Source organism: Paenibacillus sp. OSY-SE (genome assembly GCF_000283315.1).
Lineage (GTDB): Bacteria > Bacillota > Bacilli > Paenibacillales > Paenibacillaceae > Paenibacillus_B > Paenibacillus_B profundus.
Genome location: NZ_ALKF01000197.1, coordinates 1 through 57671, shown reverse-complemented (window position 1 = coordinate 57671; position 57671 = coordinate 1). Strand labels below are relative to the sequence as shown.

Genomic DNA, 57671 nt, shown 5'->3' with positions numbered 1-57671 from the left:
TTCGGGACATAAGCAAAAACCGGATCCGCAAAATAGAAGTGATCATTGAAGAAAATAAACCTGCGCCAGATAGCGAAGATGCTCCAGTGGAACAAAACTGCTCTATTCATTAATGCACAACCTTCGAAACCAAGTATGTGCTTGTTGTCAAGAACTTATTGCAATGAGAGGGTATCCGAACACCGGATGCCCTCATTTTGTGCTCTAGCTGTTAAGCTGAGAGGCGGCCGCTTTTTGAATATGAATGAGGATGTCAAACGCCTGACTTAACGAAATGTCCACATAGCTAGGTTTACTAGGATCGGCACTTGCAAATCCAATTGCAAAAGGACGCTGTTCGTTCAACCATTCTTTCGTTACCCCGCTTGCCTTGCGCACATCGACAAAGTATTGGTCCGCATTCCAAGAGTATAATTAAAGCTGCTTAGATCGTCCGCTTGTATTTGATTGGCAACAACCTCATTATTCGAGTTTAAAGCATTAAACTGGCCTTCATATAAGGAGGTTCCGATAGATACATAGTGTTCACCGTAATACTCTGCCAAATGCTGCCCAGCATATACTTGCGGCAGCATATTTGTTTTTGCAATGTGTCCATTGTGAGCCCATACAATCGTTTTTCCCATGTGTTCCTGGGTCCACAATTCCTTGCGACACAAGTGCAGTGAAACCTTTGCTTCGTCAAGAGGCTAGCGCGTTACTTGATAAAGCTTTTGGTTACCATATATTACCGATAAAATCGAAGTGAATGACCCCGTTTGTCACTTAAAGGAGAAGTCAGCCCCAATGCTGATATACGCATTAGGGCTGACTTCTGTCCTGTGCTTCCCCACTTTGTTATCGCCTAAACGAATCCCCGAACAAAGCGATCGGATCATTGGCAAAGAGCCTCTAAATGATGCAAGACAACAGATTTAAGCACGTCAGGAGTAGCGCGGCCAGGCTGCATGACAGCGTGCATGGCCAAGCCGTCAACAAGCGCATACAAACGCTCCGATTCGATCTCCCGGTTAAGCTCGGGACGCGCCAAGCCAGAATCAATAAGGAAGTCTATGCAGTGCGCAATGGTCGCTCTCAGCTCATCGTACACTTCATTGCTTAAAGATTGAAGAGCCGGATCTACGAGTGCCTTTGCCGTAAAGCTGAGCCACACCTCCATTTCTGCACTTCGCTCTTCATCTACGGGCAATATCTCATATATGATCCGCTGGATATCTTCAAGGGGGTTCCCCGAAAATTCGCTGCTTCTGATGCGGGCTTTCACCCGATCGGATACCAGTTTCATTGAAAAGGCCAACAGTTCGGATTGGGTGGAAAAATAATGGCGCATCGATCCCGCCGAAATTCCGGCTTCCATCGCAATGGTGCGCACAGATGCGCGCTCCATTCCTTCCCGGCGGATAACCCGCCAGGTGGCCTCCGCAAGTTTTTCTTTTCGTTCTTCATGATCCACAATTTTAGGCATGAGCACAGTATAACAGATATTGCCTTTTTAATACAACCGTGCTAAATTAAATAACACAGTTGTATTAAATAAGGAGTGGGAGCATGATCGGATGGTTGATTTTAGCTTGTGAAATCGGTTTTTGGGTGTTTATCCTATTGGGGTTGTTCGCAAGATACCGGCTGCGTCAGCGAACATTGGGATCTGTGCTGTTGTTTTGCACTCCGCTGATCGATATATTGCTCATCGTATTTACCATTATCGATCTGAAGAACGGAGCAGCCGCCACTACCTTTCACGGCTTGGCGGCCGTATATGTCGGCGTGTCCATCGCATTCGGGAAGCGAATGATCCAATGGGCAGACGATCGATTCGCGCATTTGTTCGCAGGCGCCCCCCGCCCCCTGTCTCTTCCGTCAAGCATGGCGCACAACACGCCAAACAGGAACGCGCCGGCTGGTATCGGCATGTTCTCGCATGGGCGATCGGCCTCTTACTATTGTTTGGCATCATATATAACGTGGGGAATGCAAATCAAACAGAAAGCTTGTTGAAAACGGCGCAGTTGTGGACGGCCATTTTAATCATCGACTTTATTTGGAGCTTCAGCTATACGCTGTGGCCGCGCCGAAGCTAGAAATGGCAAGCTCAGGACTGTCGCTCCGGCAGGTTCAATGCAAATAAGAAAGGATGCGCACAATGAACCGAATTAAATTGCTCGACATATTGAGAGGGTTCGCCATTATCGGCACGCTCGGCACGAACATATGGCTGTTCGCCCATCTCGGTAATTTGGAAGCCATCTTCCCCGATCCATCCCTGCATTGGTGGTCCTCACTGGACAGCATCATTTCAACTATCGTCATGTTTCTCGTTAACGGCAAATTTCTCGGCATGCTGACGATTATGTTCGGCGTAGGTTTGGAAATGAAGCGGAGGAAGGCGGATCGGCTCGGAACAGCTTGGCCTGGCATATATTTATGGACATCATTCTTGCTGCTTGTGGACGGCTTGCTGCATTATTTCCTTGTCATGCAGTTCGATATTTTGATGAGCTACGCTGTTACAGCCATCATCGTATCATTCGTTGTGAATCGAACCCGGAAGACGATTATTCGTGTCATGCTGTTCACCGGAATCGTGCATTCGTTCATGGTAATCTCCGCTTTTGCGTTAATTACCTTGGCAAATGCCTCTGTGTCCACGGGGGACGCGTTCAAGAGTGTCATAGCGCTATTCCAAACAGGCACATGGTTCGAACAAATCGGTTATCGGTTTGAAGCATTTTGGATGTACCGGTTCGAGTCGATCGCAATACTGCCTATGAATTTGTTTCTCTTCTTGTGCGGCGTCCTATTGTTCCGTTCCGGCGCGTTCGCTGCGGACACGAACGGGCAAGCCATCCGCCGCAAGATGCTGCGTTGGGGGTTAGGGCTGGGAATTCCGCTGAACATGCTCATATTTGTTCCGGGGCTCTCATTTGATATTCCGGTTCGCTATTTATTTGCGCCTGTGCTGTCACTCGGTTATATAGCGATTATTGCGAAAGTGATGGAGCTGAGTCGGTGTGGCTGGTTGTTATCCCGCTTGGAGGAAGTCGGGAAGACGGCGCTATCCTGCTATATGCTGCAAAACATTCTCGCTTCCGTTATTTTCTATGGCTGGGGATTCGGTGTCGGAGCAACCTCTGGTTCGTCGTTATTTACCTTTTTCATGTGGGGACTTATATCGGCTCTAATGATGGTATTCGCTCATCTATGGCTTCGTAAATTCACCGTCGGTCCGATAGAATGGGCTTGGCGGCGGCTGTCCGATCTGCCTGCTGACCGGAAACGCTCTCTTTCCGGTTAAATGGCCGCGCTGCAGCCCCTTTCTTAATAAGATGACTCCTGAGAAATCAGGAGCCATCTTATAACAGGAGGCGCGCAGCTGATTCCGTGAATTTCGGTCATTCGAGGCAAGTCTGCCACTCTATCACCGAAATAGGACATGGTAAAGTCAACCCCCCGCTTATTTTCCATCCAGCTAAATGGAGTCACCACAACAACCATTACACGGGGAATTCAATCATGAGTTACTCACATTTTAATATGATCGAACAGGGGAAGCTAGAGCTCCTGCAATCAAGGCTGGTCCACCCGAGTCACAGTGAAAGAACTAGGACGCCACCATTCAAGTGTTGCTCGTGAGTTGAAACGCAACTATATATCGCTGATCCCTATTCGTCATGGCAAAGAAGAACCAATAAGAATGCCAATGGGTTCCTCAGAGAGTCCTTGCCCAAGGGACATGTCTTTGCTAGGGTCACAGAGGAAGAACTTTCACATGAAATGTAATTGATTAATAACCGACCAAGAAAATGTCTTCGGTGGAAAACGGCGTACGAATCATTCGTGAGTGAACTGTCGCACTTGGCTTGACAATCCGGCATATAAAAAAAGGACAGTGCCTAAGCACCATCCTCTTAGCCTACAATTACGATCCTACAAATAACCTCGTAATTGTAGCAATTGAAGATATTTCACATAATAGTTGTTATCTAGCGAACATTTTTCTTGGGAAATACCCAGCATAATAGTGAGATCGTTGACTAAAGCCGTACAAATTCCTTGCACTGTGTAATTACTCATTGTTTCACCATCATCACTTATCAGAATTACACGGAGTAATTCTCCGGCTTGTATTTTACTCCAATCGGTCTCAAGTGAGTTTGGTGATCGTCCATTCTTATATTCTTCATGAAACATTTTATCCGTATCACTAAATACTCGTTTCAAAATCTTTTTCTCATCAATTTCGAAACACTTAACTATCTTTTCATAATTCCCTTGCCGATCATATTGCAAGTCACTTAATGATGACTTAGGGATCTCTTTGGCAGAATATCTTTCTTTTAACATTCTTGCAACTGCAAGAGTAGTATATTTAAGCGGAAATTGTTGTTCAATGAATTTTTTGTGAAGTTCCTCCACCTAACTACACCTCCGCTTGTTTAAAAGAACGAATGTCCACCTACACGATTCCAAGTGTGACAATGAATTCAGGAGTCATCTTATAACAGGAGGCGCGCCGCTGATTCCATGAATCCTTCGGCCCAACGTGAAAAAGAGAGGTCTTTATCCCAAGTCACCTGATTCGTCGCTTTGGCACATCCCCAGACTAATATCCGGCGATGAAGCATGTGGACTTTGAATCGTTCCATGAAGGCCTCTTTGGTATCAGAGCCATCGAAATAAACGGTGAGGAACTGTCTTGCCAGCTCTTCTTCCCCGTTCTCTACATACAATTCAGTCATTCGGGGCAAGTCCGCCACTCCATCACCAAAATAGGAGGTGGTAAAATCAAACACGCCGCTTACTTGCCATCCATCCGTATTTTGCTGCAACAGGAAGTTCTCTGGTTTAAAATCGCCCATAACGAAACATGGAGAGTGCAATTCATCAAATGCAGCAGCCGAGCTTGCCAATACATCTTCAACCCATTCCATGTCTTTACCAGTAATTACTGAATACTTCTTAGCATCATCGAGCCAATATCGAACGGTGTTGTACAACCATGTTTTGTAGGAGCCTTCAAAGGGGCGCACCAGGTGATTATCGGGATTGAACTCCCCGTATTGTTCCACTTTCCAGCTATGTAACTCGACTAAGGTTGCGGCCAGCAATTGCGCTATTTCTTTTTTGTCTTCTGCGTGAAGGCTTGCTTGCAATTGCGGTGCGTTCAGATGCGTCCCGGGCAGACGAGGCATCAAGGAATAGCTCCAGCCGAAAATGTCATCCGATTCATCGATCAAATAGGGAGCAGGAACAGCCACATTCGTCCGTTTGTCCAAGTGCTCTACAAAGAATTTTTCCTCTTTGAATTGCCCCTGAAAAATGGGATTCCCTTTCAAAACAAACTCACCCGCAGAGGATGTGACAAACATGGTTTGGCCCATCACGCCGTGTGCTGTTTTTTCCGAAGAAATAAGCTTCCCGAGATGAAATCGGTCAAGCATGAGCTGTAATTGATGGTCCTCGATATCTCCCAATTTATTAGAGGCGAAATATATTTTCGCAGTCAATTTATTGTCTCCCCGTCTGTATATGATGCCTTATGATGCCTACGAATGCCCATGAGTCCACCCATATGCTCACTTCTTTATGGCGTGCGCAATTTCATAAGGCACCAAGGTGTTGTTGACTTCATTTGCAATTGCTTGAACATGATCAAAGAGAAAAAAGTGTCCTCCTTGAAATTCATGGAGTCTGCACGATTTGGAAGTATGGGTTCCCCATCCCTGCACTTCATTGACAAAGGATTCGCCGCTCCCATACCAAATGCTCATATCCGTGTGCAACTTGTCCGCCTTCTCTTCATATTCGTACTGCTCAATAATCATGAAGTCGTGCCGCAAAATAGGCAAAAACAAATTAATTAGTTCTTTGTTCTGGAAAAACTCTTGCGGCGTTCCTTCCAGCTCTTCAATTTCTTTCAGAAATTGTTCTTCCGGCAGGTCGTGAATAGGCTTATCCTTCTTCCTCAGGTGGGGAGCGGTGCTGCCTGAGCAGAATAAATGAACAGGCAGCGGATGTCCCTGCTGCCGCATATAATGGCACAGCTCATACACAATAACTGCCCCCATGCTGTGCCCCCACAGAGCATATGAACCGCTATCGATATGTGGAATAATCTGTTCTGCAATATCTTCGACGGCATCACGAATCGACTTATAGAAGGGGCCGCCAAAACGTTTGCCCCTGCCCGCCAATTCCAACGGTATAAGCTCTATGGCATCACCCATGACATTTTTCCATGGGTTGTATATCATTGCGGAGCCTCCTGCATATGGAACGCAAAATAGTTTTACTTTACTCATGACACACTCCTATCGATACCGATATGATATTTGCCGTAGCTGCACGGCTTCTTGTTCCGGTTCGCCTGTATCCTAAATCATACTAAATATAGGATGTCGAAGTAAGGTGGAATTTGTAAATTTACAAACATTTATGCGCCCCGCGATTTTGATTACAGAGTTTGCCCGCTGTCCACGGTAATGATTTGACCTGTCATCGATTCTTGTTCCAGCACCGAACAGATGAGATGGGCGATATCCTCCGGTGTCGAAATGCGCTGCAGCAGCAGATTGCTGCTCAATCGGTTCATCTTCTCTTCCCGTCCTGCCCACCATCTTGTCGCGACGGCTCCCGGCGCCACGCTGCACACTGTGATTTCCGGCGCCAAAGCGCGTGCCAGCGATTTTGTCAGCCCATGCACCGCCGCCTTGGATACGGCATATGGAAGCGAGGAGCCTGCCCCGGCCAATCCCGCAATGCTGCCCACGTTGACAATGGCGCCGCGTTTATTTTCCTTCATGAAGGGAGCAACGGCCCTTGCACAGTAAAACATGCCTTTAACATTAACCGCGTACAACTCATCCCATACTTCTTCTGTCGCCGCTTCCAGATCGTCCAGCGGAATGTGCCGGGTAATACTGGCATTGTTGACGAGCAAATCGACAGTTCCGAATTGATGGACAATTAGCTCGACCATGCTCCGCACTTCCCCGTCACGGGACACATCGGCTTGTATGGCTATAGCGCGTCCGCCTTCGTTTTCAATCATTTGCGCCGTCTCCTCCGCCTCTGCTTTTGATCGCGAATAGTTCACGGCTACAATTGCTCCCCGCCGAGCCAATTCGATGCACGCAGCCTTGCCGATCCCTGTTCCGCCGCCGGTAACGAGAACCACTTTGTTTTTTAAATTCATCTCATCCACTCCTTTTCCATTGTTGCGCCAATTTCCCCATGTGGCGCGAGTTGGGCAATACCGTTCCCGAACGACCAATTCTCTACGTCAGTCTCCGTTACAATAATCATGACATCCTGCGTCCGAATTCCTGCGGCTGCATGCAGCCGTTCGGCGATGCGCGCATATAAAGCCCGCTTCTTCGCAAGCGTTCGGCCTTTCATCGTTATTTGAATATAGATCATGTCTGCCGTGCGGTTCATATTCAAGTAGTTCGGGTCATAAAAAAATTCATTTTCTCCATGCTGGGTAATCACTTGAAAGTAATCATCTTCAGGCACGTCGATGGTCTCGATCATGGCGCGATGTATGTTCCGGCTTATATTGCGGAGTTCTGCCTCCGATCTTCCCGTGCGCAGGTCAATTCGAACAAACGGCATATGCGTTTCCCCCTCTGCAGTATTCTTGTAACGATATTGTATATCTCTCTAATCGTTTTGTATAATTGAATTAATTGAATCGATAATTCAATATTATTGAACAACGGAGGTTGAAATGGATCTGAAAGCATTAAAGACCTTTCATAGGATCGTGTCACTCGGGGGCTTTAACCGAGCGGCCGAGGAACTGAATTATGCCCAGTCCACCGTGACGATGCAAATTAAAAAGCTCGAAGCGGAGTTGGGTATTCTATTGATCGAACGGGGTAAACTATTTCAGCTCACCGAAGCAGGCCGAGTGTTCCATCAACAAAGTACGCATATTGTAAAGGATATAGAACATCTGGAAGCCACAATGTCCGATATGTTAGTGGGAGAGGCAGGAAATATTCGTGTGGGGGCGGTAGAACCTATCGCCAGCTGCCAGTTGCCCGGCATATTAGACAGATTCTTATCCAAATATCCGAAGATCCGCATCTCGGTGGACATTGCGAATACAGCCGCCTTAAGCGAGCGGCTTCTAAAAGGAGAGCTTGACTTGGCTCTCTGTTCGAGACAGGACATCGGAACCGCTCTTTACTTCGAACCGTTATTTTCAGAGGATCTTGTATTTCTAGTTCCAGAGCGGCACCCGCTTGCAAGCAACCCGACGCTCTCTTTCGAGGATATTAAACATCATCGCATGCTTCTTACATCCAAAAATTGTTTATATCGCAAAAAAATCGAAATCGCGCTGCAAGAACGATGCGAAAATCAAGTGGAAACGATGGAAATCAGCAGTATGGCTGCCATGAAACACTATGTAGAGGGCGGGCTCGGCATTGCGCTAGTTCCCAAAAGTATCGCATCCCCGCAGCTATCGGGTACTGTCGCTCGCAAAATAAATGGCACCCGGATCAGCATCACTTTTGGCATGCTCTGCAAAGCTGCCGATTATCCATTGAAGCTGGCTTGTGCAAAGCTTTATCAATATCTCAAGCAAGAACTGGCTGGACCCGGAGATACGTTGGATGATGACTCCTCTCGTAGTTGATTTAGATAAAACGGCAGCCAAGAGCTTGAAAATAAAGCTCTAGACTGCCGCTCCCGGTTGCATTATATAGAATGGCTGAGAAACCAAGCATACAACTCCGGATTATCATACGTTGTCGTCCAAGAGTTATGTTTCAAGTCAGGATATACCGTGAATTTGACGTCCCCGCCATTGGCTCGAAGCGTTGATACCATTTCTTCTGATTTAGCAAGTGGCACCACATTATCCTTTGCGCCGTGAAAAACCCAGACGGGTGTTCCTTTTAATTCATTGATACGTTTGGGATTGCCGCCACCGCAAATCGGAGCGATTGCCGCGAACCTTCCCGGATATTCGGCTGCCAAGTGCCAGGTTCCATAACCACCCATGCTTAGCCCCGTCAAGTATATTCGCTTTGAATCTACGTTGTGGTGTGCCGTGATCTCATCCACTAGAGCCATGACAGCATCTTGTTCAACATTCCAAGAAGAATCCGCCGGGCATTGGGGAGACACCGCAACAAATGGAAAGTCTGGCTTCTGTTCCACAATCTTTGGGATACCATGTATTTTTACCAATTCAATATCATCGCCGCATTCGCCTGCCCCATGAAGAAACAGGATCAGAGGCCATTTCTTTGGAGATCCTTTTTCATATCCATCTGGCAAATGCAAAAGGTAGTTTAATTGCACCTTCTTTTTCAATTCTTTTTCCATCCGCAAAACAGTTTGACTCATAAGACTCATTCCCCTCCTTTCGACTAACATTTATTTTCCTCTAACTTATTTTACTCCCCTGCCAGCTCGGTTGACAGCCTGAATTTCGCACTAACGCTCCCCGTTTTAAAGCGATTGTTTAATATTACGCAACATGTAATCCGCATAATCTAGCAGGCTCAAAAAGGCCCGCAGGATTAAGCCCCACAAGCCCTTTTGCAATGATTATGAAATTAATGCTCTTTATTTTCCTATTTGAATGACAAACAGGACCAAAGATACCCCCGCATCCAATCCTGAATCAATCCAGCTGCTGAGAAGTGCGAGTCATGGATACACTTGACTCTCTCACGATGAGGCGAGGTTCGAATTGAACCCGCTCGTAAACTCCCTTTTTTTGCTCTATAATCCGATTCAACAACAGTTCTGTTGCCACTCTTGCCACTTCAGCCCCCATAATCGAGACGGAGCTGAGTTTCGGCGTCGTAATCGTGCCCCACAGTATATTATCGATGCCAACGACAGCGATATCTTCAGGCACGCGGATACCTAATTCTTTGAACCGATTAACCAAACCAATTGCGATCATATCGTTTCCCGCATAGATAGCGTCAGGCATATTCGTAAGCCCAGTAAAGTAATCGGCTGCCTTCATTCCTGTCTGCAACGAGAAATCATCACCGAAATAGACCAATGATATATCGACATGATGCAAGGCATCTTCATAAGCGAAAAACCTCTCCTCGATAATATCTTTGGGAGCGCCTGCATAAGCGATTCTAGTTCTGCCAATGTTAAGCAAATGCTCCATGACTAGTCTGCCTTCCTGAGCGGACATACTTACGATATCCGCCTTGACATCCGAGTCTAATTTTTTCCCGTAATTGATGATGGATATAGGAATACTGGATTTATTAATCCAGTCTTTTAGTGTTTTCGGATAGGCAAGCGGCAATAAAAGGAGTCCATCAACATGAAGCTTCTTTACTTCCTTTAAAATTTCCAGCTCTGCTCTTGCATTTCCTAACGTATTGATTTGAACGACGCGATAGCCATAGTGTTTGGCAGCTTGTTCGACAGCATATGCAATTTCCGGAACAAATGCGTTGCGAATATCAGGAACGGCTAGCGCAATTTGCTTGGTTTGACGCACTTTTAAGCTCTGGGCAAAGGCGTTAGGTATAAATCCAAGCTCTTCTATGGCTTCCATGACTTTAGCTTTTGTTTTTGGACTAATTCCATCCGCATTATTAATAGCTCTGGATACAGTCGCGATGCCGACACCCGCTTTTTCAGCTACATCTTCAATCGTAACCTTTTTATTAACCACTTCGAACATCCCTCCTGCCAATGATGGAATTGCTTCCAATTTACGTTTAGAACAAATGAAACACATCATTCCTTAGTATATACATTATTCATTATAATTTCCCGCGGGTGTTTATCATATTTGACATCATGGCGATAGTGTGACATATTTAATATCGGAAACGTTTCCAATATTCTCTATCTATTTCCATGATTTTATGATATCCTTACAACATTTTTTCTACACTTCTGGGGAGATGATAGTAATGAAAGCATTGAGATGGCATGGTGTAAAGGATTTACGCTTGGAGAACATTGAAGAACCGGCAGCTCTAAAAGGAAAAGTGAAAATTAAAGTCGAATGGTGCGGGATTTGCGGCAGCGACTTACATGAATATACAGCAGGACCTATCTTTATTCCAGAAGGCAGCCCTCACCCCATAACGGGAGAGATGGCTCCCATTGTCATGGGACATGAATTTTCCGGGCAAGTCATAGAAGTTGGTGAAGGTGTAACGAAGGTTCAACCAGGCGATCGGGTTGTGGTGGAGCCGATCTACGCTTGCGGTGAATGTGAAGCCTGCAAACAAGGAAAATATAATCTTTTCAGCACAATGGGCTTCCTGGGCCTTGCTGGCGGCGGCGGTGGATTTTCTGAGTTCGTGGCTGCAGAAGAATATATGGTGCACAAAATCCCTGAGCGTGTGTCTTATGAGCAAGGCGCTCTAGTGGAGCCCTCTGCGGTTGCCCTTCATGCAGTCCGTCAGAGCAAGCTGAAAGTCGGGGATCGTGCAGTCGTGTTCGGTACCGGCCCTATCGGCCTGCTAGTGATTGAGGCATTAAAAGCATCTGGCGCAGCGGAAATCTATGCCGTCGAGCTATCCGAACAACGCAAACAAAAAGCAGAAGAGCTGGGCGCCATTGTACTAGACCCTTCCAAGCTTGATGTTGTGAAAGAACTTCATGAACGGACAAATGGCGGAGTAGACGTCGCTTATGAAGTCACCGGTGTTCCCCGTGTATTAACGGACGCCATTGATTCCACAAGAATTGGCGGCGAAGTTATGATTGTAAGTATTTTCGAAAGAGAGGCTGCTATTAAGCCCAACACAATTGTAACGAAGGAACGCACAATTAAAGGAATTATCGGTTACCGTGATGTATTCCCTGCAGTTATCAGCTTGATGGAAAAGGGGTATTTCCCCGCCGATAAGCTCGTTACGAAACGAATCAAGCTTGATGAGGTTGTGGAAGAAGGCTTTGAAACCCTCTTAAAAGAAAAAAATCAAGTCAAAATTCTTGTCAAAGCAGAATAAGAAGAAAAAGTCGGATTTCTGTAAGAGCGGAAATCCGACTTTCCTTATCTCGCAAGTTCTATATTGATCGAGACAACTAGCCGCAGGCTTTCCTCATTAAAAGTAGATTCGTGCGTTAGATAGAACGGCGTCTCCACATAGCGGATCGTGAGCACAAGCGAGCGTATTCGTTTCATGCCATGCTCTGATCCCTCTCTTTCGTTCTTATTTGACTGCGCCTGACGCAATACCTTTAATAATGTATTTTTGTGCTAACATATAAAAAATGACAACTGGGATAATTGTTAATGTTAATCCCGCCATCGCCTGATTCCATACAATGGTGAACTCTCCAAAGAAATAGAAGGTCGACAATGGAATCGTGCGCAGACCTTTGTCGGCTAATGTTAATGACGGAAGGAGGTAGTCATTCCAGAGCGAGATCACATTCAATATGGCAACCGTAATCGTAATGTTTGTCAGCATTGGAAATACGATTCGCCAAAAGACGCCGAATTTGCTGCAGCCGTCGATCGTCGCCGCCTCCTCCAAATCAATCGGAATCGATTTGATAAAGCCGTGATAAAGGAAAACGGCCATACCCGAAGCAAATCCCACGTTCATATAGATCAAGCCTTCATGCGTATTCAGCATCGGAAGATGCAGATTGGTGCGAATCCAGTCCATCACCTGCATCAAAGGCATCATCAAGGTTTGGAAAGGAATCAGCATCGTCGCAACCAACGTCATAAAGATGATTTTACTTAGCTTATTGTCGGTTCTTACGAGCATCCATGCCGTCATCGAAGCCAATACGATAACGATCAGGACAGAAACAATCGTTACATATAAAGAGTTGCCAATAGCAGTGAAGAAGTTCATCTTTTGCATAGCTTCTTTATAGAATTGAAAGCTGAAGGAAGTAGGTAATGCCAGTGCATTTTCATATAATTCCGCACGGTTTTTGAAAGAGTTGACCACCATCATATATATCGGCGACAGGAATATAACGGCAAGGACGAGAAGCAATATTTCGAGTAATAGCATGCTTGTTTTCCTCATTAATATTGCACCTCTCTCTTTTTCGTCATAACAACTTGAGTCAAGGTGAATACAGCTACCACGAGAAAGAATATAACGGCCTTAGCTTGACCCAGCCCGTAATTGCCATAGGCGAATATTTCATTGTAAATATTCATTGCAAACATTTCTGTAGCGTTATTAGGTCCCCCTCTAGTCATAGACAAGTTGACGTCGTAAATTTTGAATGCACCAGATAGCGTCAAAAAGAGACAAATGGTGAAAGCAGGCATAAGCAGCGGTAAGGTAATCTTGGTCAATCTATGCCACACATTCGCTCCATCCACCTTGGCCGCTTCAACAAGCTCGTCTGGAATCCCTTGGAGGCCAGCAATATATATAATCATCGTATATCCAGCCACCTGCCAAGTAAAGACGATTACGATTGCATATAAGGCATACTGAGGATCAAGCAGCCAGTTGAAGAATATGCCGTCAAACCCTGTTGATTGCCCTAAATAACCAAACACATCGGTAAAAATAAATTGCCATATATATCCAAGTATTAAGCCGCCGATAAGGTTAGGCATAAAGAACAACGTTCTCGCCACATTTCTTACACGCAGCTTAGTAGTCACGAACAGCGAAAAGGCAAGTCCCAGCACATTGACGGATATCACGGCCAGCACGGTAAATTTTACGGTGTGCCATGCGGATGAGAGAAATCGTTCGTCTTTAAACAACTGAATAAAGTTGTCAAGACCAACAAACACTTTCGGATTAGCAGGAATGCCATCCCATTTCACGAAGGAATATGCAATACCGAATATAAACGGCATGATGACAACCGTTGTGAAGATAAAGAGCAAGGGGAACGTAAATAATACGAACCAAAGCTTATCCTTTCTCTTCTTCATACCCATCCCCTTCTTTCCAGTAAGGTTCATGTAACCACAATAAACCTTTAATTTCACCTGAAAACGATTACGTTCAAGAGAAAAACAAAAAGCCTAGCGCTCTAATGCATGCAACCTCAAAGGTTAGGCTTTTGTTTTTTTACTTAGAAAGATATATTTTATTTTGACGCTTTTGCCCACACTTCGTCGAGCTTCTGCAGGAACTGTTCACCCGTCATGTCCTTGCTCAGGAAGTACTCTTGTGCAGCAGGAGCCAAATCGTTCATAATGATGCCAGCTGGGAAATAGTTGTTAGCTGTTGGAAGTGTTTTGCCGCTCTTTGTTGCTTCATACACCGCTTCAGACAATGGGTCGAGATCACCTGCTTCGATATTTGTCATCGCCGGAATGAATTGGAAGTCGTTAACAATTGTGCTTTTACCTGTTTCACTGTTGAACAGCCAGTCTAGGAAGGCATTAGCCGCTTTGATTTCATCTGCATCCGCTGTTCCATTAATCACCCAGTTGCTTGCTACACCGACTGTGAGCTTATCGTTGCCTGCCAACGGGAACGGCATCAGGCCGATTTTCGAACCAAAATCCCCGTAATCCTTCAGCATGGAGTAGCTCCAGTTTCCTTGATGAACCATCGCTGTTTTGCCTGTAGCAAAATCCCCCATCTGGGTATCATATTTGATTTCCAGCGGATTTTTCACATACGATTTGATGGCATCCATAAATTTCGCGAACTCCTGGAACTCTTTTGTCTCCGACATCTTCACTTCGCCGTTGTTCAATTTCTCAATATAGTCTTGATAATCTGGCTGTAATGCAAAAGGAGTATTGATAATATGTCCAATTAAGAAGTACCCCTCTTGTGATAGAGCAAGACCATTTATACCTTCAGCTTTGAACTTCTCAAGTGTCTTGCTGAAAGAGTCAAGGTCTTTCACTTCTGATGGATCAACCATCTCCTTGCTATAGACCAAGCCATATCCCTCTACACCGTAAGGAACGCCTACAATTTTCCCATTGATCTCCAGCGCCATATTAGGAGCAATGTTCTTCACATATTCCTCATTGCTCATATCATAAAAGTAGGATTTAAACTTTTCTGCTTCCGTACCCGTTCCGATGCTGAAAATAGATGGTCCTTGATTGCTGGTAAGCTTCATTTGCAATTGAGTCCCGTAGTTGTCTCCAGCAGCTCCCCATACTTCAGCTTCATTACCGGTTTCCTCCGTATATTTCTTCACTACATTTTCCAACTTCTCCGTGATTTCAACCTTCGATTGGAAGATAGTAATTTTCTTTAATTTTTCTTGACCTGCTGAATCGGTAGAAGAACTGGAACTGCTGCTTTCAGAACTGCCACAGCCGATCAAGGTTGCGATCAGAGCCATCACGGTCAATAGACTTAGCACATGTTTACCTTTTTTACCTTTTCTCAATTTTCACGCCTCCCCAATAAGAATATTCATTTATGTAGTAAAGCGCTTTCAAAGCTATCTTATTGGGTTTTTATTCACATGTCAACAAAAAATGAATACGTTTTCATAAATTATTGATAAAAAACATCATAAAATTTCACTTGTTTTTTAATAAAAATCCGTATTTTTTTACTTGCTTCACGGATTTTCTCCACTGAATAGTTGCGCTTAGCTTAACTGGTTCCCTGCACGTTGCACCCTTTATCATGGCCAACAGCTCTTTGGCCGCCAGATACCCGCTTTCATAGCGAGGGATCGAAATGGTGGTTAATCCCGCCATTACCGCTGCATCCGAATTGTCGAACCCTGTAACCGAAATATCTTCCGGCACTCTGATTTTGTTTTCCTCAAATGCTTTAATCGCCCCAATGGCCATATTATCATTCGCACACACCAGCACCTCAGGCATCACATTGCTTAAGATTATAATCTTGGCTGCCTGATAGCCGCTGTTCTCACTATAATCACCGTGGAAATAGTTCCTTCTGTCAAATGTTATGTCATTCTTTGCCAAGGTATCCACAAAGCCGGCAAAGCGTTCTTTATGATCCAAGGTAAATTCCACACCGCCAATGAATCCAAACTGTTTATATCCATTGTCAACCAAAGCCTGTACCATCTCACACATTACGGGATAGTTATCAACGATTACGCTTTTGGTATTGGCGTATTCTTCTTCAATCATTCTGTCCATCAGGACAATAGGAAACTGAGGCGTTGCAAAAGAAATTAAATCATCATCGGTCATATTGCGATCTAAGCTGATGATTCCGCTCGCAATATTGCTTCGTATCAAATTAGCGCTGGACTTATTCGTGCATATTACTAAATCATATCCATTTTCTGAAAGACAATGGTTAATCCCTTTTATGATTTGCAAATAGTAGTCACGGTCAAAGTCACTGAATATAAACATGATCGTATTGCTTTTACTTGCTTTGTTCGATGAATTTGGATAGTACCCCTTTTCACTGCAAATCTTCAAAACTCGTTCCCTTGTCGCTTGTCCTACATTTTTGCGACCGTTTAGTACATTGGACACGGTTGAAACCGAGACATCTGCGAGCTTAGCTATTTCCTTTAACCCACTGATCATGTCGATCCTCCTTCAGTGATGGATATAATCTTAATATAGCATGAAAAATAAAAAGTCTATATTATATCCGTACGTGATTGTTGGAAATGGGGTCAGGACAATGTTAATTAACTAGATTGAACGACGTGGCTCATATGGTCATAGGTATCGTTGCAATCAGTGATGGTGCTCACGTTGAAGTTGTCCCAAGACAGGCGTTCAATTTCTGAATGACCAGCAAATCCCGCAAAAAAAACCGGAGGAACAGTCTGTTCCATCCGGTCTATTCTGAAAGACGATCGATCTATTTACTTTTTAGTCCGTTGTAGATAACATCAGCATTCCATTCAACCATCTTAATGTATGTGTCCCCATCTTCGCCTGGTTTGCCAAGCGAGTCCGTGAATATCGTGCCGGCAATCGAAACGCCCGTTTCTGCAGAAACGGTCTCCATACTTCTCGAGTCGACGCTCGTCTCGACGAACAACGCTTTGACATCATGACTGCGAATGATTTCAATGATCGACTTTAATTGTTCCGGAGTCCCTTCGTCGTGGGAATTGATCTCCCAAATATAGTAAGCATCGAAGCCGTAAGCGTTGGAGAAATATTTAAAGGCCCCTTCGCTGCTTACCAGAATTCGCTTTTCTTTAGGCAGTTCATTCATTTTTTGCTGCACAGAATCATGCAATTTTTTCAATTGTTCGATATAAGCATCTGCATTTTTTTCATAGGTTTCCTTATGTTCGGGATCGACTTGAATCAACGCTTTCTTTACATTTTCGGTATAGATGATTCCATTTTCTACATCCAGCCACGCGTGCGGATCTTCCTCGCCTTCGTGTCCACCCGATTTCAAGTACATCGGTTTGACTCCTTCGCTTACTTTGAAGACCGGGGCGTTTTCTCCCGTTTTCCCGGCCGTCTCAATCATTTTCTCAAACCAGCCGTCCCCCGTTTCTAGGTTCAGCCCATTATAGAATACAATATCGGCATCCGTCGTCTTCTTCACATCATCAGGCAGCGGATCGTATTGGTGGGGGTCAGATCCGATAGGTGCCAGACTATGAACGTCCAACCGGTCTCCACCTACATTCTTGACGATGTCATATATAACAGAATAAGTCGTAATAACTTGCAGCTTCTCTTTATCCTTCGATTGCGAAGCCTCGCCAGCTGCAGGCTCTTTTCCACCGCATGCGGCAAGCGCAAGCATCGAAATTGCCATAATCACAGTAATAAGTAAATTTCTTTTTTTCATCATCTTTACGCGCAGATCACTCTCTCAATTTGCTGATCTGCGCTCCCTCCTTCTCCTAATACATTATTAATAGTTGACTGCGGACTTTTGTTTCCGGCTTTTTAACGAGCGCCATACCACGCCTTGTTTCGGTGAAAACATGAATGCCGTAATAAACAGAACCGTTGCGACCAGGACGATCGTTGCTCCAGAAGCCAAGTTGTACCGGAAGCTGATGTACAGTCCAAGTACTGCGGATAGCGCGCCACAGCCTGCAGCGATAAACAACATTTTCCACAGCCGGTCCGATAATAAATAAGCAGTGGACGCCGGTGTTATCAGCATGGCCACAACGAGCACAATCCCGACCGTTTGCAATGAAGCTACCGTCACCATGGTCAGCAGCGTCATTAAGAAATAATGAATCAGCTTGTTGGGCAGGCCATATGATTGGGACATTGTCGGGTCAAAGGAACTGACGAGCAGTTCTTTATAAAAAATATATACAGCTGCCAACACAAGAATTCCGATGCCAAAAGTCATCCACATATCCGAAGGCCTTACGGCCAGCACATTGCCGAACAAAATGTCGTATAAGTCAGTGCTGCTCTTGAGAATTGTTATCAATATAATACCTAAAGCAAACGCCGACGTGAACATAATGCCAATGGAAGAGTCATTCTTGATTTTACTGTTCTGACTAATATAGCCGATACCAATCGCTGTCAAGATGCCGGTCAGCACCGCGCCGAAAAAAAAGTTGACGCCAAAAAGGTACGATAAAGCGACGCCGGGAAGAACGGCATGAGAAATGGCATCCCCCATGAGCGCCATGCCTCGCAAAATAATAAAGCAACCGATGACGCCACAGATGACGCCGACCATAATCGATGTGACTAGCGCCTTTTGTAAGAAGCCATACTGCATAACTGCCTCGAAGAAATTCACGCGCCCGTCACCACCATATCTTTTAAAAATGAAAGCTGTCCTCCGTAAGCCTGAGCGATCATCTTCGGATTCATTACTTCTTCTACCGTACCGTAACGAACAAGCTCTTTATTCAACAGCACCAATTCATCAAAATACTCGTCCGACTTGCTCAAATCATGATGCACCACGAGTACGGTTTTACCGCTATCACGCAGTTCTTTCAGAATCTGAATAATGGTTTCTTCGCTTGATATATCAATCCCGACGAACGGCTCGTCGAGAAAAAAGATTTCCGTTTCCTGAGCAAGCGCCCGAGCCAAGAAAACACGCTGCTGCTGTCCGCCGGAGAGCTCACCAATTTGCCGCTCTGCAAAAGGTTCCATCCCGACTTTCTCTAAGCACTCATGAGCCCACATCCTTTCCCTTTTCTTCGGCCGATGGAAGACTCCAAGCTTAGGATAAGTGCCCAGCAGCACCGTTTCCAATACCGAAATTGGGAAGTCCCAATCAATATTGCTTCGCTGCGGCACATAAGCAATCTGCTTGCGAACCTGTTCCACTTCTTTGCCTAAAATCGTTACTTCTCCTTTGTCGCGCGGAATCAATTTCAATAATGATTTTAAAAGAGTAGATTTTCCCGCTCCATTCGGTCCGATAATGCCGACAAGGCTCTGCTTCTCAATAGAAAAGCTAATATCTCTTAACGCTTCATTGCCGTAGTAAGACACATAAAGATCATTCACTGTTAAAGCACAAGTCATGTCTGTTTCTCCTTCCTCCTAATCCGTTACTCACATTTTACCTAAGGAAAATATTTTTATCAAGATAAATTTTGTTGCATGAGGGAAAAATAAAATGAAGAGCTGAACTTTTTCAGCACAAAACAAGCTGACTCCTGTTGAGTACAGGAAATCAGCTTGCAAATTTTTGTTAGCTATAAAGAAAGTGGATGGTTGAATCTATTTCTTGATGCTGCCCGGTGTTACCCCCCAATATCTGCGGAACATTTTAGTGAAGTAGCTGATATCCCGGTATCCTATCATAGAGGCCGCATCATACACTCTAGCCCCGTTCATCAAAGCGGCCTTCGCCCGCTCCATCTTCCGTTCTAGCACATACGAGGTAAAGGACATGCCTGTTTCTTGCTTGAATAAACGGCTTAAATAAGAAGCGTTCACGTAAAAGCGATCGGCAAGTGTATGCAAGGTGAATTCTTGTTCCACTTTCGTCTCCAACAGCTCCAAAATGGCTTCTACGGTTTTGTGAGTCACTTTTCTGTCGTGACAATGAGAGTAGGACACAATGCTTTTCACGGCGCTGCGCAAAACATCATACATGCGGTCCGGGATTGTGAGCGATTGCAAATTATAAAGATAAGCAAAATCCGTGCCGGTGACTTCTTGAATGGACCATCCGCGTTTACGTATAAAAAGCGCTAGCACACCCGTAATATATAACATTTGCTCCATGATTGACTCGTAGGAAGCAGAGTTGCTCTTCGAAGCCTCCCACATATTTGTAATGATATGTATGGCAAGCTCTTCGTCTGCTGTTTCCAAGGCCATCTCGAGCTGCTTGTCATCATGTGCATGATGAGTATGAAGCATGCCATCGATCTGATGCGGCTCGTGATAAGGGATTGCGATTCCTCCGCCGTAGACTGCGCGATTTTGCAGCGCTTTTTTCGCTTGAACATATAACGGATGCAATTCATGGAGCCTGCCAGCATCCCCGCTGATTCCTGCACTTACAGATATATCGAGGCATTGTTTGATATTTCTAAGCAGCTTTTCCATCGTGGTGTGAATGCCAAACAACTCTTGGCGCACATCTTCCTTACCCGGGATCTTTCCTATGACAATGGTCGAGCCGTTCTCGTCCTTACATAGATAATAATCGGAGTCAGACAGTAATTCACGAATCAAATGGATTAGCTTGTTCGAATCCAAGCTGCCTTCAGCAATTCGGCTAGCATGTTCGTCTACATCTATAATGATTAGAGCATAGCTGGAATGTAAGTCCATCTCTAGCTTTAACGACTTTCTGTAATGTTCAATCTCTTCAAGCCGATAATGTCCATGCACCAAGTTCTTATAAAAATGTTGATGAAGGATAGGCAGGTAATGTGTCCATTGCTCCTGAAGCATGACACGGTTGCTCCGTTCGATGAACTCGGCATGTATGCATTGTGCCGCGTCACGCACGGACTGAAGGATGAGGCTTTCGCCGGCTGGCTTGAGCAAATATTTATATACTCCTAGTTCGATCGCCGCCTGAGCATATTTAAAATTATCATGACCGCTCAAAATAATGATCTTGATATGCGGATGTTCACGGGTAACTTCGCGCGCCAAGGTGAGTCCATCCATTTCAGGCATTTGGATATCCATCAGCAAGATGTCTGGTTGCTTTTGCTTAATTTGGATTAAAGCCTCCGTTCCATTACACGCCGTTCCCACCATTTCAATAGCATGCTTGTCCCAGGGCATATGTGATAAATTTTCCAGCAATCTGGTTTCGTCTTCCGCAATAAGAAGATTCACATCGCTCTCCCCTTATTCAATTGTTTTGGTTTGTGCAATTCTCAATAGGCAATAGAAGCGTCACCGTTGTTCCGACGCCCAATTCACTTTTGAATATAACCTCCGCAAGATTGCCATAGAACATCTTGACCCGGGAGAAGACGTTGCTTAAGCAATATAATCCTTTATCTGTCGTTTCCAAAAAAGACAGGGGCGCTGTTTTGCTGGCGATTTCGCTCAGGACTTGATGAATAGATTGAATTCGTTCTTCGCTTATGCCTGCTCCGTTATCATGTACAGAAAGAATTAACTTCCCTGACTCAATAAAACTCGAAATGGTTAACACTCCCCCGCGTCGTTTTTGTTCCAGCCCATGAATAACCGCATTTTCCACTAACGGTTGCAAGAGCAGCTTGAGCACGGGAATTGATTTGGATTCTTCCTGTACCTTATATATAACTTGGAAGCTGTTCAAGAACCTAATCTGCTGGATACGAATGTAGTAATCCAGATGTGTCATCGTTTCATCTACCGTGAATGTATCCTGACCTTTATGAAGACTTAGCCGGAAGAAGTGGGATAGATTCAATACCATCTCGCTTATCTCCTCCGCTTCATAGTTTTGGGCCGTCCAATATATAGAATCCAATGTATTGTATAAGAAATGCGGGTTAATCTGAGATTGAAGAAAGGTAAGCTCCGTTCGCGCTATACGAAGCTGCTGTTCATAGTGATCTTGAATCAGATGTTTTTGATGTTTGACCATTTGATTATATCCGTTCATGAGATACCCGAATTCGTCTTTTCTTCCGGTGTCCAACTGAATGTTGTAATTTCCTCCGATTAGTCCTTTCATTGCGTCTCTTAATTTTCTTAAAGGCGATGCGATACGGTTATAAATTCCCCACGAGATAAATAAGGACAGAATAAAGCTGCTCGCTATGATTAAGTAAGTATATTGACGCATCGTCTTCGTTTCCGCATAAATCTCATCAAACGGTAGAAAGATCTCAAGGGTCCAATCATACGAGGAAGATTCTACACTCACCCCCAGCCTGTCAGCCTCCTTAATCGACTCTCCTTGATTACGGTCAGAGACGGATAGGACTGTATGACCGTCCCTGTTCCGCAACACAACGCTGGTGTGATTGGATGCCAATAAAGGTTTCAGAATTGCTGTGAGTTTGTTTTTATTCAAAGTCACAATCAACAAGTTTTGTTTCCTCTCGCTGTTGTACAGTCCCAAGGTCCGTATCAGCGAGAGCGTATCGCTGCCAATCAGATCACCGAATGATTGCTTTTTCCCTATTTTTTGCTCAGGCATCATTAACGCAGTCCCATCATCTAAATCAGTTGCCAAGCCTGCAAGCCATTTCCGTTCTTCTGCTCCCCCGATGCGACGTCCCCCGAACTTCGTGGATAGCATCGTATGGGTCCCTGCATGATAAATGGATATTTGGGAGACCATCTGGCTGACCGCTGTAACGTTCCATAGCTCCTCAAGCAATTCACTATACTGTACGATGGTTTGCGGAGACAATTCATTTTCGTTTACTTCCAATCTTTCGAGTATCTTTTTATTCGTTGCGATCAGGTTGGTTAGCACTTCACTATTTTGCAAGGTCAATTCAAGATTATTCATTACGGACTCCAGCTTTTGCCGAGTCTGCTCCGTGGCTTGTTTCACAATAATTTGATTCGCCCGGTTGTTCACGTATAAGCTGACGATAACTAAAGGAAGAAGCACGATGAAGAAATAGGTGGTTAGGCGAATATGCGAGCTTTGCAGGAACTTATTGTATGAGCGTATGAACAATTTCATTGTTCGCCCTCATGTGGATGGGCTTTGTACCATTCATTCACTTCTTTTGTAACCTGGCTCCCTCCATTTTGTTTCCATTGCTGCGCATAGGCATCAAACGATTCTATAGGAGCTACACCGAGTACGATTTTTACAAACAATTCTCGTGGCCCGGTAAGTTCACCCCATTTTTTCAGCATCGTAGGCGTAGGCGAACCCAAAAATGCGTCGTGTATGGCATGCCTTTCAACCCTTTGGATGTTGTCATACAAACGATACTGCTTCCCATAGGAGTCTACGCGGGATCGAAGCATCTTCCGATCGTCCACATTCACTAACGCAGAATAGATCCCTCTATATAAATGCTTATCATGCTCGGCAAAATCACTGATGATTTCTCCGTCTTTTCGCTTCCAGACCTGCTGCTCGAATCCAAAGACTAAGGATGTCAGTCCCTTGCCTGCGATAAAATTCAAAAAGCGAATCACATTACCGGCATGAAGGCTTTCCTTGGGAACCACCTGAAATCCGTAAATAGTTTTCCCATTAACTCCCTGATCGCCGTTTTTTCCAATTGGATTTTCCAGAGGAATCCATTTGGCTTTTGGGTCTTTTTTCATATTTTGGGCTATCGCGCCGCGCGTATCATACCAAGCGGCGGAGAACAGGCCGACTTTCCCCTCTACGATTTTCTCTAACATGGCCTGTCTATTTGTGTGGAGCGGGAAATCTGGATCGATCCATTTCTGTTTATATAATTCCGCCAAAAAGGATAACGCTTCTTTCGTTTCCGGCAATATGTCCGCATAGACGAGCTCTCCGCGACGCTCGGTCCATTGATTCAATTGAACTCCATGTGCGCCAAAGAAAGGAGAAGAATGCTCAAGATTTGCCATCATCGTAAAGCCAAAGGTGTCGTTCTTGCCGTTGCCATCCGGATCGCGCTCTGTAAACGCTTGAATCACCTTCTTGTAATCTTCAAGCGTTACTGGCTGCGGCAGCTTCAAATTGTCCAACCAGTCTTTTCGGATGTACATAAGTTCGTTTCCATGAACTAAATTAACACTCGGGATCGCATAAATATGTCCGTCGATTGTTACTTGATCCCATACCTCTTTAGGTATGACGCGCTTTAAGTCCGATCCATATTTTTCAATCCAACCCTCAAGCGGCATTAACTTATTCTGATCGACATAGCGAAAGAACTGAATTTTAGAATAAATACTGAGCATATCTGGGAGGTTCGTATCAGAAGAGAGGATATTGTGTACCGTATTTTCATAACTTGTTATGGGTGGTATGTACACGTCTACATTTAAACCGTTCTGTTTTTCTATGTAGGTCAAGTAAGGATTATGATTTTCGTCCAAGCCGTCCGGAAAAGGAAAACTCAAATCATTGATAACGATGGAAATCGTATTCTTCTCTTGTGAACTCGCTTCTTTGGAATTTCCGGTAATGTTGGAGGCAGTCTCAGGAACCAACAAGAAACTCAAGAACATAAAAGCAAGAATGTAAATAACAAAGAATAGGGTATTTAAGATTTTACTGATCCATAACATAGTAAGGATCGCCCTTTCAATTTTTATGTTCCCTCCGACACCCATTCGACATGTGTAATACAGATATAAATGAGCGTGTTAGACGTAAAAATGACACATATTGGCGAGAGGCTCCCCGACTTGATTCGATACCAGATGACATCTCAAAGTATAATATACGTTCTCAATCGCTTACAATACTATTTAATCATTTTGTTGAAATATAGGGTATTATAGTCTTTTTTTCAATTCTATATATTTCTAGATTAATCCGTCCCCTAGGCTAGGATAGTCGTTATAGTCCTCTAGTAAAAGTATAGTTAGTTAAGAGGCAGTAGAGAGGCATGGTACTATGGCAAGATACAGCGAAGAATTTAAATACTCAATCGTAAGAAGAATGATGCCACCCCAGAATGAGTCCGTAAATACAATAGCTAGAGAAACAGGATTATCAGAGGCAACCTTATATCAATGGAAAAAGAAAGCAAGGGTCAAGGGAATAACGGTTCCAGGAGGTGAGCCTGAAGCAGACCGTTGGAGTACACAGGATAAGTTTTCGATTGTGGTCGAGACCGCTACACTTAATGAAATCGAATTGGCAGAATACTGTCGTAGTAAAGGTCTTTATGTAGAACAAGTACAGGCTTGGCGTGATGCTTGCATACAGGCCAATGGTGGTATTGCATAGCAAGCCACTCAAATGCAGACGAGTAACGCCAGAAAGACCGTAAAATCAAACAACTGAGTCAAGAGCTTCGGAGGAAGGATTCTGCCCTAGCTGAAACGGCAGCTTTGCTTGTACTCAGAAAAAAGGCCGATGCGATTTTTGGAGGACAACGAGGACGAATGATCAAGGGCCCCGATCGCAAGAAAGCTATTCTATTGATCAAAGAAGCCGTCACGAGTGGATCCAGAGAGCCGCTAGCTGTAGAGAGATAGGGATTAGATTAGTCAGCGGACACTACAACGCTGGAGAAGTGACCTCACACCGCTAGAAGATCAACGTCCATTGGCAGAGCGACCAACCCCAAAAGCAAGCTGAGCAAAAGGGACTTTGGAAGATGAAGTATGGCTGAAACCCTGAACGAGTCAGTAAGACACTAACCGAAAATATACAACCTTCTTAGTCTAGCTTGACAAACACCGTTTCCATGCAGCAGATCAGTGTAAGCAACAAAATAGAGAACCCCATTAGAGATGATCTGCTGCATTCAATCCATGATGGAATTAAAATCGCAGTATAGGATTAATATGCATCTTTCCCACCATTATTGCAAAAGGTGGTACAAGTTCCTTTGCCATCTTTAGACATTGCTGCATAACTGAACGGCTCAAAAAATACAACGCTAAAAAGCGTGATTAAAGCCATTACAAATATAATCGCTTCTTCACTTAGCTCTAGCTAATCAACTTTCTCTAAATGATCTATTATCTCTCTTAAGAGTTCAGGGTAAATATCCATACTTATGCAGTTAAGATGCTAAATGGTAGAGCGGATATTCTGACTGTGCAAGAGTTGTTAGCCCATGCTTCTCCTGAAATGACCTTGCGGTAAGAATAAGGATGTACTCATCGAAACGTAAATATGCAAAATCAAAGTCGCACTTCATTGAGCTAACGAGCAGTTTAACGCAATAGCGACTGAGATGTTTGTATTGACGCCTCAATTATACGATAATAGAATTGCAAATTAAAATAGAATTGAGTTGATAAGATGATTTTCAATAAAATGGTGCCTGAGTTATCTGTGAGTAATATAAATATATCGAAAAAATTCTATAATGATATACTTGGTTTTAAAGTGGAATATGAAAGAGAAGAAGATAAATTTGCTTTTATTTCACTTGATAGCGCTCAATTTATGTTAGATGAAGGTGTTACTGGAAGCTGGAGTACAGGAATGACGGAATATCCATTTGGTAGAGGAATTAATTTTCAATTTTTTGTAAAAGATATAGAGAAAATTATATTAAATTTAAGTGATAATAATATAAAATTATTTAAAGAACCTTTTGTTAGTCAATATAGAATAAATTTAGAAACTCAAGTATTTAAAGAAATATTGGTACAAGACCCAGATGGATATTTATTACGATTTTCGGAGTTGCAACAAAATTAGTTTATACTTTAAATTTATAAAATGTAAATTAAGGGAAGTCCAAAATGACTTCCCTTAAAATTATCATATAATCAACACTATTTTAAAGCATAGCCTAAAGTTAAATCCATTGTACCAATATATGGTGAAATGGATGAGTTGCTGAGGTAATCTCTGAATTTAGCGAATAAAATTACCATTGCAAGATATTGTTAATCCCGATTTTCATTTTACTCTTCTCAATGTATCCGGATTGGCTAATCTACGAATCTGTTATCATACAGCACGTAGATTCCTATGGAATATATTATGCTTCATCAGTATTTATACTTGCCTCAGCCACAGAGAAAAATTAGATGGACATATTGCAAGAAAATACAATCAGATAACGAACCTTGGAAAGCTGTTGGATCCATTAGCGGATAAATTGCTCATTTCAGCAGCGTTGAACTTAATGGTAAGCCAGCAGTTAACTTATGCATTAGAATAAATTGTCGGCGAACCGTGATAGCATTGCGGCTGCTTCTTGCTTCAGCATCGGCTGTTTCGAGTTATAATTGAACGTTCCGTCATTACCTTCGACAACTTCAGGCCCATATAATTGTTTTGCGATTACGAAGCGAACGCCTTCCAGCGCCCAAGCATCGGTGTGCTCGCTAAGCGCGGCTTTCTTCGGCGCGGCGCCTAAGTGATTGAATGCCATACGCCATATAATAGTTGCCGCTTCCTGCCGCGTCAACAGTTGACGTGGATGAAATTTATCACTCGCGGGGGCTTGAATTAATCCAAGCTCATAAGCTGCTTGTATTTCCTTGGCGTAAGCACTGTCAGAAATGTCATTGAAAACCGATTTATTCTTAGATGGTGCTACCCCAGCCCACCGGATAAACCATCCGATAAACTGTTCCCGCGTAATTGCTTGTTCAGGCTCAAAGCGGTTGTCGCCGCTGCCCTCATCGATGACCTTCAATTGGCGCATGTGATAGATCGATGGAGCATAAGGATGGTTTATACTAACATCCTGATAATGCTGCGGCTTCGGCATTCTTTCGGTCCAGCTATCTGACTTCAGATCATAATAAAATGCCTGCACATCGCCGCTGCCATTCAGTTTGAAAGCAGCTCTTGCGCCTTGATCATCTTGAAAGAGCAGTGGTTCAATTTCATACAGTACGTGTTCTCCAAGCGGATCTTTCACGATAAGCTTGCCGTCCTCTGAACGAATGTGAGAGGTCCACATCCGATTCCGCAAATCGCTGTATGTGCCTTCGAGGTTTGCCAAGGAGTGTTTCGAGCGCTCAAGAGTAGCTTGTGATCCGTCTTTACTCGGGTAATAATGATTCATAAATGCTTCCAACAATTGCTTGCGAAACTCAATATCTTTATTTACGGTAACGAAAAAGCCGACTTTTTCATCAGGAATCAACCACATGTTGCTATGATACCCCGCCATGTCCCCAGCTTTCTCAATCATATAATGTCCGTTGTAGTGCTGCTGATTGGCGTATTCGAAGCCATAGGCCATGTTCGGCAGCTTCTCATGTACGGCTAGCTGAGGCTTATGCATTTCCGCCGCCGTTTCTTTTTTTAGGATCGTTGCGTCTCCCAGCTTACCGCCGCCCAGATGGGCCATCATGAATTTTGCCATATCAGAACCTGTAGAGAGCATTCCACCGCCCGGAAGCTCTGTTGGAACAGTTGCGTACGTGGAAATAGCTTCGCCCATCAGGTTATAAGGCACAGCGAGCTCTTTCGTTATTTCCGGGGTTAAACGAAAATCACTGCTTACCATACCTAGAGGTTTAAAAATATGATCCTGTACATATGTGCCGAATGGCTTTCCAGTCACTTGCTCCATGACATAACCTTGAATCGTAAATCCTAAGTTATCATATCTGTAATACTCGCCAGGCTTGCGGATCACCGTAGGCGTATTGTCCGACACGTATTGCTTTATGGATACTTCCCGAGATAAGTCGCCTGTTTCTAATTCTGATCCATCCCCATATTCAAATCCAGTTGAATTTGTCAATAAATGTTTCATGGTTAGGGGAGAGTCCATCCGATTCGGGATTCGAACGTCCCCCAAGTAAGCTGATAGATCTTTGTTTAAATCGATTTTTCCTTGCTCCGCTAATTGCATCACGGCTGTGGCGGTGATCACCTTGGAAATGGAGGCGACACGGAACACCGTTCGATTTGGATCGACTGGCCGCTTCTTTTCAACATCCGCATAGCCGTAACCTTTATTTAATAGCACCTTGTCGCCTTTGACGACGACAAACGCAACGCCAGCCATACTGTCCTTAATATCAGGACGGTTAAAAAATTCATCGGCAAATTGTTCTACTTCTTTTGGATCTTGCGGACCTATCTTCACGGGCGTCGCCGATACTTTCGATAGTGAACCAGTACCGCTTAGGAAGCCAGTCACTATGGTGAAGGTCAGTGCAATGGCCGTCACACGCTTTGAAAACATGTTCATTCTCTGTTCTCTCCTCTGTATCATTTCCCTACATTATCAGAGTACATGAGCAAACTTAATCTAGATTCTATGTAATCTTAATGTAATGTGAAATTTTCGAAGAATAACAGATACTTCATAGGGCAGGGGACACTGGGAACATGAGATTCTGATTAGGCAGGATCAATATAATTGATTAGCGGGGAACTGAAAAAAATATAGCAAAAAAACGGCATCTCTGCCGTTTTGATTACATAACTGGTGGGTTCTGAGGGGTTCGAACCCTCGACCTGATGATTAAGAGTCAACTGCTCTACCAACTGAGCTAAGAACCCATATTCAATACTGGGTTCAAGGGGGATCGCTACATCCCGATTGAACGAAGCTATTATGGTGAGTGGCACCACTAAGTGATAATCTCCGTAACTGACCACTTCTTTATTCTAGACCTTTTCAGCGGATTTGTAAACTTATTTATACTGACTAATTCTTGGTGAGTTTTCCTATTTTGGAACCTCAGATGGGCACAATTTTAGGGTGTAATATACGCAGATATAAGAAAAACCCGTGTGTATCAAGGGTTTTGAATGCTTTTTATGTAGTGGGAGACCTCATCACTATCATAGACGAAATCTCCCACTATGGGGATTAAAGTACCTAATGCATGAAATTAATAGAACAAATAACCATAACTTCGATTCCTTTATTCTTGAATCATTATTTTGACATTCGTATGAGTGTACCAATCGCAGTCCAACCATTATTAGGTGAATAGTGTGCTCAGAAAACGAATGAAAGGGTATTTCTACTTTACTTGAAGGTATATAGGGAGAAACTCACGGAATAGAAAGAATAAAATTCCCAAACTCCGGCATGATCGGATGGTCAGAGCCCTGTAGGCTTTTTATCAAGCTGTTCTTCTCCTACTACATGCCCTTATTTTGAATGCTGTTTCATACATCAGTAAAAATGGTGATGGTGAAATAACAAATTATATTCCTATTTCCCGCATTTTCGCCGTAACTTTTTCCATCCTGTCGTCAATATCTGTGCCGCTGAATTTCTGAAGTCGCATTTCGCTCATGATTTTTCCGTCGCGCATAAACATTATACGCTCTGTCCGCGCCGCAATCTTTGCGTCGTGAGTTACAAGCATAACCGCAGTACCTTCCGCGTTGATTTCGGAAAAGATGTCCATGATCTCCTGCGCAGATTTTGAGTTAAGCGCGCCAGTCGGCTCGTCACCGAAAATAATTTTCGGATTGCTTATAAGTGCACGGCAAATTCCCGCACGCTGAAGCTGACCTCCCGACACCTGTGTAATGTTGCGCTTTTCAAGCTCCGCAATGCCTGTCCTTTTCATAAGTGCTCTTGCCTTCTCCGTAATTTTTGCGGCGTTTTTTCTGTTGCCGCGCATGGACGGAAGAATGATGTTGTCGAGGATATTCAGATTTTTTAGCATAGTCGGCTGCTGAAAAACAAATCCCATTTTTGTTCTGCGTATATCTGCAAGCTCATTCTCCCCGACCGCCGATAGATCCCTGCCGTCAAAAACGACCTTTCCGCCATTAACGCCATCCGTTCCGCTCAGCGCAAACATCAGCGTCGATTTTCCCGAGCCCGAAGGACCCATAATCGCAACGAACTCCCCCTCGTTTATTTCAACGGACACTCCGTCGAGAACATTGCGCTTCTCATCGCCCTCGCCGAAAGATTTTATGATATGGTCACCGATAATAATCTTCTTCATATGCCTACTCCTTTATACTTTCGGAAATTTTAATTTGTCCTGCGCCCGATGTGCCGATCATTGTTGCGATAAGTACCGAGCATATCATCATCAGCGGACTAAGCAGATACGCCGAAAGCGGATTGACCGCAAAATGAAACGTCGACGCTCCAAACGTGGAGATGACCGCGCCCGCAAGTACCTCTCCGAGAGTGTTCGCCAGAAGCGTGCCGAGAACAATTCCGACAATCAGAACGAATACCGAACGCGAAACATACTGCGCCGTAATATCCGAGTTAGTAAAACCGAACGCTTTCATTACGGCAATGGAATATCTGTCTTTTGCGACAAGCATTTTCATAAACAACAGTGTAACCAGCACCGTTATAATCAGCGCAACGGCAATTGCGGCATTGGAGGCCTTTTTGACGGAGCTTATTGTCGAGCCGTATGTCTGAGCAATAAATTCATCAATGTCCGAAATCCTGGCAAAAACAAATCTGTCCGCATATTCCGAAGTTTTTTCGTCGACAAGAGATTGATCCGAAAGCTCCGCGCAGATAACGAACCACATAATGTCGTTCGAATTGTCGGTGAAAACAGCCTTTGCGGTTTTGCCGCCGTTGGTAATGTCGGAATAAATTCCGCTTACCGTGAGACTTTTCTCCTTCCCCTCAATTACCAGAGTGATGACTTCGCCGACCTTTTTGCTCAACTCATCGGCGTTCAAAGCCGAAAGCGCAATTTCGTCTTCTGCGGCGGGTGCTCTGCCCTGGGAGTATTCTATAGGGAATATCGAATGGTCGCCGAGCTCAATTTTTATATTTTCCTCCGATCCGTCCTCCATTTTTGCTTTAAATGTTTTTGTTGTAAGGACGGCATACTTTGAAATGGTACTGTCGCTGTTCATAGTCTTTAAAATTTCAGCGGCTTTTTCAGAGATATTGTCGATCTGCTGAATGTCAATGCGCATATCGTAGTTTCCAATCCCCATATATTTGATGAAGCTTTTTGAGGAAATCGTGTTGTACAGGTTCTGCGGAACAATAATGATAAATGCCGAAATCACCAGCACCGCAAGCATTGTGGCGTAAAGTCTTTTCCTTGCCAGAACATCTTTGATACCGAGAAAAATATTCGTGTTAAACAGCCTGTTTCCGTTCAGGCAAAAACGATTTGCGCCCGCGTTTTTTTCCTGTGAAGCGCCAAAGCGTATTGCTTCCGCAGCGGATATTTTCCGAAAGCGTTTCAGCACTCCGCTTACATAGGCAATAATTGCAAGGAATACAAGCAGTATGCCGATTATTCCTAAAGCTACGGCAAAAGAAGAATTTTCGCTTTCCCCCATATAAAGCCGTATATTTTCAAGAAGCATGCCTTTGAGCATAACCGAAAGTGCACAACCGAGAATACTGCCTGCCGCCGCAATCGCTGCGTATTTCGCAAGATAAATCTTCTTTATGTCGGAAACACGCAGCCCTATTGCCTTCATAACGCCAATTTCGCGGTAGTCGTCTTCGATTTTCGCAAGCAGCGTAAAGCGTATGCACATAAATGCGATTGCAACGACAAGTGCGCTTACAAGAAGTATAACCGCAATCATCATCCCGTCGGAAAGTGCGTTAATCGTTTTAAAAAGCGGATATGTAATCGTTGGTCCGTTCGCTTCAAGTCCTGCGGAGGCATAAGCGGTTTCGAATGCGCCGAGCGCCGACAAATCCTTTAATCTGAACTCAATCAGATACTCCGTACTTCCGAGGTTTTTTATTTCCGTGTAATCATTTCTACTTACAAGAAATCTCTTTGAGGAGGAGAGCGTGGAATTCATCTGCGAATCGCGGAGAAATCCCGCAACGGTAAATTCCTTTCCACTTATTACTGCCTTGTCACCGACCTTTGTAGTGTTGTCCCTCATATAGCTTATTGGAACATAAAGCTCGCCGTCGGATACGTTTATGATGTTTCCGTCAAGATCAAGAAGATAATCGAATTTTTTGCTCTGTATGCTGAAACCGTTATCCTGAACATTATTCGCAAGCGAACTATCGCCCAAAATAATCTGCGCGCCGTCCATGTTGAGAAATTCAAGCACCTGAAATTCATCGACATTGCTATTTTGCCCCGCAAAAGATGTAAGCCGAGCAGTATCAATTTCACCCGAATGCATCTGCATAAAATGCGGAGTTTTAGCTTGTGTCATAAGCGTATCCAGCGCGCCCGAAAGATTGACGACGAGTATCGCCGCAAGCGAAACAAGCATAGCCGCGGCAGCGACAAATATCATGGTTGTCAGCGTAATTGCTTTGCTCTTTAAAATGTCATTGCGGATTATCCTGTAATACATAAGCCACCTCTGTTTTCAAGCTTTTTAACCGATTTCAAGTTGTACAGAATTACTGAAGTAACACATAACAAAATCCCAGCGATAATAATGAGTAATCCCGTTCCTCTGCCACTGCCCGTGCCAATGATCTTTCCCACACTGTCAGCAAGCACTCCGCCGTCAACTAACAAAGGAGTGAACACATAATCCGCAAGCACACCCGAAAGCGCATAAGCGGCAACAAATCCAAGCTGTGAAATTAACCCTATAAGTGACCATGCTCTGCCCTGAACGGAATTATCAATGTTGGTACGAACAAGAAAATCCAGAGTTGTGTTTGCAAATGGCATCATTGCAAAAAAAAGAAATCCCGAAATACAGAGAAGTACAATATTTTCGCGAAGTCCGAATACCGCCATAAATATTCCTTCGCAAAACAGCGCAATCGAAAGAATTTTTACATAATCTCTTTTTATTGGAAGAAACCCTATTATCACACTTGATACAAGCATTCCAGTAGCCACAATTGTTGCAAGTGTTCCTACTACGGAACTGTCCGAAAAAGCAAGTATCATCGGCGTGGAAAGTGTTTCTATGAAGCCAAGGAAAAAAGTCATTACCGATGACATGATCACAAGAACAAGCACACCCCTGTTGTCAGAAATGGCACCCCAGCCGTCTTTGAATTCCCGGGTAAACGATTTTGCCTGTTCGCATTTCTTTGAAGCAAGACCTTTACGTACAGCAAGAGTTGAAGCAACCGTTACAAAAAATGTACAGATATCGATTACAAGCAGCAGCTTTATATCCGAAACGGTGAGCAGAAATCCCGCAATGATAGGAGAAATCAGATATTTTGCCGAGCCTGCAACCTGAACAAAACCACCTGCCCTTATGTACTCCTCCTCGGTAAGCAAATCCGTAACCGTAGCCTTGTATGCAGGAGCAAGCAGCGATGAAAACACCGAGCTTATTGTAACTCCCACGCAAATCTGCCATAGCTGCGCTTCTCCGCTAAGCATACAAATCAAAATAAATACAAGTCCCAATGCAGAAAGACCATCGCCCAGAACCATTAAAAGCCTGCGGTCATAACGATCTGCAAGCACTCCCGCAAAGGCGCTTAAAAGAAGCGACGGCATAAATGCAAGCAAGGTTACAAGCGCCATAGCCGATGCCTTTCCCGTCTGCTGGAAAACATAAATCCCAAGTCCGAACGACGTAAGCCCGCTTCCTATTGCTGAAATAAGCTGTCCCGACCACAATAGAAGAAATTTTCTGAAGGATTTTCCCGATTTATTCATAGCTGCTTCCATCTCCTCTACCAAACATCTGCATAGCGTCCATAAGACTTCCGCTTTCTGCACCGAGCAGCCTTTCCACGTTGCAAACAAAGGCCAGTATTCGTGAACCGCGCTCCTCGTTCGTCATTGTAACCATATCATCATCAAAAACGGTATTCGCATAGGTCACAACCATTTCCATGCATTCATACGGGAACGGCGTGCTGAACAGTCCCTGCTCAATGCCCTCGCGGATGATTCCCGTCAGTATCGGCGTAACGCCATTGATGATGACCCTTTGTATTTTCTGATGCATAAGCGCGTTCTGAGGCTTGTGAATATGCTCCATAATTTCCTTGCTGCTGCTTTCGCCGCTTATGTTCAGTGCCATAACAACACGGATAATGCGCTCAACTACGGGTATGCTCTTGTCTGCGGCAATTTCCTGCGCCGCACCTAAAAGACGGACATTATACCGCTCAATCAGCGCGTCCATAATATCCTCCTTCGACTTGAAGTGATGATACAATGTTCCCCGCGCAATTCCGACCCTTTCGAGAATATCGTTTGTACTTGTGCCGTCAAAGCCCTTCTGTCCGAAAAGCTCATCCGCCGCGTCAAGTATTTCGTTCCTGCGTTCATCCGCCTTTTTTACAACTCTCATTTTTATACCTCCCTTTCAACCGACCGACTGCCTGTCGGTAATAAAATAGCATACTATTTTGAGTTGTCAAGAGAGTGTGCAAAATCTCGTCAAAAACTGATTTTGAAATTACTCCATCAAAAGCCCTCTTGACACTTGTTATGTGTTGTAACTATAATGGTTACATCGCGAGGGTGTCAGTAATGAAAATAAGCAGCAGATTTTCCATAGTGGTTCACATTCTTTCATTGCTTGCTCCAGCCAAGGATGCGCACTGCACGTCGGAATGGATTGCTGGTAGCGTCGGAACGAATTCGGTTATCATTCGGAAAATACTCGGGCAGCTAAAGAAAGCAGGATTGGCGGGCGTTCGAGCGTCGTTCTGGAACTGAGCGTAAGACGGGCCCAAATTGCCATGGAAGCGATCCTGTCTGACATAACGATGCATGAGTTACTTTCCGAACTTGCCGAACATATCAACATGAAAAAGTGAACTCATTTTTTTTGGAATGGTTGTAATGAAGTTGGTTACAACACCGAATCTCGAAATACATTGAAAGGAGAGACGTGGATTACGACGTGCATGACATGCTGGTCGCCAAGTACGGTATGAGCCGGGATCAAGCGATTGTGATAAACGAAAATCTTAGCGGTAAAGCGAAGGAAATGGGGCTTACATTCCAATTTGCCACCTTGATTCTGACGAACACATTCGATGCCCATAGGTTGGCGAAGTACGCATTCAATCAAGATAAAATGAACCCGAATGCACAGGAACTGTTCCGGGCATACTTTACCTTCTCTTGGAATTTGGGTGAGGCGCAGTCAACTGACATGTTTCTCAACGCTTTGCAGACGGCTTGGAAGGAATCGCAGTCGTTGAATCTGTTGGACGATGCCGGGAGCGAATCTGAGCGAGCAGCTTGTGCTGGCAGCGTTACGTTACTATTTCAATAATCGTTATCAATTTAAGGAAGAGGGAGATTTGACGATGTTTAGTAAGTTTAGTAAGAAATCATCGATAGGAGTTATTTTGTTGCTTTGTTTCACGTTATTGCTGAGCGCATGCTCCGGCAAGGCGAATACGACGAATACCGCGAGCGAAGGAACTAAGACGCCGGCGGCGGACCTTAAGATCACACCGTTCAACCCTGGAGATAACGGCCTCTTCTCCGTCTCCTCGAGCCTGATCGAAGGACCGAACGAGGTACTGCTCGTCGATGCTCAGTTCGAAAAAAGCAACGCTGAGCAACTGGTCAAGATGATCCGCGACACTGGAAAGAAGCTGACTACGGTGTATATCAGCCACAAGGATCCGGATTTCTACTTCGGCCTGTCGGCGATACGCGAGGCATTTCCTGACGTAAAAATCGTTGCCACCCCGGCCACTGTGGAAGGGATTAAGGCAACCATTCAGATCAAGAGTGATTTCTGGAGTCCGATCCTGAAAGAAAACGCCCCGACCGCGCTGATCGTCCCTGATGTCCTTGACGGGGATAAACTGACGGTCGATGGCGAAACCGTGCAGGTGATCGGTCTCGACGGTTCAGATCCGTCTCATACCGTCCTTTGGGTTCCGTCGAAAAAGACCATCCTGGGCGGTGTGCCGATCTACGAGAACCTGCATGTCTGGATGGCAGACAATCAGACCCCGGAGAGCCGTGACCACTGGCGGGAGATTCTGGATCGGATTCTTGCCCTGAAGCCGGAACGGGTTATCCCGGGCCATTACCTGGACAAGAGCTCCGAAGATACATCCAGCGTCGCCTTTACCCGTGACTACATTGCAAAATTTGAAGCTGCGGCAAAGCAGGCCAAGAATTCCGCTGAGCTGATTGCAGCGATGCAGAAGGCCCATCCGGACTTCAAGAACACAAGTGATCTGGAAATGGGCGCCCAGGTGATCAAGGGTGAGCGTTCCTGGCCATGATCTAACGCATGACGCCACGCGTTAGATGCGGAGATGGTTAAGCCATAATGGTGACACTTTCACCTGCTTCGACCTTTCCTTCCGCTACGATTTTCGCTCGGTCGTCATAATAATATAGCGGGTCGTCACACCGCCTTTGGAGCGTTCCACCATCAGGTTATCTCCATTGTAGCGGTAGCTGACGGCCTTTCCCTTTTCGGTCGTAACCTGCGTGAGGCGGTTGCGGCTGTCGTATGCAAAGCTCGCCCCCTGAATGTTCGGCCCTTGCTCGCTTTACAGGGTGCTGCGGTTATCTCGCTGATCCTTTCTTAATTTTATTAAACCTTATTCAACTAACGCTCCCGATAGTTGAAGTGTATAGCTGTACAAACGATCACTAAATCATGTGATGCTTTCCATTAATAATGTTTGTATCTTCCTTTCCATACAATACTTTCTTCGGATTTATAACGATGATTAAAACTGCTACTACTAAATAAAAAATTGCGTTATACATGATTAAATCGATTAAGTTTCCGTTTATTAAGCCAATAAAAAAATTAAAGAATTGGTGGATGATGATTGGAATGATTAAATTCTGATTTAAGTTATAAAATGCTGTCATGACGATCTTAGTGGATATGAGTGAAATCATAAAGAATAGAATATATTTGATTAAATCAATGCCCACAAACCCTGTAGTAAACCATATGGGTAGATGCCACATCCCCCACCAAAATCCTATGATTATCGAAGCTTTTAATGGCGAATGCTTCTTTTGAAGCTCAATTTGAGCGAAACCTCTCCACCCTATTTCTTCTCCTAGTGGCCCTGCAAGAAGGTTTTTAAAAAAGAAATAGATCAGCATTCCCCATGAAGATATAGTAAAAAAAGAGTCTACTTCACTATTATTAGATACGAGAAACAAAATCATCAAAAATATGAAGGCTTGAATCATACTCACAATAAGAATCACAGAAAATTTAAGTTTATTCTTGAATTTATCTTTTACAAATTGTATAAAACTTTGCCCAGGATAGATTTTTTTAAATAGCGCTGCAAAAGCAAAGGTTGAGGACCAAGATGATATACAGAACATGACATCAAAGACCCATGCAGGAAATCCTAACATGCTTATGGCTCCTACAAGAAAAAAAAGTGGCAAAAAAATGATATTGGTTAGTAGAATAAAACTTGCTACTGGTTTTTTTAGTTTCTTTTCTCTATTCATGCATAATCCCCGCTTCAAACTAAGTATTTCGTAAATATAATAACGCTCATATTTACTAATACCTTCAGCTTAAACCTAGGGGTTACTCACAGGTCAATACATTGTCTGCATTATTTTATAGGTGCATAAATTTCTAAAAATATACGTTCAAGTCCATCTTCATAAGTGGTAAGTAATAGATTTATATAAACTAGCCCCAAAAGTTTATACCCTTTTTCTCTTGCTACTTTTCTTAAACTAGCTTCCACGTTATGATCAATACTTTTTCCACCAGTTGACCATCTTCCATCTTCAATAACGGTATAAATACATTTTGGATGAGATAGAATTTCACCTTCTATTTCTTTATCAAAGTCTTCTACTTTTCTTACAATTATAAACTTATCTTCTATAATACCTTCTTCATTGAAACTTATGACTCTTCTTAAAGATGTGAGAGTAACTGCTTTTTTTAAGCTGTCTGTGTTCTCTTTTAGAGTTTCATATTCATCATACGCAGTAAAATGTTCTATTTCTCCTTTTATTTCTAAAGGCTTCATTTCTTTTACTGTGTATTCTCCTAAGAATTGTTTAATTTTTTCGCAATCTTCTTTTACTATCTGAAGCTTTTTTAAAAGAAGCTTTTTATATTCTATTTCCTCTAAAACATCTTGTTCTTTCTCTTCTAATAATGATTTTATTCCCTCTATACTCTTACTTTTTCTTAATTCCTGGATTTTTTTAATTTCAATATCAATTTCTCTATAGAAATTTACTGTTGTTATATCATATATATCAAAATGATTATATTTTCTATATCCATTCTCCATATTTTGCTTAGGCTTTACTAATTCCTTTTCTTCATAAAATTTCAAGGTATCTCTAGATACACCTAAAAATTTAGCTACTTGTCCAATTGTGTACATTATACTCTCCTTTATCATTGCGACATATTCTTTATCATATTCATATTATCAGTACGTCGAAAAATAATACCAAATGTAATTATGAATTTTGAAAAGAAAACAGGAAGATATATTGGTCAACCAAAAGAGTATCAGAAATATACAATTATTGATACAGAAATTCAAACCATTTCAATTGGCAGACACGCAATCTACCATTGGAGATAGTTTTCTTATTGAGCTATCCTGCCCAGTTAGTGCAACAGTTTATTGTTCGGTTACATACAATATTTAACGCATTCAAATCTATGTCCCGAAAATAAAGTCGTATCGGAAAAACAGCAGAAAAGGCAGAGGTTAGGGCTGAGGGGTGGATTGGGAAATGAAATTTAAAGTCGTGTCAGGGACAGGAAAAAGACGGTGTCTAAAGGCACAGAAATTGCTTAAGTAAAAGCAAGAGCAAAGCTTGGATAAGAGCCAGACCAAAGCATGAGAAGCCTTGAAACGCCTGAGAAAAGCCTCTGAGATATGATTCGAGAAGAACCCTGCTTTCTCCTTCTCTCTCCCCTAATTCCTATCACCTGCAACAAAAGAAAAGCCGAGCAAATGTCAGGAAATCATCCTGGATCTGCTCGACTCTGATATGATTTTTATTTGCTCAAAACGAGTTTCATTTGCTGGTAAAGGACTTTATTTGCATTGCACAACAAATGTGTAAAGATTATAAAATCGTTTAATTTTGAGCCTAGACATACAACAACTACCTATCAAACTTATAGATAGGTAGTTACTAAAGTTATTAAAAAATTACCGGACTGATTAATTAAATGCCTATTTTATAAACAATAAAGTTGTTAAAATTGGAAAGCGAATTGCTAACAATTGCGCCTTTAACTATTATAACTTTTAATTTCGGGTATATTTGAGTGGAATGAGTTCTTCAATCGTAGTTTTGACTAACTCGCCATTCATGCACAAAAAAATCTGATGCGTAGTCTGAAATCAACTCCCTACATATACCACAAGGACTTACCACTCGAATATTTCTATCTACTTCGTCAGAATAAGGGTGTCTAACAGCTAAAATAGTGTCAAAATTCTTTTGTCCACTCGAAATCGCACTACCAATCGCGATGGCTTCTGCACAAACCGTTACTCGTCCTATATACGCTTCAATATGTACTGCCGAAATGATTTCTCTTGTTTTCGTACGAATGGCTGCTCCCACGTGATGTTTATTATCCTCATATAATATGGCCCTAATCTAGGATTATATTCCTTTTTCGGTTATTCTTTTACTATCAATTAAATATGTATGTTTTTGTCTATTGTAAAGTGTTATGATTATTGTGCGTTTTCTGAATTGACAAAATAACTATCCCTGCATTGAACCATTTATTACCTTCTATATACATTAATAAAAGATGGGGAGATACAAAATGAAAAAAATTATATCAGGATTAATACTGGCGTTAAGTTTAGGGTCATTCAATTATTCACATGCAATCGCAGCACCACTAGTTAAATCAGAAGAGGATGTTAGACCAATAGAAGTTGTTGCTAATGGTGAATTTATAAAGATGGATGTACATCCTCTGATGGATAATAACCGTCTATTCGTCCCCATCCGTGCGCTTGCATCTCTTGGCCTTTCCTACAGTTTTAACCCTACGACTAAAGTTACCACAGTTCAAAATAAAGATGGAGATTACTTGAAAATAAGTGAAAATAGCAAAACTGCCTATAAAAATGAAAAAGTTATACAAATGGATATACCTGCTCAAAATAGAAATGGCCGTATTCTTGTTCCTATACGATTTGTCTCTGAATCCTTGGGGTACAACGTTCAATTTGAATCCATTCGCAAATTTGTTTTCGTTAACTCCAAAGACTATTCGTTTGATTCGAAATTACTGTATCAAGATGACCTTCAAGCAGCACGTAAAGCCGCTATCGCATTACCAATCAACGCGGATTTCAAAACACTTGGCACATTAGATGGTTATCGTTTACACCACTATACGTTCCCTGCAGGAAGAGCAGACACTTACTATTTTGAAGATGGAATTTATACATTTGTACAAGTCAAAGACGGCAAAGCAAATGCAATTGGACAATTATTTCGGGAACGAAGAGTGCCATCTCAAGCAGCAGGGAATGTTTCACCCGAAATGAGTTTAGATACAGACCCGATCATGGAGGCTTATGATCATCGTAGTGTAATCTTTTTTGAGAACAATGATGGTACGGCTACCACAGGTTACAACGATGATAAAAATAAACCGGTAGATATTAAAACAAAAATCAATCTATATTCTGATATCATACAGAAACTTCCTGACCGCAGATAAATATATCGTAGATCGCCATATGTGGACTTAGAATAAAAAATTGTTGGTTTGAGATTATCGTCGCGAACACTCATTCCAATAGATTTCCTTATTCAACAAAAAACAGGCGTCCTTTGCACAGCTTATATGTGCGAAAGACACCTGTTTGATTTTCTGACAATCTTGCAGTGCCCTCTCTTATCGATAGGAGGTTCCACTACAATTATCCCACATTGTAATGCGGCTTCAGCGCAACTTCTTGCTTCACTTCTTGGTTCTTGGTCGACTGATTACGTTGGCTAGGTACTGAGATAAAGATCGCGATCAAGAAAGAGAGCATACACAAGACCGCGATGACTGTAAAGGTAATATGGAAGCCACCGAACAAAGCACTAAGGAACGAACCAGCCAGGGCACCTAAACCGAATCCTTGATAAATGATTCCGTAGTTCTTGCTTTGGTTCTTCAAGCCGAAATAGTCAGCCACAATTGCTGGGAAGACTGTTATATTACCACCGAAACAGAATGCGATCACCGCCACACATATGAAGAAGATGCTCAGGTTCAAAGGTACGAAGTTTAAAGTCATGACAGACAATGCCGTTGAGAAAAGCGCTCCAGCTACAACTTTCATACGTCCTACTTTATCGGATAATGCGCCGAGAATGATTCGGCCGGCCGTATTAAAAATCGCTACCATAGCTACCGCATTCGCTGCTGTGCTGATATCAAGTCCGGCAAGCTGCACACCAATGTCTTTGACGATACCAATCAGATACAATCCACTCATACAAGCTGTGAATAAAATAATGAAGAGCATATATGCTTCTTTTGTACGCAGCATTTCTTTGGCTGTGTAGTTCCGTTGACTGTGCAATTGCGTATTTGCGTTTGCAGGTGTTTCCGTAATTACGGCTTCTTTAATTAAGAACGAACCGGCAATCACCATCACCATCACGATCAATCCCCAGACCAGAAATGCATAGGAGACCCCCATGGTATTGATGAAATTTGCATTGATATATTTAAAAACCAAGCTGCCTGTCCCAAAAGCTCCCACCGAGATCCCCGATATTAATCCTTTGCGTTCAGGAAACCATTTAATTAAATTCGATAGCGATGTAATATATGCTGTACCATCCGCAAAACCAACAACCACACCAGCAAGTAAGTACAACATCCACAACGATGAAACCTGTGAGCTAGCGATTAGCCCAGCACCGAGAACAGCACCTGCAATCATCGTCAAACGCCGAATTCCGATACGATCCTGAATTTTACCGGCGAACAGTGTCGCAAAAGCCAGTGCAAAACTGGTGATGGAAAACGTAATCGATACGGAGCTAAGCTCCCATCCAAATTTGTCAGCTAACGGCTGATTAAATAAACTCCACGTATATATGGTTCCTAATCCCATTTGTACAATGATTGTTCCAAGGACGATCATCCATCGATTTATCTGCGATTGGGTTGCTTGATGCGTTCTCATGATAGATCCCCTCTTTTCATTCTGCTATGACCAAGCTGTGTGCGTTATCTGTAGGGAAGAAAGCCTCTTACGCCTTGCTTTCACACCCTTATCTTACAAGATAAAACGCTTTCTTGAGCCAAGAGCGACATGAAATGACGGGATTACGGAATGAACTGCATTTATATATGCATCAACTGCCTAAATTCTTTGACTTTACTTCGACTGACGGGCACTTTGGCATCCATATCACGTAGACGCAGCAGGTAGGTATTGTTGAACCATGGAACGATTTCATGGATTTGGGACAAATTGACCGTATAGGAACGATGACAACGATAGAATCGATCTTGAGGCAGCATAGCTTGAAAGTCCGAAATACTCATCGGCATCGTATAGATACCGCTCTTCGTGAATACGTTCGTCACCTTCTCTTGTGCTTCCGCATAGTAGATGTCATCGCTATCCGTTACGATATATTTATCATTTTTCAGCAGATTAATGCGTTTCTCCTCAGATCTTTGCCTGCTGTCCACAGGATTTGAACTTCCTCCTTGCTGCAGCTCCCGTTCGAAGGCGGTCTCCAGCTTACGCAGCATCGCGGCAATCCGGTTCTCGTCATAGGGCTTCAAAATATAATCAAAAGCTTCCAGTTCAAAAGCTTGAGCAGCATGCTCCTTATAAGCTGTTGTAAAAATAACATACGGTTTTTGCGCGAACTTACTGATATTCGTCGCTAGCAGCATCCCATCTAGAGATGGAATGTTGATATCGAGAAAAATCGCATCGACTTCCTTCTCCTGCAAAAATTTCAGCACATCAAGGCCATCCTCAAATCGCTCCACGATTTCAATGCGGCTATGTTTTGTTATCAGATATTCCAGCTCTTCACTGGCCAAAACTTCATCTTCCACAATTATCGCTCTCATCGTGTCTCCTTTTGTATGTCAAAAAAGATATTCGTTCCTTGATCTAGTCGCTGCACTGTAACACCATGCCCGAAAATGAGCTTCACACGCTTATGCACATTAAAAAGACCAATATGGTTCGGTGGAACACGCTCCTCCATCACCTGTTTAATCATATCTTCACGGATACCCACGCCAGTATCCTGCACACCAATCCGAATGTAATCTTCTGTATCTTTGACATAGATGGTGACCGTTCCAGGCCCTTTCACCTTCAATATACCGTGGACAATCGCATTCTCCACTAATGGTTGAATGATGAGACTGGGAATCTTCACGGCGACTTCATCCACATCATAAACAACCTGCAACCGATTTCCAAATCGTGCTTTTTCAATTTCGACGTAATTCCGAACCTGCTCCAGCTCCTTATGGATATCGATCAATTCATCCGTTAGCTCCAAATTATAACGTAAATAACCGGATAAATTGACGATCAGCTCCCTCGCTTGATCCGGTCTAGTCCGGATCGAGGAACCAATCGCGTTCAACGCATTGAACAAAAAGTGAGGCTGAATGGTTGTCTGCAGCGCTTTGAGCTCAGCTTTATTCGCCATCTCCTTAATCTCTTCCACACGGGAAACTTCCATTAATGTCGAAATGATCTGGGATAAACCGACGGCCATAGTCTGTAGCGGATAGGTAATTTTATGCGCTTTCCGATAATAAATCTTCAAGGTCCCCGTAACTTCTTCTCGCTCTTTCAGCGGAATAATGAGTAAGGATTGAATGCCGGGCAGTGCATCGTCCAACGCATGGTTGCTTATCATGAACTCCCCGCTCCGTATCGTCTCTTTGGTCATATCACTTATGATCTCATGGCGGAATTGATAGCGGTCTTCCCCAAAACCGACATAAGCGAGCACGTTCGAGGCATCCGTAATCGCCACTGCATCGGCTTGAATATCTTCTTTAATAATAGAACAGATCTTGTGCAATGATTCGGTATTGATGGAGCGGAAATAGGGTAATGTCTTATTCGCAATGTCCAAAGCTAACTTCGCTTGCTGCGCAGCGATTCCTTCCCGCTCACTTTCTACATTCTGAATTAACAAAATGATCAATCCTACATTCAATTGCCCTAGAATCATCGGCGTTGCAATTTTGGATACTATCTCGATACCTAATGTTGTAGGCTGCGCCATGACTACGATCAACAGCATCGTTAATGCCTCGCAAGCCATCCCAGCAAGAATCCCGATAAACCAACGTTTCGCTTTAGGTGTTCGAAGATGAATATAGCCAGATACCAGCCCCGCAATAATACTCGTGATGAGACATGGAATCGAGGTCACTCCGCCGATATCGATCAAATAACGATGGATTCCGGACACCACGCCCACGACAAGACCGACCCAAGGCCCGAATAAGATACCTCCTGCCATAATCACGATGATCCGTACGTTGACGAGCGAGCCTTCCACATCGATGCCTGAGTAGGTACCGAATAGTGCAAAGGTACAGAACACAATCGTAACGACGGCGAACTCCTTCGTTGCCAGCGATTCTTTTTGCAGAATCTGCTTAAAACTCGGAATACGAGTTAAGAAAAACAAAATAATTAGCAATAATGCCGCCCGCTCAAAGAGCTGAAGCAGCATCGTGAAATCTCCGTCTATGGAAACTACCTCCCGTTATCACAAGCTGTTGTTTGTTTATTTTATCAAAGTTTGCTCTGTTTTCACGTTCCAAATCCATACAAAACATTTAACATACACTTCGTATAGAAATCTATGAAACCGTTCATTCGCCTTGAATCTAGCGCCGCTGCAGTTTTTTGAAGGAAAATGGCATTAAAATACATAATGAAGTACTGTAGAAATAACATTATCCTCTTCGGAATCAACTCATAAGCTCACGAACTCAGGGGAGCGCCAACAATTAGACGTATATTCGCTAAGTATTAGCGGACATAGAAAGTTAGTTTTACAGCGCTTGATGACCGCTAATGGAAATTAGAGAACATAAGCTTAGAGTAGAGCGTTTTTCAACAAACAATCAAATGGTTAGCGCGTTTTTTGAAAAATTTCTTTAAGTAAACTAAATAATCTTATTATTACTTTAGAAGAACCTTGAAAGAAGTCACTTAAAAATTTTTGGACTAAGAACCGTACCAAACTAAATAATATTGAAAAAAGATTATAAACATTAGTAGTTTTAATCCTGTTTCTATTATATTCATTTAGATAAAGCACCTCGCGCTCTATTCAGTAGTTGTCCTTTGCTCGGTCTTGCCGTCCATCAACACCTTGACGCCTTCTTTTTCTAACAGCTCTAGGAGACTTCTTACCATTCCCCCATGTCAATGCGGTACATATTGAACCATAGTTTTTCAAGGCTTTATAAGCATCGTCTTACGACTACAATAAGCATATGGACACCTGCCGAATTTCTGCTTTCCCCTGTGATGCACAAAATGGATGGTTTTGTACGCTAATACCAAAGGGAACGTCAGGGCGATAAGCCTAGCGCGTCCCCTTATTCTATGTAGTAGTGAAGTAAATAAAGAATACAATTACGTTCAATGCGACTACCGGATTCCCCCTGAAACCACTCTCGATAGAACTCTACTTCTTCTAAGATATCGACTCTGTTCTTTTTCGCCTAGCCATGGATCACACTACAATACAAAATAAAAAAGTACCTCTAAAGGATAAGATATCCTTAAGAGCTACTTTTATCAAACTTGAATATAATTAATCAATTTTAGTCTCTAGTTATCAATCTTTATTTTAAAGCTAGAAATGTTGTCAAAAGAAAATAAAGTATTAGACTGGCATGCCAACTGCAGTTGGCCGTTGCCGTCGTGCCGATCGCGCTGAACCGACGCTTCCTGAAGAACAACCAGGAGCGAGCTGCAGCTTTGCCGCCGCGTAAGCGTCAAATAAAGAGAATCCAACATTTGTATCTAAAGATAAATCAAAGGACTACTACACTTCAAACGGTTTAGAGATTATGTTTAGTAATTATTTAATTTTATCCTTGAATACCTCTGAAAGAAACCCACAGCTAATATTGTGAGTTTCTTTTTATTATTAAAAGAAGAATAAAGATGGTATTGAAGCAATAGAGATAAATGGTGTTATTAAACTAATGGTAAAAAGCGGAATGAAATAGTGTCATATTAGTCTGAAATTTATTTAATACATACCAAGATGGATATGCCAGCATTTAAATGCTAGCTATGCATAAATTTAATTTATTTTAGGAGGATTTGATGAGAAAACTTAAGAAGTCACTTCAGATTATATCCCTAATGGTGGTAACAGCCGTTGTAGTAGCTGTCTCGCCATCTGGGGCACTAGCCCAAACTTCAGAGGCAGCCATTACACAGCAAAGTAATCTTGTTGTTCAGCGAAATTTTGAAGTAAAAGCCCTTGGAGATATATGGGCGGAAGGCGAGCGAGAGCGTAGAGCGATAAATGCTCGAAAAATATTTCAGCCAACAGGTTTATATGCAAAACCCAATGAACAAATTAAGATTGAAGTTTCAGGTGACAAACCAATTACAGCGGTTATTGGGGTACATCGTCATGATAAAGAATGGGCGACTAGTTATCCATTACAAGCAGGTATAAACACAATTTCCTCACCAAATGGCGGTTTGTTGTCTTTTGATAACAGCAACAATGAAGGTAGTATTAATGTAAATGTAGTGAGTGGGGGTAGTCCTGTTCCATACTTTGTATTAGGCAAGAATACAAAAGAGGATTGGCAGGCAATGATGAATGCTTATCCTAATGCACCTTCTGTTGTTCTTCAATCAGAAAAAGCTATCTTAGTCTTCTATTATGCTTCTGCTAAAGCTCATATCTTGAATCAAGACCCAGTTCCTGTTTTACAGACTTATGATAAGTTTATTGCAGCACAGGATAAAATATCTGGACTATCTAATTCTGATTCTGATCCTAGACATCGGTTAGATAAGCATTTGATTGCCTTTGTTGAATCAGAAAAAACCATACCAGGAGCGTATGCATATGCAATTTGGGATGGGGCAATTATGCCTAAAGAAACTGGAGCAAGTGCCGATGCTTTAGACCTTACAAGAATGGGTTGGGGGCAGTATCATGAGGCAGGTCATTTGAGACAACAAGAACCTTGGACTTGGGGTGAGATGACTGAGGTGACAGTAAATCTATATTCTATAGCTGCTAAGAAGGTTCTTAAACCTACTGAGCCTGCAAGGTCACAAGGCGAGTACTTAGCTGCTTTCACGTTTGTAGATCAGCCAACCAAGAATTTTACAGACTCTAATTCAAAATTAGAAATGTTGTGGCAACTTAATCTTGCTTTTGGGGATAACTTCTACCCAGATTTACATCGATTATATCGTGAGATGGCAAAAACTGATCTGCCAACTACTGATGATCAGAAAAAACAGGCATTTATTCTAAGCACTTCAAAAGTAGCTCACTATGACTTGACGCCTTTCTTTGATAAATGGGGTTTGTCTGCAACAAATGAAACACGAAACAAGATTAATTCATTGAGTTTACCTCTTCTAACTGCACCAATTTGGTTTGGGTCAGATTATAACATCATTAAACCGACTGATGGAATGGATAAGGTAAAAGGGATCATTGGGGTAACAACAAATAGCCAAGAGACTTCAAGTGCTTATAATGCCGCAGTAAATGCATTTGATGGAAATACAAGTAGTATCTGGCACAGTGAATGGAATAAACAAAATCAATTTCCTTACAATATTACAGCAAAATATGCAAATCCGCTAACTTTCAACAAGCTGACATATTTACCACGTCAAAGCGAAGAAAATGGTATTATTACAAATTATAAAATCCTCACAAGTCTTGATGGGGTATCCTTCACTGAGGTTGCTACAGGCACTTGGGCAAAGGACAAAACAGAAAAGACAGTAACTTTCACACCTACTCTTGCTAAATATGTTCGACTTGAAGTACCTCAAGGTGGTGGAACAAATGGTTTTGCCTCTGCAAGTGAGATTAAAATCTTTGAAACCGATCCAATAACACAACCTGTTACAACGTATCTCAGCGATATTAATTGGTTTTCTGCCACAACAGGTTGGGGAACCATCCAAAAAGATCGTAGTCTTGATGGAAATGCACTAAAGTTAAATAACAAGACCTATACAAAAGGTTTGAGCACACATGCTAACAGTGAAATTGTCTACAAACTGGATGGGCAGTACACATCCTTTGCCGCGCTAGTTGGGGTAGATGGTGAGGTAGGTTTTGTAGGTTCTGTGGAGTTCCAAGTTAAAGTAGACAATCAAGTTGTATTCTCTAGTGGTGTAATGCATAACAATACAGAGCCAAAAGAGGTAAACGTTAATCTTTCTGGAAAGAATGAGCTAAAACTTATTGTCACAGATGGTGGAGATGGTATAAATAGTGACCATGCCGATTGGGTAAATGCTCGTCTTATCAAATAGTATTGTCAGGTTAAAGCACGTCAAAAAGAGAGGGGTCATTCCCTCTCTTTAGTTTTAGGGTTGATTGACAATATGTAACTTTGGACAGTAAACGTCAAATAGTCCACAGCTTGTTATCAAGATGAGGGCTATTTTGCTTTTAATCGGCCTTAAATACCTACAAGTTAGTGGTAGCGAAGATGACCATGGCAGCAGTTTGTCTAGCGCTTCTGGATCTTTGGGATCGAGAAGCTGCGGGAGCTGCTCGAATAGATACAATAAATAGCATCCAAAACAGGGCGACTTCGTTCCTGACGGATGGTAAAACGCTCTTCGGGCGAGGCTTCCTTCAGCTCGCGCTCAATCGCAAAGAGCTTATTGCAAAACTGAAGTCCTTGTGGAGCCGCAGCTTCGCCGTGCAGCTGGCCGCCGCCGGCATGCCGATCGCGCCGAACCGGGCTTCCGGAATACGGTCAATCAGTCTACAACTTTATTTTCTCAGTCTAATACTTTATTTTTCTTTAATTAGACTATTATTAATAGTGGATACTATATTCAATTTATGAGTATATATCCACTATTTTTATATATGATAGATTCATTATAAAAACATCGAAGTTATTGTTTACAATGTATACTTCATTGAGCTAACGGGCAGGATAGCGCAGCCATGAGTTGTCATCCACATCAGAGTGAGCACTGAGGAGCAAGCATTCAGGGGTGCAGCCTTGAAGCTCAAGTCGAAGAAGTTAAGGAAAAATGTCGGAAGGAATCCAGGAAGTATCCAGCAACGATGACGTACATCTGAGCTTCCGATGTGACGCCGTAAACGTTTGTCAATTTCACTGTCGATTCACCGACTGGAATGCCCCGCGTCGTCTGCGACATCACGAGCGAGCCGCCGGCGACGATCGAATGGGAGTAATGAAAGAAACTCCGAAACCCACTACATTCAAGGGTTTTCGGAGTTCTTTTTTAGAGTCAACCCTGCGCAGGGCTGGTCTTTATTTCATAGATTTTTTGGAGCGTATGGACATGCTTTGTCTTCTCGTCATCGTCCTCTGTGTGAAGATACCACTCCACAAGCCTGTAGCCGAATACGAGAAGGATCAGCTCGTAGACGCAATGATCGGCGATAGGGGATACATCCGCATACTCCGAAAAGCCTTTGTAATACGCGGGGACACATCGCTGGTAGTATTTGACCATGTGATCGATATCCGCTTCATCCGCAATCAGGCTTGCGAGATCCTCGCCCAGGTAGCCCCATCCGGATGTATCCCAGTCGATGAGCGCGATTTTCCCGTCGGCATAGATCAGGTTGGTCACCCAGAAGTCCCGGTGGCATAGCACGAGGGGCAATTTTTCGATGCGGGCGAGTATCTCGTCTGCGTGCTCATCGATGTCGATGAGCATTTGCCGCACGTGCTGCGGGAATTCGCAGTCCTCCGAGCGTATATAATCGTAGACGACCGGCCATGACCGGTAATGCAGATACGTATTCTTCATGAGATCCGGATGGCTCAGGTTGGTCAGGCTCTGCAGCACAGCGGGCTGCTCCGCATACAGCTTGCCTTGATAGCGTCCTAACTCCAACGCGGCCTGTTCATACATGTCGCCGGTCAAGTCTAAACCGGTTACGCCATCGATAAATTCCAGCCACAGCTGGAATTTATTTTCTTCGGCATTGATCTCGGCGTGATAACATGTCGGCCAGCGGAGGGCATCCGAGAACGTCGCTCCCAAGTCAGACGCATAGAGATCATATTCCCGGCGCCATGAACCCGGATCGTCGTAACGCTCCCATTTCTTCTGGATTTTCAGTACAATACGGTACGGCAGTTTTTCGCCATCCGCGGTTTCGGCGATCCCCGTTACCAGGTACACATTTCCCACAGTTCCGCCCTGTAACGGCATGGTTTGATAGTCGGCCGAGATGATATCCTTCTTAAACCGTCGGCTTAAGGCATAGATCAGCGTTTCGAATTTAATATTCATTTCTTCCATCCTCCGTTTTTCTTCGTTTGCTTGCTCCACATGGCGATCGTTTTGTTTCGAACCCTCTTGTCAATGAGGTAGCTCGTTTTATCCTGGACATACTTGTTCTCATGCTGCTGGGCAACATAATGCTCCCACCGTTCACGCGGCAACGAACCGTCGACAAGCGCGGCGAGAACGGCACAGCCCGGCTCGGCCTGATGGCGGCAATCCGTAAATCGGCAATGCGGGAACCATTCCTCCACATCGGTAAAGCTTGCGCGTATGCCTTCGTCGGCATCAAAAAGCCCAAGCTCACGCATACCCGGCGTATCGATGACCATCGTACCGGAGGGGAGCATGAACAGCTGACGGTGCGTTGTCGTATGCCGCCCCCGGCTGTCGACCTCCCGGATCGCCTGAACCTTCATTACGTCCTGTTCTATCAACGCATTGAGCAGAGACGATTTACCGACGCCGGACATGCCGAGAAAGACGACTGTTTTACCAGGCATCAAGTAGGGATCGAGTTCGTTCAGCCCCAGGCCTGAATGACTGCAGATCGCGTGAACCGGCACATCAGGGATGGTTTGCATGACTTCTGCGAGCGGGAGATTATAATCTTCAACGAGATCAGCCTTGGTCAGAATGACGACCGGCTGGCCGCCGCTCTGCCTGGCTTGTGTCAGGTACCGCATGATGCGGGTAACGTTGAAATCCCAATTCAGAGAAGATAGGATAAATACATAGTCGAAGTTGGTTGCAACGACCTGTTCCCGCACGGATTTGGCATAGCCTGCGGCATGCCCTGAGTAATCCGCGCGTGAGAACTTGGAGCGGCGGGGCAGTACCGTAACGATGAGAGAGTCTCCGCTCTCGTTGTAGTGCAGCAAGACAAAATCACCGACGCACGGAAATTCTACGCGCGTTTCCGCGCTGTGATAGAACGCTCCTTTGAGCACCGCCGTTACTTCGCCGCGCTCGGTCATGACCGTGAAGCGCTCGCGCCGAAGCTCCGTCACCCTGCCGGGCAATAATCCGTCGGGAATTGCTTCTATTTCTGTGTAGCCATAGGTTTTCAAATCCATCATGGTTTTTTGTTAGCTCCTTTAATGTTGTTTTTTGGACGCAAAAATGCCACGGACAAGCAGCCTCTAAAGAAGCTGCTGTCGCGCGGCATCAGGACGCAAAAAGGATACGACCTTCATCGTATCCTGCAAACAGCAATATTCACGAAAGGTTACTTTGAATGGCATACCAAATAATACGGGCGTTTTCCCGTTTTTTTCGCGTATGCCTGCTATTCAGTTTTAAGACCAAACCACCATATAAGTAGTTGCCATTAAAACACATCTCCCTTCGTGTCAGGAACTTGCTTATCGCTAAGCTGTCTATAAAATAACCTATTTTGGCAAAAAAATCAATGCCTGACAGCGCAGAGTGTGTCGGCCTGCTCTATCGAGTCTGCCGTTAATAAAGAACTCGCGAGCATCAAAAGTCAGCGTGAGCGCTTCCTCAAGTTGTTTGAAGGAAACGACGTCGATGACGACCTGTTCTTCGAACGACTCGGCGAGTTGAAAGACCGTCAGGAGCGGTTGTTGTCCCGGAGGAACGAGGTCGAGCGCCAACTGGAGGACAGCATGGCGGAGTCCGTTCCCCCTTCAGGTACCTCAACATTTTATGACCCCAAAAAGCTTGCCCTACTTGTGATACGGTTCACCGTAATGTATCTAAACACAAAGCATCATTTGACCACAAGATATATATATCCATATAAAAAACGAAGCCATTCCTTCAAATGCAATGGAGTGGTTTCTTTATAGAACTTCTCTTATTGTAGTTTGGCAATCTGTGCCGATAACTTTATAGCTTTCTAAAACGGATATTACCGCAGGAGGGAGTTAGTAGCAATCAAATCGATTGTTGCTATCTTCATCTTTTTGGAAACTGGGTTCTTCCCATCCATCAAGCACAAAATTAGAACTTAAAAACAAGTTCACATAATACGATAAAGGTCTGTGTAAGTTTAATTTTAGTCAACGGAAATTTATAATTTATTGCATTAATTAAAATATGTATTATAATTTGATTTGTTAGAATTTTACTCGGGGATGAAAAGTGTTATGAGCGAAGAATTTAGTAGGAAAAGAAATGTTATCCTTATAAAAGAGTAAATAGGAGTGAGTATTTTGGGTTGGTTCTCTAGAAAACCTAGTTTCTATGAAATAAACAAATTACCAGAAAATGATGAGAAATTGATGTGTTTTGGAAGCGTGCTAGTTTCCAATAATCATGTTTATTCGCAAGCAAGCATTTTAAATTTTGAAGAGAAATACAGAGAGACTTATATAAATGGTCTTGCTGAAATGTGGGAAATTGTAGATTCTGCAACTGCAAAAGAAACAATAGAATGGTTACTCAATGAAGGGCATCGTACAAAGTATAATGATATTATTTTAGAAATCATTAAGAGTAAAGGAAGACCAGAAGGAATTGAACAAGAAATCGTAGATAGTTTTAATGAAGGTTGTAAAACTTTATTTAGCGTCTCTAAAGGAAAAGTTAAATTCACCTCACCAGAGGATATTGTCAACTTTAAGACTATGGAAGCATGGGATTATGAGCGTGTTGGGTTCCTAGCAAGAACTTGTTGCTTTCTTAACTACATTACTAGAGAAGAAGCGATGTCATATTTGCAAACTGTTGCAAAACTGTCAAGCAAAGCTTATCCTGATTGGGAAGCTTATATGGTAGGTTTCTTATTGGGGAGAAGTGTGTCATTTTCAAGCGATATATACGGACTAGCTTTGAGTGCAGAGGAATTGATAAAAGGGAAAAAATATGTTTTGAACAAGTATCCATTAAATACGTTTTAATCTTGATATTTTCGTAAATTCACCTAATTTATAAATGAGGTCTACAAGTGGTATACAAGACCCGACCATTTGCTGTAGAGTTGAAATTTCTTAATTGGCGCTCCGTAGTAGAATTGCCATCAAAGAAGAGACTGTTAAAAGGTCTCTTCTTTGCTGAATCAATCTCCGTAAAAATCCAATACAATAATTCCACCTTTTTACCGTCAAAGAGGACGCTTAAATGGGATGGAATATTAACCACTCCCATATGTAATTTGATTCGGTTGGTGCAACGGTGTAAGTGAACACTTCCTTGGAGTCATCCTCACGAATTCCCACGGCAAGATAGACCACTTCCTTCGATACTGTTTCACGCTTAGGTTCACCAAGTCTTAACAGGCTTCTCGACCGTAATAACTAAGGTCGAGCCAGTGAAACAGAAGGACTTGCTTCACTCCATAATAAACAAGACCACCGTAAACCTTGGAGACAATCCCGACCAGAGAAGCGTCAAGGACATTGAATTGTTCTTTGACGCTTCAATTAACAATGACTTTGTGCTTACTTATGATACGATTCACCGTGAATTATCCTACAATTTATCGCATAGATTAGCTTATTTACAGTTCTCTCGATGCTCCGATAACCCATTCTTTAATCGTAGTGGAGTGTGAAAGAAAGTACCTGCTGATGCTGAGTCAATAATCCTTTGGGATGGTATATCAGAGATCCGCGAAATTGCAGAAATCGACAAGAAACTCATTGAATACTCGTAATTAATCATTCAACTAACTGGGAACGATAGTTAAACATAAAGGGTTCTACATATTAGTCATGCATAATATGTAGAACCCTTTATTTTATTTGATTTCCTTAAGTTTAGGTCTTGATAATTTTCAGTCTAGCGCTTTATTTCCTCTGAACAAATGTTGTAGCTTTAGAATAAAGATTGATCAAATTAATACTAATAGCCTTGATAAACAAGCAAAAAGAAAGAGCGTGTTTTGAAAAAAGATTAATCAAAATACGCTCCTAATATATTTTATTGAATCATTCTTTTATAAAAAGTTTGATCATTTCTATGATATTTCCTCCATTAAAGCGCCCTTTAATGGAGGAACATGCCAGAGGGTGTCAAACAAAGAACTAAGGTTTTGGTCAACCTTTTTGTTTACTTAAATAAAGCAGTCACAGTAGTAATTTTGTGACTGCCATTTTTAACCAAATGAAAATTAGAACACACTCTAACGATATTAATCTCTTAAGGGTGCGTGGTGGGTGGTACTTCCATTTTACCAAAGGATGGTTTCTTTTTTGTTTTTCTTGACATAAAAAGGGGCAATCCCTCAGCCAATCTTCCATGACTTTTGGGACAGCCCCTCTAATCCTTTAACTGATAGAAAACCTGTTCAATTTTGCCTCAGTACCAAGCATGACAGTGTTAAGCTCATTCCCTCGGCTATCTTGTCCCCTTCTGAAATAGAGACTGCGTAAAAAATTCTTGCTGTTCACGCGAGCAATCACCTGACTGCGACTTCTCGGCAAATTGCAGCATTGCGCTAAGCCGCTAATCCAATCAGCGATTTCTTGATGTGGAAGTAACTCTTTGTCAATCATCGTATCCACGATGTTAACCAACCGCTCATCATCCTCATCGCTAAAAATGTGTCTACCATTATGAAGCATGCCAGAAATAGCGACAAGAACCTCACGCAGCATTGCGACGCTGCTCTCCTCGCATTGCACCAGCTCGACAAAAACATCCGCACCGTGAGACGCGCTGTGAGCCCAGCCTCCTACTGAAAGGTAACCTCGCAGATCCTTTTCCTCTTTATAATAACGGAGCATTGCATGCATTAATTGCTCAATTTCCGCTTGATTGAAAAGTGGATTCTGTCTGTGGCGCTGCACAATCAAAGCGATAGGCAAGGCAGAGAACGTCCTTGTAAAAACTGACTGATCATCCTCGCTGCCAATATTATAGAACAAATGGTTCTCATCAGTCAAAACAGTTAAGAGGCTACGCAACTCCTCTCCACTGAACCTATTCTCTTCCTTAATCCACATATAAAACATCGGATAAATCAGGTTATCCCGTAATTCTGGCTGAGGATCGCCAATATATTGAAGTAACAACGGTAAGAAATCTTGATGCTGCTCACCTTCGCGTAACTGATACTCATCCTTCTCAATTCTTTGCAAATCCAGCATCAATTTGGTCCTTGTATCGCTCATTTTCCCATCCCTCTCATCATTCGTTCACTCGCCCATCATCTAATTTCTTTTCCACATATGTTGAGCCCCAACCCTCTAACCACCTTTTCATTGATTTTTTAGGGTTTGTCCATGACCTAGAACCTGGATAGTGTAGTGCCCCTGTAAAAGGGGACTGAATTGCATAGCTATCTTTGTTTGTAACCGTTGCCACTGTCGCATCACTACTTCTCCAGAGTCCCTCTGGGTCATTATCAGGATTTTTATACTTCGAGTTAGTAGAATCTTCTCGTGGTAATAACCCTGTCTTGGCAATAGATTTATTTTTAGCATATACCAATACGTACTCTGCAGCCGTTGACACATGCTTACTATCATTTTTAGGAGAATAAGACTTTTGCCAATTAATAATCTCTATTCTATTTTCCTCACCAAATACTTCATTCATCATCATTCCTAAGTGAAATAGTTCATTATCATCAATACATATGGCTATTACACCAGTTGGTTTAAGCATTTTCCACATCATATGAAGACGTGGCATCATTGCTTTCATCCACTTTGTATGTTTAGAACCATCATCATCAGAAATCAGAAACTAAAGTCCCAAGGGCTGGGGCATTTGGATCGCTATCCCACTCATCATTATACCGGAAATAATGCCCAGTATTATACGGTGGATCTGTCAAAATTAAATCTACTTGTTCTCTATATTTATACAAGGTGACCATCCCCTGAAGATTTTCGCCCTCAAGAATTATATTTCTGGACTGCTGTTCTTCAGTCCCTACACATAATTTTCTATTAACTCGAGTTACTCTTGGCCTTACCTTTTTATAAATTTCTTCTGCTGTTCGCTTTCCATAAAAGCTTAGGGATACCCCTACTCAGTTAAATAAAAATAATTGCGTTCTAAATCCGACAGAAATTCATGCTGTCTGTTTGTTTTTATTCCTTTTAAACGAGTTGAACGACCCTTTGAAGATAACATACAATCGCCCATGTTTATCTCCATTACCTTCATATGTAAACGTATAAAATTGATCACCTAATATAATGGCCCTTAATATTCCAGTTCGTTTCCGGCGTACAAACTGCATCTGTTGTTGTTCGGATGGGGAGGCTAGAACTAAACTTTGTGCTTTTCAAGCATGCTCAGCCTACCAATTCGTTTCCCTACAGTTGCGAGACGTACTCTAACTGGAATTGATTGATCATTCATAAGCTCCTTGCATGTCTCCTCAACCTGCCAACTTAGCTCTAAATCACGGAGTTCCCAGTCGACGCGAACTGGCTTGCATCCGTTTGATTTAGACGAATTGGTTACCTTGTTCTTCTTTTTCGTTCTTTCCCCCCCCAGACGGTACCGACCATCGTTTCTCTTCTTCTGGTTTACCTTGTAGAACCATTAGTAACTACCTATCAGAATTAACGCAT

At 43.0% G+C, this 57671-nt stretch carries 48 protein-coding genes, 1 tRNA gene and 6 pseudogenes (1 of these 55 running past the window's edge); 16 read left to right on the top strand and 39 right to left on the bottom strand.

What is annotated here, in order from left to right; all coding sequences use genetic code 11:
* Window positions 1-113, top strand: partial view of a hemolysin family protein gene (locus A372_RS0123835; RefSeq protein WP_019423427.1) — the final stretch only. Its footprint begins 1234 nt before the window's first position; only the last 113 of its 1347 coding nucleotides appear in the window; its start codon lies beyond the left edge, outside the window; the stop codon is at window positions 111-113.
* A gap of 91 nt (window positions 114-204) precedes the next feature.
* On the opposite strand, the pseudogene A372_RS36665 reads toward A372_RS0123835, so the two are convergent.
* Together A372_RS36665 and A372_RS0123825 are read right to left on the bottom strand one after the other, a co-directional pair.
* A pseudogene (locus A372_RS36665) lies at window positions 205-641 on the bottom strand (erythromycin esterase family protein); the annotation flags it as partial.
* Between the two features lie 233 nt (window positions 642-874).
* Entirely contained in the window at window positions 875-1465 is a 591-nt protein-coding gene (locus tag A372_RS0123825) for a TetR/AcrR family transcriptional regulator (RefSeq protein WP_019423426.1), read from the bottom strand.
* 83 nt (window positions 1466-1548) lie between these two features.
* On the opposite strand from A372_RS0123825, the gene A372_RS34660 reads away from it, so the two are divergent.
* The 4 genes and pseudogenes from A372_RS34660 to A372_RS38805 all read left to right on the top strand — a co-directional run.
* Window positions 1549-1998, top strand: a complete 450-nt coding sequence (locus A372_RS34660; protein WP_337484736.1) for a hypothetical protein — start codon at window positions 1549-1551, stop codon at window positions 1996-1998.
* Window positions 1999-2143: 145 nt separating this feature from the next.
* Window positions 2144-3295: a DUF418 domain-containing protein gene (locus A372_RS0123815; protein ID WP_019423425.1), complete on the top strand. Its 1152-nt coding sequence runs from the start codon at window positions 2144-2146 to the stop codon at window positions 3293-3295.
* 218 nt (window positions 3296-3513) lie between these two features.
* A pseudogene (locus A372_RS39670) lies at window positions 3514-3646 on the top strand (IS30 family transposase); the annotation flags it as partial.
* Window positions 3643-3864 (top strand): annotated as a pseudogene (locus tag A372_RS38805) (transposase); the annotation flags it as partial. The pseudogenes A372_RS39670 and A372_RS38805, both read left to right, overlap by 4 nt.
* A 63-nt stretch (window positions 3865-3927) precedes the next feature.
* Here the strand turns inward: A372_RS38805 and A372_RS0123810 are convergent.
* From A372_RS0123810 to A372_RS0123790, 5 genes are all read right to left on the bottom strand, one after another.
* On the bottom strand, window positions 3928-4416 hold the full coding sequence (locus tag A372_RS0123810; RefSeq protein WP_019423424.1) for a hypothetical protein: 489 nt from the start codon (window positions 4414-4416) through the stop codon (window positions 3928-3930).
* A gap of 80 nt (window positions 4417-4496) precedes the next feature.
* Window positions 4497-5507 carry a phosphotransferase family protein gene (locus A372_RS0123805; protein ID WP_019423423.1) on the bottom strand — a complete coding sequence of 337 codons (1011 nt, stop codon included), beginning with the start codon at window positions 5505-5507 and terminating at the stop codon, window positions 4497-4499.
* A 69-nt stretch (window positions 5508-5576) separates the two neighbouring features.
* On the bottom strand, window positions 5577-6302 hold the full coding sequence (locus A372_RS34655) for a thioesterase II family protein (RefSeq protein WP_036705169.1): 726 nt from the start codon (window positions 6300-6302) through the stop codon (window positions 5577-5579).
* 152 nt (window positions 6303-6454) lie between these two features.
* The gene (locus tag A372_RS0123795) at window positions 6455-7195 is read right to left on the bottom strand and encodes an SDR family NAD(P)-dependent oxidoreductase (protein WP_019423421.1); all 741 of its coding nucleotides are present in this window, start codon (window positions 7193-7195) and stop codon (window positions 6455-6457) included.
* Complete coding sequence (locus A372_RS0123790; protein ID WP_019423420.1) at window positions 7192-7614, bottom strand: tautomerase family protein; 423 nt, start codon at window positions 7612-7614, stop codon at window positions 7192-7194. The genes A372_RS0123795 and A372_RS0123790 overlap by 4 nt, the downstream gene beginning before the upstream one ends.
* Before the next feature lie 115 nt (window positions 7615-7729).
* Here A372_RS0123790 and A372_RS0123785 point away from each other — a divergent pair, with 115 nt between their 5' ends.
* The gene (locus A372_RS0123785) at window positions 7730-8647 is read left to right on the top strand and encodes a LysR family transcriptional regulator (protein ID WP_019423419.1); all 918 of its coding nucleotides are present in this window, start codon (window positions 7730-7732) and stop codon (window positions 8645-8647) included.
* Between the two features lie 62 nt (window positions 8648-8709).
* Here A372_RS0123785 and A372_RS0123780 read toward each other — a convergent pair whose 3' ends face one another.
* Both A372_RS0123780 and A372_RS0123775 read right to left on the bottom strand, forming a co-directional pair.
* Complete coding sequence (locus tag A372_RS0123780) at window positions 8710-9363, bottom strand: prolyl oligopeptidase family serine peptidase (RefSeq protein ID WP_019423418.1); 654 nt, start codon at window positions 9361-9363, stop codon at window positions 8710-8712.
* Between the two features lie 280 nt (window positions 9364-9643).
* Window positions 9644-10681, bottom strand: a complete 1038-nt coding sequence (locus tag A372_RS0123775; RefSeq protein WP_019423417.1) for a LacI family DNA-binding transcriptional regulator — start codon at window positions 10679-10681, stop codon at window positions 9644-9646.
* Window positions 10682-10916: 235 nt separating this feature from the next.
* Here A372_RS0123775 and A372_RS0123770 point away from each other — a divergent pair, with 235 nt between their 5' ends.
* The gene (locus A372_RS0123770; RefSeq protein WP_019423416.1) at window positions 10917-11966 is read left to right on the top strand and encodes a 2,3-butanediol dehydrogenase; all 1050 of its coding nucleotides are present in this window, start codon (window positions 10917-10919) and stop codon (window positions 11964-11966) included.
* A gap of 44 nt (window positions 11967-12010) precedes the next feature.
* Here A372_RS0123770 and A372_RS39140 read toward each other — a convergent pair whose 3' ends face one another.
* From A372_RS39140 to A372_RS0123720, 11 genes are all read right to left on the bottom strand, one after another.
* Entirely contained in the window at window positions 12011-12142 is a 132-nt protein-coding gene (locus A372_RS39140) for a hypothetical protein (protein ID WP_272943479.1), read from the bottom strand.
* A gap of 28 nt (window positions 12143-12170) precedes the next feature.
* Entirely contained in the window at window positions 12171-13007 is an 837-nt protein-coding gene (locus A372_RS0123765) for a carbohydrate ABC transporter permease (RefSeq protein ID WP_019423415.1), read from the bottom strand.
* On the bottom strand, window positions 13007-13882 hold the full coding sequence (locus A372_RS0123760; protein WP_019423414.1) for a carbohydrate ABC transporter permease: 876 nt from the start codon (window positions 13880-13882) through the stop codon (window positions 13007-13009). Before A372_RS0123760 ends, A372_RS0123765 begins: the two co-directional genes overlap by 1 nt.
* A gap of 158 nt (window positions 13883-14040) precedes the next feature.
* Window positions 14041-15264, bottom strand: coding sequence for an ABC transporter substrate-binding protein (locus tag A372_RS0123755; protein ID WP_051004537.1), 1224 nt, complete (start codon window positions 15262-15264; stop codon window positions 14041-14043).
* A 184-nt stretch (window positions 15265-15448) separates the two neighbouring features.
* Window positions 15449-16447, bottom strand: a complete 999-nt coding sequence (locus tag A372_RS0123750) for a LacI family DNA-binding transcriptional regulator (protein ID WP_019423412.1) — start codon at window positions 16445-16447, stop codon at window positions 15449-15451.
* Between the two features lie 283 nt (window positions 16448-16730).
* The gene (locus tag A372_RS0123745) at window positions 16731-17687 is read right to left on the bottom strand and encodes a metal ABC transporter substrate-binding protein (protein WP_026011259.1); all 957 of its coding nucleotides are present in this window, start codon (window positions 17685-17687) and stop codon (window positions 16731-16733) included.
* A 66-nt stretch (window positions 17688-17753) separates the two neighbouring features.
* Complete coding sequence (locus tag A372_RS0123740; protein WP_036705185.1) at window positions 17754-18593, bottom strand: metal ABC transporter permease; 840 nt, start codon at window positions 18591-18593, stop codon at window positions 17754-17756.
* Window positions 18594-18610: 17 nt separating this feature from the next.
* Window positions 18611-19357 (bottom strand): metal ABC transporter ATP-binding protein, encoded by a 747-nt coding sequence (locus A372_RS0123735; RefSeq protein WP_019423409.1) that lies wholly within the window; start codon window positions 19355-19357, stop codon window positions 18611-18613.
* 198 nt (window positions 19358-19555) lie between these two features.
* A complete protein-coding gene (locus A372_RS0123730) occupies window positions 19556-21139 on the bottom strand; it encodes a response regulator (RefSeq protein WP_019423408.1) in 1584 nt (527 codons plus the stop codon).
* A gap of 16 nt (window positions 21140-21155) precedes the next feature.
* Window positions 21156-22940 carry a sensor histidine kinase gene (locus A372_RS0123725; RefSeq protein ID WP_019423407.1) on the bottom strand — a complete coding sequence of 595 codons (1785 nt, stop codon included), beginning with the start codon at window positions 22938-22940 and terminating at the stop codon, window positions 21156-21158.
* Entirely contained in the window at window positions 22937-24481 is a 1545-nt protein-coding gene (locus A372_RS0123720) for an extracellular solute-binding protein (RefSeq protein WP_019423406.1), read from the bottom strand. The genes A372_RS0123725 and A372_RS0123720 overlap by 4 nt, the downstream gene beginning before the upstream one ends.
* A 331-nt stretch (window positions 24482-24812) precedes the next feature.
* Between A372_RS0123720 and A372_RS34650 the strand changes: the two genes are divergently transcribed.
* The 3 genes and pseudogenes from A372_RS34650 to A372_RS36655 form a co-directional block, all read left to right on the top strand.
* Entirely contained in the window at window positions 24813-25148 is a 336-nt protein-coding gene (locus A372_RS34650; protein ID WP_019423405.1) for a transposase, read from the top strand.
* A 1026-nt stretch (window positions 25149-26174) separates the two neighbouring features.
* Window positions 26175-26579 (top strand): bleomycin resistance protein, encoded by a 405-nt coding sequence (locus A372_RS0123710; RefSeq protein ID WP_019423403.1) that lies wholly within the window; start codon window positions 26175-26177, stop codon window positions 26577-26579.
* 153 nt (window positions 26580-26732) lie between these two features.
* A pseudogene (locus A372_RS36655) lies at window positions 26733-27027 on the top strand (CDP-alcohol phosphatidyltransferase family protein); the annotation flags it as partial.
* Between the two features lie 12 nt (window positions 27028-27039).
* On the opposite strand, the gene A372_RS0123705 reads toward A372_RS36655, so the two are convergent.
* The 6 genes from A372_RS0123705 to A372_RS0123680 all read right to left on the bottom strand — a co-directional run bounded on the left by A372_RS0123705 (window position 27040) and on the right by A372_RS0123680 (window position 35021).
* Window positions 27040-29043, bottom strand: a complete 2004-nt coding sequence (locus A372_RS0123705) for a serine hydrolase (RefSeq protein WP_019423402.1) — start codon at window positions 29041-29043, stop codon at window positions 27040-27042.
* Window positions 29044-29281: 238 nt separating this feature from the next.
* A tRNA-Lys gene (locus tag A372_RS0123700) sits at window positions 29282-29357 on the bottom strand.
* Between the two features lie 656 nt (window positions 29358-30013).
* Entirely contained in the window at window positions 30014-30772 is a 759-nt protein-coding gene (locus A372_RS0123695; RefSeq protein ID WP_019423401.1) for an ABC transporter ATP-binding protein, read from the bottom strand.
* 4 nt (window positions 30773-30776) lie between these two features.
* On the bottom strand, window positions 30777-33095 hold the full coding sequence (locus tag A372_RS0123690; protein WP_019423400.1) for an ABC transporter permease: 2319 nt from the start codon (window positions 33093-33095) through the stop codon (window positions 30777-30779).
* On the bottom strand, window positions 33080-34378 hold the full coding sequence (locus A372_RS0123685) for an MFS transporter (RefSeq protein WP_019423399.1): 1299 nt from the start codon (window positions 34376-34378) through the stop codon (window positions 33080-33082). Before A372_RS0123685 ends, A372_RS0123690 begins: the two co-directional genes overlap by 16 nt.
* Window positions 34371-35021, bottom strand: coding sequence for a TetR/AcrR family transcriptional regulator (locus A372_RS0123680; RefSeq protein WP_019423398.1), 651 nt, complete (start codon window positions 35019-35021; stop codon window positions 34371-34373). The genes A372_RS0123685 and A372_RS0123680 overlap by 8 nt, the downstream gene beginning before the upstream one ends.
* Window positions 35022-35230: 209 nt before the next feature.
* Here A372_RS0123680 and A372_RS39665 point away from each other — a divergent pair, with 209 nt between their 5' ends.
* From A372_RS39665 to A372_RS0123665, 3 genes are all read left to right on the top strand, one after another.
* A complete protein-coding gene (locus A372_RS39665) occupies window positions 35231-35392 on the top strand; it encodes an Rrf2 family transcriptional regulator (RefSeq protein WP_407672896.1) in 162 nt (53 codons plus the stop codon).
* Window positions 35393-35567: 175 nt separating this feature from the next.
* Entirely contained in the window at window positions 35568-35957 is a 390-nt protein-coding gene (locus A372_RS34640) for a DsbA family protein (protein WP_019423396.1), read from the top strand.
* Window positions 35958-35991: 34 nt separating this feature from the next.
* Complete coding sequence (locus A372_RS0123665) at window positions 35992-36930, top strand: MBL fold metallo-hydrolase (RefSeq protein WP_036705165.1); 939 nt, start codon at window positions 35992-35994, stop codon at window positions 36928-36930.
* Window positions 36931-37306: 376 nt separating this feature from the next.
* Here A372_RS0123665 and A372_RS0123660 read toward each other — a convergent pair whose 3' ends face one another.
* The 3 genes from A372_RS0123660 to A372_RS36645 all read right to left on the bottom strand — a co-directional run bounded on the left by A372_RS0123660 (window position 37307) and on the right by A372_RS36645 (window position 40252).
* Complete coding sequence (locus A372_RS0123660; RefSeq protein WP_019423394.1) at window positions 37307-38140, bottom strand: CPBP family intramembrane glutamic endopeptidase; 834 nt, start codon at window positions 38138-38140, stop codon at window positions 37307-37309.
* A 110-nt stretch (window positions 38141-38250) separates the two neighbouring features.
* Window positions 38251-39045 carry a MerR family transcriptional regulator gene (locus tag A372_RS0123655; protein WP_019423393.1) on the bottom strand — a complete coding sequence of 265 codons (795 nt, stop codon included), beginning with the start codon at window positions 39043-39045 and terminating at the stop codon, window positions 38251-38253.
* Window positions 39046-39964: 919 nt separating this feature from the next.
* Window positions 39965-40252 carry a cytidine deaminase gene (locus tag A372_RS36645; RefSeq protein WP_443146849.1) on the bottom strand — a complete coding sequence of 96 codons (288 nt, stop codon included), beginning with the start codon at window positions 40250-40252 and terminating at the stop codon, window positions 39965-39967.
* A gap of 211 nt (window positions 40253-40463) precedes the next feature.
* Here A372_RS36645 and A372_RS0123650 point away from each other — a divergent pair, with 211 nt between their 5' ends.
* Window positions 40464-41375, top strand: coding sequence for a copper amine oxidase N-terminal domain-containing protein (locus tag A372_RS0123650; protein ID WP_019423392.1), 912 nt, complete (start codon window positions 40464-40466; stop codon window positions 41373-41375).
* A gap of 202 nt (window positions 41376-41577) precedes the next feature.
* Here A372_RS0123650 and A372_RS0123645 read toward each other — a convergent pair whose 3' ends face one another.
* The 3 genes from A372_RS0123645 to A372_RS0123635 all read right to left on the bottom strand — a co-directional run bounded on the left by A372_RS0123645 (window position 41578) and on the right by A372_RS0123635 (window position 45391).
* Entirely contained in the window at window positions 41578-42843 is a 1266-nt protein-coding gene (locus A372_RS0123645) for an L-lactate MFS transporter (protein ID WP_019423391.1), read from the bottom strand.
* Window positions 42844-43004: 161 nt separating this feature from the next.
* Window positions 43005-43751, bottom strand: a complete 747-nt coding sequence (locus tag A372_RS0123640) for a LytR/AlgR family response regulator transcription factor (protein WP_019423390.1) — start codon at window positions 43749-43751, stop codon at window positions 43005-43007.
* Window positions 43748-45391 carry a sensor histidine kinase gene (locus A372_RS0123635; protein ID WP_019423389.1) on the bottom strand — a complete coding sequence of 548 codons (1644 nt, stop codon included), beginning with the start codon at window positions 45389-45391 and terminating at the stop codon, window positions 43748-43750. The genes A372_RS0123640 and A372_RS0123635 overlap by 4 nt, the downstream gene beginning before the upstream one ends.
* A 1616-nt stretch (window positions 45392-47007) precedes the next feature.
* Between A372_RS0123635 and A372_RS0123625 the strand changes: the two genes are divergently transcribed.
* Window positions 47008-49209 carry a M60 family metallopeptidase gene (locus A372_RS0123625; RefSeq protein ID WP_019423387.1) on the top strand — a complete coding sequence of 734 codons (2202 nt, stop codon included), beginning with the start codon at window positions 47008-47010 and terminating at the stop codon, window positions 49207-49209.
* Window positions 49210-49263: 54 nt separating this feature from the next.
* Here A372_RS0123625 and A372_RS39660 read toward each other — a convergent pair.
* The 3 genes and pseudogenes from A372_RS39660 to rsgA form a co-directional block, all read right to left on the bottom strand.
* Window positions 49264-49595: pseudogene (locus A372_RS39660) on the bottom strand (IS66 family transposase); the annotation flags it as partial.
* Window positions 49596-50169: 574 nt separating this feature from the next.
* A complete protein-coding gene (locus tag A372_RS0123615) occupies window positions 50170-51186 on the bottom strand; it encodes an aminoglycoside phosphotransferase family protein (RefSeq protein WP_019423385.1) in 1017 nt (338 codons plus the stop codon).
* Window positions 51183-52256: a ribosome small subunit-dependent GTPase A gene (gene rsgA / locus A372_RS0123610; RefSeq protein WP_019423384.1), complete on the bottom strand. Its 1074-nt coding sequence runs from the start codon at window positions 52254-52256 to the stop codon at window positions 51183-51185. The genes A372_RS0123615 and rsgA overlap by 4 nt, the downstream gene beginning before the upstream one ends.
* A gap of 1098 nt (window positions 52257-53354) precedes the next feature.
* Between rsgA and A372_RS0123600 the strand changes: the two genes are divergently transcribed.
* A complete protein-coding gene (locus A372_RS0123600; protein WP_019423382.1) occupies window positions 53355-54041 on the top strand; it encodes a DUF1266 domain-containing protein in 687 nt (228 codons plus the stop codon).
* Window positions 54042-54272: 231 nt separating this feature from the next.
* Here A372_RS0123600 and A372_RS38795 read toward each other — a convergent pair.
* The 4 genes and pseudogenes from A372_RS38795 to A372_RS39655 all read right to left on the bottom strand — a co-directional run.
* Window positions 54273-54398 (bottom strand): annotated as a pseudogene (locus A372_RS38795) (transposase); the annotation flags it as partial.
* Window positions 54399-55409: 1011 nt separating this feature from the next.
* The gene (locus tag A372_RS0123595) at window positions 55410-56255 is read right to left on the bottom strand and encodes a DUF2785 domain-containing protein (RefSeq protein ID WP_019423381.1); all 846 of its coding nucleotides are present in this window, start codon (window positions 56253-56255) and stop codon (window positions 55410-55412) included.
* 16 nt (window positions 56256-56271) lie between these two features.
* Window positions 56272-56781 (bottom strand): DNA methyltransferase, encoded by a 510-nt coding sequence (locus A372_RS35615; RefSeq protein WP_019423380.1) that lies wholly within the window; start codon window positions 56779-56781, stop codon window positions 56272-56274.
* A 582-nt stretch (window positions 56782-57363) separates the two neighbouring features.
* The gene (locus tag A372_RS39655) at window positions 57364-57594 is read right to left on the bottom strand and encodes a TnsD family Tn7-like transposition protein (RefSeq protein WP_083858924.1); all 231 of its coding nucleotides are present in this window, start codon (window positions 57592-57594) and stop codon (window positions 57364-57366) included.
* Window positions 57595-57671: the final 77 nt, after the last annotated feature.

Bases quoted from the DNA above. Each gene is read 5' to 3' on its own strand.
- A372_RS0123825 (WP_019423426.1), bottom strand. From the start codon at position 1,465: ATGCCTAAAATTGTGGATCATGAAGAACGAAAAGAAAAACTTGCGGAG.
- A372_RS34660 (WP_337484736.1), top strand. From the start codon at position 1,549: ATGATCGGATGGTTGATTTTAGCTTGTGAAATCGGTTTTTGGGTGTTT.
- A372_RS0123815 (WP_019423425.1), top strand. From the start codon at position 2,144: ATGAACCGAATTAAATTGCTCGACATATTGAGAGGGTTCGCCATTATC.
- A372_RS34655 (WP_036705169.1), bottom strand. From the start codon at position 6,302: ATGAGTAAAGTAAAACTATTTTGCGTTCCATATGCAGGAGGCTCCGCA.
- A372_RS0123795 (WP_019423421.1), bottom strand. From the start codon at position 7,195: ATGAATTTAAAAAACAAAGTGGTTCTCGTTACCGGCGGCGGAACAGGG.
- A372_RS0123790 (WP_019423420.1), bottom strand. From the start codon at position 7,614: ATGCCGTTTGTTCGAATTGACCTGCGCACGGGAAGATCGGAGGCAGAA.
- A372_RS0123785 (WP_019423419.1), top strand. From the start codon at position 7,730: ATGGATCTGAAAGCATTAAAGACCTTTCATAGGATCGTGTCACTCGGG.
- A372_RS0123780 (WP_019423418.1), bottom strand. From the start codon at position 9,363: ATGAGTCAAACTGTTTTGCGGATGGAAAAAGAATTGAAAAAGAAGGTG.
- A372_RS0123775 (WP_019423417.1), bottom strand. From the start codon at position 10,681: ATGTTCGAAGTGGTTAATAAAAAGGTTACGATTGAAGATGTAGCTGAA.
- A372_RS0123770 (WP_019423416.1), top strand. From the start codon at position 10,917: ATGAAAGCATTGAGATGGCATGGTGTAAAGGATTTACGCTTGGAGAAC.
- A372_RS39140 (WP_272943479.1), bottom strand. From the start codon at position 12,142: ATGAAACGAATACGCTCGCTTGTGCTCACGATCCGCTATGTGGAGACG.
- A372_RS0123765 (WP_019423415.1), bottom strand. From the start codon at position 13,007: ATGAGGAAAACAAGCATGCTATTACTCGAAATATTGCTTCTCGTCCTT.
- A372_RS0123760 (WP_019423414.1), bottom strand. From the start codon at position 13,882: ATGAAGAAGAGAAAGGATAAGCTTTGGTTCGTATTATTTACGTTCCCC.
- A372_RS0123755 (WP_051004537.1), bottom strand. From the start codon at position 15,264: ATGGCTCTGATCGCAACCTTGATCGGCTGTGGCAGTTCTGAAAGCAGC.
- A372_RS0123750 (WP_019423412.1), bottom strand. From the start codon at position 16,447: ATGATCAGTGGGTTAAAGGAAATAGCTAAGCTCGCAGATGTCTCGGTT.
- A372_RS0123745 (WP_026011259.1), bottom strand. From the start codon at position 17,687: ATGAAAAAAAGAAATTTACTTATTACTGTGATTATGGCAATTTCGATG.
- A372_RS0123740 (WP_036705185.1), bottom strand. From the start codon at position 18,593: ATGCAGTATGGCTTCTTACAAAAGGCGCTAGTCACATCGATTATGGTC.
- A372_RS0123735 (WP_019423409.1), bottom strand. From the start codon at position 19,357: ATGACTTGTGCTTTAACAGTGAATGATCTTTATGTGTCTTACTACGGC.
- A372_RS0123725 (WP_019423407.1), bottom strand. From the start codon at position 22,940: ATGAAATTGTTCATACGCTCATACAATAAGTTCCTGCAAAGCTCGCAT.
- A372_RS0123720 (WP_019423406.1), bottom strand. From the start codon at position 24,481: ATGTTATGGATCAGTAAAATCTTAAATACCCTATTCTTTGTTATTTAC.
- A372_RS34650 (WP_019423405.1), top strand. From the start codon at position 24,813: ATGGCAAGATACAGCGAAGAATTTAAATACTCAATCGTAAGAAGAATG.
- A372_RS0123710 (WP_019423403.1), top strand. From the start codon at position 26,175: ATGATTTTCAATAAAATGGTGCCTGAGTTATCTGTGAGTAATATAAAT.
- A372_RS0123705 (WP_019423402.1), bottom strand. From the start codon at position 29,043: ATGAACATGTTTTCAAAGCGTGTGACGGCCATTGCACTGACCTTCACC.
- A372_RS0123695 (WP_019423401.1), bottom strand. From the start codon at position 30,772: ATGAAGAAGATTATTATCGGTGACCATATCATAAAATCTTTCGGCGAG.
- A372_RS0123690 (WP_019423400.1), bottom strand. From the start codon at position 33,095: ATGTATTACAGGATAATCCGCAATGACATTTTAAAGAGCAAAGCAATT.
- A372_RS0123685 (WP_019423399.1), bottom strand. From the start codon at position 34,378: ATGAATAAATCGGGAAAATCCTTCAGAAAATTTCTTCTATTGTGGTCG.
- A372_RS0123680 (WP_019423398.1), bottom strand. From the start codon at position 35,021: ATGAGAGTTGTAAAAAAGGCGGATGAACGCAGGAACGAAATACTTGAC.
- A372_RS0123665 (WP_036705165.1), top strand. From the start codon at position 35,992: ATGTTTAGTAAGTTTAGTAAGAAATCATCGATAGGAGTTATTTTGTTG.
- A372_RS0123660 (WP_019423394.1), bottom strand. From the start codon at position 38,140: ATGAATAGAGAAAAGAAACTAAAAAAACCAGTAGCAAGTTTTATTCTA.
- A372_RS0123655 (WP_019423393.1), bottom strand. From the start codon at position 39,045: ATGTACACAATTGGACAAGTAGCTAAATTTTTAGGTGTATCTAGAGAT.
- A372_RS0123650 (WP_019423392.1), top strand. From the start codon at position 40,464: ATGAAAAAAATTATATCAGGATTAATACTGGCGTTAAGTTTAGGGTCA.
- A372_RS0123645 (WP_019423391.1), bottom strand. From the start codon at position 42,843: ATGAGAACGCATCAAGCAACCCAATCGCAGATAAATCGATGGATGATC.
- A372_RS0123640 (WP_019423390.1), bottom strand. From the start codon at position 43,751: ATGAGAGCGATAATTGTGGAAGATGAAGTTTTGGCCAGTGAAGAGCTG.
- A372_RS0123635 (WP_019423389.1), bottom strand. From the start codon at position 45,391: ATGCTGCTTCAGCTCTTTGAGCGGGCGGCATTATTGCTAATTATTTTG.
- A372_RS0123625 (WP_019423387.1), top strand. From the start codon at position 47,008: ATGAGAAAACTTAAGAAGTCACTTCAGATTATATCCCTAATGGTGGTA.
- A372_RS0123615 (WP_019423385.1), bottom strand. From the start codon at position 51,186: ATGAATATTAAATTCGAAACGCTGATCTATGCCTTAAGCCGACGGTTT.
- rsgA (WP_019423384.1), bottom strand. From the start codon at position 52,256: ATGATGGATTTGAAAACCTATGGCTACACAGAAATAGAAGCAATTCCC.
- A372_RS0123595 (WP_019423381.1), bottom strand. From the start codon at position 56,255: ATGAGCGATACAAGGACCAAATTGATGCTGGATTTGCAAAGAATTGAG.
- A372_RS35615 (WP_019423380.1), bottom strand. From the start codon at position 56,781: ATGATGCCACGTCTTCATATGATGTGGAAAATGCTTAAACCAACTGGT.